Source organism: Fructilactobacillus lindneri DSM 20690 = JCM 11027, from assembly GCF_002907375.1.
GTDB classification, from domain to species: domain Bacteria; phylum Bacillota; class Bacilli; order Lactobacillales; family Lactobacillaceae; genus Fructilactobacillus; species Fructilactobacillus lindneri.
In genome coordinates, this window is sequence record NZ_MIYK01000010.1 from 230687 (window position 1) to 288357 (window position 57671).

At 33.8% G+C, this 57671-nt stretch carries 51 protein-coding genes, 1 tRNA gene, 3 pseudogenes and 1 riboswitch (2 of these 56 running past the window's edge); of the genes and pseudogenes, 36 read left to right on the plus strand and 19 right to left on the minus strand.

Going from position 1 to position 57671, the window contains the following annotated elements:
- Together BHU33_RS04020 and add are read left to right on the plus strand one after the other, a co-directional pair.
- A protein-coding gene (locus BHU33_RS04020; RefSeq protein ID WP_056997703.1) for an ABC-F family ATP-binding cassette domain-containing protein crosses the window boundary here: on the plus strand, nucleotides 1–366 show its 3' portion. The gene continues 1176 nt to the left of window position 1, outside the view; 366 of the gene's 1542 nt are visible here — the last part of the coding sequence; its start codon lies off the left edge, out of view; its stop codon occupies nucleotides 364–366.
- A 136-nt stretch (nucleotides 367–502) separates the two neighbouring features.
- Complete coding sequence (gene add / locus BHU33_RS04025; protein ID WP_054645925.1) at nucleotides 503–1516, plus strand: adenosine deaminase; 1014 nt, start codon at nucleotides 503–505, stop codon at nucleotides 1514–1516.
- A gap of 58 nt (nucleotides 1517–1574) precedes the next feature.
- Here the strand turns inward: add and BHU33_RS04030 are convergent, their stop codons facing one another.
- Both BHU33_RS04030 and BHU33_RS04035 read right to left on the minus strand, forming a co-directional pair.
- A complete protein-coding gene (locus BHU33_RS04030; RefSeq protein WP_054645924.1) occupies nucleotides 1575–2492 on the minus strand; it encodes a proline iminopeptidase-family hydrolase in 918 nt (305 codons plus the stop codon).
- An 80-nt stretch (nucleotides 2493–2572) separates the two neighbouring features.
- Nucleotides 2573–3190, minus strand: a complete 618-nt coding sequence (locus tag BHU33_RS04035; RefSeq protein WP_054645923.1) for a nitroreductase family protein — start codon at nucleotides 3188–3190, stop codon at nucleotides 2573–2575.
- 115 nt (nucleotides 3191–3305) lie between these two features.
- Here BHU33_RS04035 and BHU33_RS04040 point away from each other — a divergent pair, with 115 nt between their 5' ends.
- Complete coding sequence (locus BHU33_RS04040; protein ID WP_054645922.1) at nucleotides 3306–3626, plus strand: winged helix-turn-helix transcriptional regulator; 321 nt, start codon at nucleotides 3306–3308, stop codon at nucleotides 3624–3626.
- Here BHU33_RS04040 and BHU33_RS04045 read toward each other — a convergent pair.
- The gene (locus BHU33_RS04045) at nucleotides 3618–4250 is read right to left on the minus strand and encodes a carbonic anhydrase family protein (protein ID WP_054645921.1); all 633 of its coding nucleotides are present in this window, start codon (nucleotides 4248–4250) and stop codon (nucleotides 3618–3620) included. The genes BHU33_RS04040 and BHU33_RS04045 overlap by 9 nt on opposite strands.
- 163 nt (nucleotides 4251–4413) lie before the next feature.
- Between BHU33_RS04045 and BHU33_RS04050 the strand changes: the two genes are divergently transcribed.
- The 6 genes from BHU33_RS04050 (at nucleotide 4414) to BHU33_RS04075 (ending at nucleotide 8641) form a co-directional block, all read left to right on the plus strand.
- A complete protein-coding gene (locus BHU33_RS04050) occupies nucleotides 4414–4971 on the plus strand; it encodes an NAD(P)H-dependent oxidoreductase (RefSeq protein WP_054645920.1) in 558 nt (185 codons plus the stop codon).
- Between the two features lie 119 nt (nucleotides 4972–5090).
- Nucleotides 5091–6224: a cation:proton antiporter gene (locus BHU33_RS04055; protein WP_054645919.1), complete on the plus strand. Its 1134-nt coding sequence runs from the start codon at nucleotides 5091–5093 to the stop codon at nucleotides 6222–6224.
- Between the two features lie 52 nt (nucleotides 6225–6276).
- Nucleotides 6277–6696, plus strand: coding sequence for a bis(5'-nucleosyl)-tetraphosphatase (locus BHU33_RS04060; RefSeq protein ID WP_054645918.1), 420 nt, complete (start codon nucleotides 6277–6279; stop codon nucleotides 6694–6696).
- Nucleotides 6689–7255, plus strand: coding sequence for a guanylate kinase (locus BHU33_RS04065; protein ID WP_054645917.1), 567 nt, complete (start codon nucleotides 6689–6691; stop codon nucleotides 7253–7255). The genes BHU33_RS04060 and BHU33_RS04065 overlap by 8 nt, the downstream gene beginning before the upstream one ends.
- Nucleotides 7256–7313: 58 nt before the next feature.
- Entirely contained in the window at nucleotides 7314–7838 is a 525-nt protein-coding gene (locus BHU33_RS04070; protein WP_054645916.1) for a hypothetical protein, read from the plus strand.
- A gap of 2 nt (nucleotides 7839–7840) precedes the next feature.
- On the plus strand, nucleotides 7841–8641 hold the full coding sequence (locus BHU33_RS04075; protein ID WP_056997702.1) for a DUF6681 family protein: 801 nt from the start codon (nucleotides 7841–7843) through the stop codon (nucleotides 8639–8641).
- A gap of 47 nt (nucleotides 8642–8688) precedes the next feature.
- Here BHU33_RS04075 and BHU33_RS04080 read toward each other — a convergent pair whose 3' ends face one another.
- Complete coding sequence (locus tag BHU33_RS04080) at nucleotides 8689–9003, minus strand: winged helix-turn-helix transcriptional regulator (protein ID WP_065866181.1); 315 nt, start codon at nucleotides 9001–9003, stop codon at nucleotides 8689–8691.
- Between the two features lie 113 nt (nucleotides 9004–9116).
- Here BHU33_RS04080 and BHU33_RS04085 point away from each other — a divergent pair, with 113 nt between their 5' ends.
- From BHU33_RS04085 to BHU33_RS04110, 6 genes are all read left to right on the plus strand, one after another.
- Nucleotides 9117–9965 carry an AvrD family protein gene (locus BHU33_RS04085; RefSeq protein WP_054645915.1) on the plus strand — a complete coding sequence of 283 codons (849 nt, stop codon included), beginning with the start codon at nucleotides 9117–9119 and terminating at the stop codon, nucleotides 9963–9965.
- Between the two features lies 1 nt (nucleotide 9966).
- Complete coding sequence (locus BHU33_RS04090) at nucleotides 9967–10743, plus strand: AAA family ATPase (protein WP_054645914.1); 777 nt, start codon at nucleotides 9967–9969, stop codon at nucleotides 10741–10743.
- Between the two features lie 35 nt (nucleotides 10744–10778).
- Nucleotides 10779–11480, plus strand: a complete 702-nt coding sequence (locus tag BHU33_RS04095) for an ABC transporter ATP-binding protein (RefSeq protein WP_054645913.1) — start codon at nucleotides 10779–10781, stop codon at nucleotides 11478–11480.
- The gene (locus BHU33_RS04100) at nucleotides 11477–13771 is read left to right on the plus strand and encodes an ABC transporter permease (protein ID WP_054645912.1); all 2295 of its coding nucleotides are present in this window, start codon (nucleotides 11477–11479) and stop codon (nucleotides 13769–13771) included. The genes BHU33_RS04095 and BHU33_RS04100 overlap by 4 nt, the downstream gene beginning before the upstream one ends.
- A gap of 543 nt (nucleotides 13772–14314) precedes the next feature.
- Nucleotides 14315–14719, plus strand: a complete 405-nt coding sequence (locus BHU33_RS04105) for an AfsA-related hotdog domain-containing protein (protein ID WP_065866183.1) — start codon at nucleotides 14315–14317, stop codon at nucleotides 14717–14719.
- Between the two features lie 4 nt (nucleotides 14720–14723).
- Nucleotides 14724–16049 (plus strand): MATE family efflux transporter, encoded by a 1326-nt coding sequence (locus BHU33_RS04110; RefSeq protein ID WP_056997701.1) that lies wholly within the window; start codon nucleotides 14724–14726, stop codon nucleotides 16047–16049.
- A 59-nt stretch (nucleotides 16050–16108) separates the two neighbouring features.
- Here the strand turns inward: BHU33_RS04110 and BHU33_RS04115 are convergent.
- The 3 genes and pseudogenes from BHU33_RS04115 to BHU33_RS04125 all read right to left on the minus strand — a co-directional run bounded on the left by BHU33_RS04115 (nucleotide 16109) and on the right by BHU33_RS04125 (nucleotide 19839).
- A pseudogene (locus BHU33_RS04115) lies at nucleotides 16109–17971 on the minus strand (cation:proton antiporter domain-containing protein).
- Between the two features lie 135 nt (nucleotides 17972–18106).
- Nucleotides 18107–19105 carry a D-2-hydroxyacid dehydrogenase gene (locus tag BHU33_RS04120; protein WP_054645910.1) on the minus strand — a complete coding sequence of 333 codons (999 nt, stop codon included), beginning with the start codon at nucleotides 19103–19105 and terminating at the stop codon, nucleotides 18107–18109.
- A 113-nt stretch (nucleotides 19106–19218) separates the two neighbouring features.
- A complete protein-coding gene (locus tag BHU33_RS04125; RefSeq protein ID WP_054645909.1) occupies nucleotides 19219–19839 on the minus strand; it encodes a TetR/AcrR family transcriptional regulator in 621 nt (206 codons plus the stop codon).
- 120 nt (nucleotides 19840–19959) lie between these two features.
- On the opposite strand from BHU33_RS04125, the gene BHU33_RS04130 reads away from it, so the two are divergent.
- On the plus strand, nucleotides 19960–20874 hold the full coding sequence (locus BHU33_RS04130) for a metal ABC transporter solute-binding protein, Zn/Mn family (RefSeq protein ID WP_065866286.1): 915 nt from the start codon (nucleotides 19960–19962) through the stop codon (nucleotides 20872–20874).
- Nucleotides 20875–20941: 67 nt separating this feature from the next.
- Here the strand turns inward: BHU33_RS04130 and glsA are convergent, their stop codons facing one another.
- Together glsA and BHU33_RS04140 are read right to left on the minus strand one after the other, a co-directional pair.
- Nucleotides 20942–21874 (minus strand): glutaminase A, encoded by a 933-nt coding sequence (glsA, locus tag BHU33_RS04135; RefSeq protein ID WP_054645907.1) that lies wholly within the window; start codon nucleotides 21872–21874, stop codon nucleotides 20942–20944.
- Nucleotides 21875–21887: 13 nt separating this feature from the next.
- Nucleotides 21888–23264, minus strand: a pseudogene (locus BHU33_RS04140) (amino acid permease).
- Nucleotides 23265–23652: 388 nt separating this feature from the next.
- Between BHU33_RS04140 and adhP the strand changes: the two are divergent.
- The 3 genes from adhP to BHU33_RS04155 all read left to right on the plus strand — a co-directional run bounded on the left by adhP (nucleotide 23653) and on the right by BHU33_RS04155 (nucleotide 28530).
- Entirely contained in the window at nucleotides 23653–24684 is a 1032-nt protein-coding gene (gene adhP / locus BHU33_RS04145) for an alcohol dehydrogenase AdhP (RefSeq protein WP_056997699.1), read from the plus strand.
- Between the two features lie 257 nt (nucleotides 24685–24941).
- Nucleotides 24942–27578, plus strand: a complete 2637-nt coding sequence (adhE, locus tag BHU33_RS04150; RefSeq protein ID WP_054645905.1) for a bifunctional acetaldehyde-CoA/alcohol dehydrogenase — start codon at nucleotides 24942–24944, stop codon at nucleotides 27576–27578.
- Nucleotides 27579–27672: 94 nt separating this feature from the next.
- On the plus strand, nucleotides 27673–28530 hold the full coding sequence (locus BHU33_RS04155) for a glycosyltransferase family 8 protein (protein ID WP_054645904.1): 858 nt from the start codon (nucleotides 27673–27675) through the stop codon (nucleotides 28528–28530).
- 312 nt (nucleotides 28531–28842) lie between these two features.
- Here BHU33_RS04155 and BHU33_RS04160 read toward each other — a convergent pair whose 3' ends face one another.
- On the minus strand, nucleotides 28843–29706 hold the full coding sequence (locus BHU33_RS04160; RefSeq protein ID WP_054645903.1) for a methylenetetrahydrofolate reductase: 864 nt from the start codon (nucleotides 29704–29706) through the stop codon (nucleotides 28843–28845).
- A 218-nt stretch (nucleotides 29707–29924) separates the two neighbouring features.
- Between BHU33_RS04160 and BHU33_RS04165 the strand changes: the two genes are divergently transcribed.
- Nucleotides 29925–31304 (plus strand): amino acid permease, encoded by a 1380-nt coding sequence (locus tag BHU33_RS04165; RefSeq protein WP_054645902.1) that lies wholly within the window; start codon nucleotides 29925–29927, stop codon nucleotides 31302–31304.
- 53 nt (nucleotides 31305–31357) lie between these two features.
- Here BHU33_RS04165 and BHU33_RS04170 read toward each other — a convergent pair whose 3' ends face one another.
- The 4 genes and pseudogenes from BHU33_RS04170 to BHU33_RS04185 all read right to left on the minus strand — a co-directional run bounded on the left by BHU33_RS04170 (nucleotide 31358) and on the right by BHU33_RS04185 (nucleotide 35912).
- Nucleotides 31358–32017, minus strand: a complete 660-nt coding sequence (locus BHU33_RS04170; RefSeq protein WP_054645901.1) for an NAD(P)-binding oxidoreductase — start codon at nucleotides 32015–32017, stop codon at nucleotides 31358–31360.
- Between the two features lie 143 nt (nucleotides 32018–32160).
- Complete coding sequence (locus BHU33_RS04175; protein ID WP_054645900.1) at nucleotides 32161–33486, minus strand: APC family permease; 1326 nt, start codon at nucleotides 33484–33486, stop codon at nucleotides 32161–32163.
- Between the two features lie 490 nt (nucleotides 33487–33976).
- A pseudogene (gene hflX / locus BHU33_RS04180) lies at nucleotides 33977–35243 on the minus strand (GTPase HflX).
- A 9-nt stretch (nucleotides 35244–35252) separates the two neighbouring features.
- On the minus strand, nucleotides 35253–35912 hold the full coding sequence (locus BHU33_RS04185; protein WP_056997698.1) for a histidine phosphatase family protein: 660 nt from the start codon (nucleotides 35910–35912) through the stop codon (nucleotides 35253–35255).
- Nucleotides 35913–36030: 118 nt separating this feature from the next.
- On the opposite strand from BHU33_RS04185, the gene helD reads away from it, so the two are divergent.
- The 9 genes from helD (at nucleotide 36031) to BHU33_RS04230 (ending at nucleotide 45033) form a co-directional block, all read left to right on the plus strand.
- A complete protein-coding gene (gene helD, locus BHU33_RS04190) occupies nucleotides 36031–38346 on the plus strand; it encodes an RNA polymerase recycling motor HelD (RefSeq protein ID WP_054645899.1) in 2316 nt (771 codons plus the stop codon).
- A 3-nt stretch (nucleotides 38347–38349) separates the two neighbouring features.
- Entirely contained in the window at nucleotides 38350–39264 is a 915-nt protein-coding gene (gene coaA, locus BHU33_RS04195; protein WP_056997697.1) for a type I pantothenate kinase, read from the plus strand.
- Between the two features lie 105 nt (nucleotides 39265–39369).
- The gene (locus tag BHU33_RS04200; RefSeq protein ID WP_225354764.1) at nucleotides 39370–39801 is read left to right on the plus strand and encodes a CopY/TcrY family copper transport repressor; all 432 of its coding nucleotides are present in this window, start codon (nucleotides 39370–39372) and stop codon (nucleotides 39799–39801) included.
- Between the two features lie 23 nt (nucleotides 39802–39824).
- The gene (locus tag BHU33_RS04205; protein ID WP_054646083.1) at nucleotides 39825–41870 is read left to right on the plus strand and encodes a heavy metal translocating P-type ATPase; all 2046 of its coding nucleotides are present in this window, start codon (nucleotides 39825–39827) and stop codon (nucleotides 41868–41870) included.
- Nucleotides 41871–41919: 49 nt separating this feature from the next.
- Nucleotides 41920–42219 (plus strand): hypothetical protein, encoded by a 300-nt coding sequence (locus BHU33_RS04210; protein ID WP_054645898.1) that lies wholly within the window; start codon nucleotides 41920–41922, stop codon nucleotides 42217–42219.
- Between the two features lie 137 nt (nucleotides 42220–42356).
- The gene (locus BHU33_RS04215) at nucleotides 42357–43232 is read left to right on the plus strand and encodes an RluA family pseudouridine synthase (RefSeq protein ID WP_054645897.1); all 876 of its coding nucleotides are present in this window, start codon (nucleotides 42357–42359) and stop codon (nucleotides 43230–43232) included.
- Between the two features lie 20 nt (nucleotides 43233–43252).
- Nucleotides 43253–43654, plus strand: coding sequence for a hypothetical protein (locus BHU33_RS04220; protein WP_054645896.1), 402 nt, complete (start codon nucleotides 43253–43255; stop codon nucleotides 43652–43654).
- Nucleotides 43655–43668: 14 nt separating this feature from the next.
- Nucleotides 43669–44109, plus strand: coding sequence for a nucleoside 2-deoxyribosyltransferase (locus tag BHU33_RS04225; RefSeq protein WP_054645895.1), 441 nt, complete (start codon nucleotides 43669–43671; stop codon nucleotides 44107–44109).
- Between the two features lie 30 nt (nucleotides 44110–44139).
- Nucleotides 44140–45033 (plus strand): cation diffusion facilitator family transporter, encoded by an 894-nt coding sequence (locus BHU33_RS04230; protein WP_054645894.1) that lies wholly within the window; start codon nucleotides 44140–44142, stop codon nucleotides 45031–45033.
- Between the two features lie 149 nt (nucleotides 45034–45182).
- Here the strand turns inward: BHU33_RS04230 and BHU33_RS04235 are convergent, their stop codons facing one another.
- Entirely contained in the window at nucleotides 45183–45530 is a 348-nt protein-coding gene (locus BHU33_RS04235; protein WP_054645893.1) for a hypothetical protein, read from the minus strand.
- 155 nt (nucleotides 45531–45685) lie between these two features.
- On the opposite strand from BHU33_RS04235, the gene BHU33_RS04240 reads away from it, so the two are divergent.
- Entirely contained in the window at nucleotides 45686–46462 is a 777-nt protein-coding gene (locus BHU33_RS04240) for a threonine/serine exporter family protein (protein ID WP_056997696.1), read from the plus strand.
- Between the two features lie 11 nt (nucleotides 46463–46473).
- Nucleotides 46474–46986, plus strand: coding sequence for a threonine/serine exporter family protein (locus BHU33_RS04245; RefSeq protein WP_078775175.1), 513 nt, complete (start codon nucleotides 46474–46476; stop codon nucleotides 46984–46986).
- Here the strand turns inward: BHU33_RS04245 and BHU33_RS04250 are convergent.
- Together BHU33_RS04250 and BHU33_RS04255 are read right to left on the minus strand one after the other, a co-directional pair.
- Nucleotides 46952–47356 (minus strand): DUF1634 domain-containing protein, encoded by a 405-nt coding sequence (locus BHU33_RS04250; protein WP_054645892.1) that lies wholly within the window; start codon nucleotides 47354–47356, stop codon nucleotides 46952–46954. The two genes, BHU33_RS04245 and BHU33_RS04250, sit on opposite strands and share 35 nt — an antisense overlap.
- Nucleotides 47356–48201, minus strand: coding sequence for a sulfite exporter TauE/SafE family protein (locus tag BHU33_RS04255; RefSeq protein WP_054645891.1), 846 nt, complete (start codon nucleotides 48199–48201; stop codon nucleotides 47356–47358). The genes BHU33_RS04250 and BHU33_RS04255 overlap by 1 nt, the downstream gene beginning before the upstream one ends.
- Before the next feature lie 131 nt (nucleotides 48202–48332).
- On the opposite strand from BHU33_RS04255, the gene BHU33_RS04260 reads away from it, so the two are divergent.
- Nucleotides 48333–48998, plus strand: a complete 666-nt coding sequence (locus BHU33_RS04260; protein ID WP_054645890.1) for a phosphatase PAP2 family protein — start codon at nucleotides 48333–48335, stop codon at nucleotides 48996–48998.
- A 207-nt stretch (nucleotides 48999–49205) separates the two neighbouring features.
- On the opposite strand, the gene BHU33_RS04265 is transcribed toward BHU33_RS04260, so the two are convergent.
- Both BHU33_RS04265 and BHU33_RS04270 read right to left on the minus strand, forming a co-directional pair.
- Nucleotides 49206–49279: transfer RNA gene (locus tag BHU33_RS04265), tRNA-Asn, on the minus strand.
- A gap of 59 nt (nucleotides 49280–49338) precedes the next feature.
- Nucleotides 49339–49893: a cysteine hydrolase family protein gene (locus tag BHU33_RS04270; RefSeq protein ID WP_054645889.1), complete on the minus strand. Its 555-nt coding sequence runs from the start codon at nucleotides 49891–49893 to the stop codon at nucleotides 49339–49341.
- 128 nt (nucleotides 49894–50021) lie between these two features.
- A riboswitch (Lysine riboswitch) is annotated at nucleotides 50022–50194 on the plus strand.
- Nucleotides 50195–50286: 92 nt separating this feature from the next.
- On the opposite strand from BHU33_RS04270, the gene BHU33_RS04275 reads away from it, so the two are divergent.
- The 4 genes from BHU33_RS04275 to BHU33_RS04290 form a co-directional block, all read left to right on the plus strand.
- Nucleotides 50287–51744 (plus strand): amino acid permease, encoded by a 1458-nt coding sequence (locus tag BHU33_RS04275; protein WP_054645888.1) that lies wholly within the window; start codon nucleotides 50287–50289, stop codon nucleotides 51742–51744.
- An 80-nt stretch (nucleotides 51745–51824) separates the two neighbouring features.
- The gene (locus BHU33_RS04280) at nucleotides 51825–52463 is read left to right on the plus strand and encodes a deoxynucleoside kinase (protein ID WP_054645887.1); all 639 of its coding nucleotides are present in this window, start codon (nucleotides 51825–51827) and stop codon (nucleotides 52461–52463) included.
- A 248-nt stretch (nucleotides 52464–52711) separates the two neighbouring features.
- Entirely contained in the window at nucleotides 52712–54001 is a 1290-nt protein-coding gene (gene serS, locus BHU33_RS04285; protein ID WP_054645886.1) for a serine--tRNA ligase, read from the plus strand.
- Between the two features lie 345 nt (nucleotides 54002–54346).
- A protein-coding gene (locus tag BHU33_RS04290) for a DUF1542 domain-containing protein (protein WP_103433994.1) crosses the window boundary here: on the plus strand, nucleotides 54347–57671 show its 5' portion. 1010 nt of this gene lie beyond the right edge of the window; only the first 3325 of its 4335 coding nucleotides appear in the window; it begins with the start codon at nucleotides 54347–54349; the stop codon falls past the right edge of the window.

Genomic DNA, 57671 nt, shown 5'->3' on the forward strand with positions numbered 1-57671 from the left:
GTATGGGATAATCCAGATGCAACTCCAATGCAGATTATTCAGGATAAGTATCCAAAACTCACGCAAAAAGAGATTCGAAGTAAATTAGCACGAGCTGGATTAGATGCTTCTAATGCTTTTAAAAAAATTAGTACTTTATCCGGTGGAGAACAAGTCAAAATTAAGTTGGCATTGATGGAATTTGTACCTAGTAACTTCTTAATTCTTGATGAACCTTCTAATCATTTGGATGATGAGACGAAAGAATCGTTGAAAAAAGCTATTAAGAAATTTCCTGGAAATGCGATTGTGGTTAGTCATGAGGCAAGTTTTTATGAAGGTTTAGCTGATAAAAAAATTGATGTTGAAAAATTGAGTTTAAAATAAACCGAATAAAATAAAAGGCGTTCCTTTGAAAGGTTCGCCTTTTATTTTATTTAATAGGGCTATAAAGATTGCAAAAAAGAGTAGATTTCGATAGGATAGTAACAATTTAATCAAAAATAAAAAAGGAGTGATCACGATGTTAACGCGGGCCGAGATTCAAAGATTTCCGAAAGCTGAACTTCACTGTCATTTAGATGGGTCGATTAAGCCGCATACTTTACGAAAAATTGCGAGAAGACAAGGAAAATTAGTTGATGCCAGTATTTTGGAAGTGACTGATGCCATGGTAAGTTCCAAAGATGTCCAAAATCTAAATGATTATTTAAAAACATTTGATTTTGTGGTTCAGTTTTTACAAACTGCACCAGCTTTAGAAATGGCTGCTTATGATGTGATGGAACAAGCTCATGCTGATGGTGTTCGTTATATTGAAATTCGTTTTGCCCCAAGTTTATCAACTAAACAAGGACTGACAGTTGCAGAAACAATTGAATCAGTTGCTAAAGGAATTGCTAAAGCCGAACATGATTTTAAAATGTTTGGTAATATATTAGTTTGTGGCATGCGGACGGATGATGAACAAGCAGTAAGGCAGCTCTTTCAGCAATCAATGTCAGAAAAAATAGTCGGTATGGATTTAGCGGGTCCAGAAGCTGACGGCTTTGTGAACACTTATCAAGATGCTTTAAAGCTGGTAGTTGATAATCAAGACGTCCAGTTAACTTTACATGCTGGTGAATGTGGTTGTCCTCAAAATGTACAGGCAGCTGTGGAAGCTGGTAGTAAACGTATTGGTCATGGAATTGCGATTAAAGGCGATGAAAAAGTTGAAAAATTATTAAGAGATCGTGATATTTGCATTGAAGGTTGTCCAACGAGCAACGTTCAAACTAAAGCGATTGCTAATTTAGCTGATTATCCATTTCAGCGTTGGATGCAACAAGGACAACAGCTGTGCATCAATACTGATAATCGTACCGTTTCTGACACTAATTTAACTGAAGAATATTATCAAATGGCAAAATATAACGGCATGACAAAAGATCAATTACGTCAATGTAATGAGAATGCTATTCGTCATTCATTTGCAGATGAGTCAGTTAAGGATAAAATATTAAAAGAAATTTTCGAATTTGAAATTACAAATTAATAAAAACGCTTCCGAATTATTATCAAGTTTGATAATGCATTTCGAAAGCGTTTTTTAATTATTTATTTTGATTAAAAGTACCATTTTCAACTTGTTTAATGAAAGTTGCCAAATGATCGTAGTAGACAGGAGCGTTGTCAATCATGTGGTGATGACCACCTTCTGGAGTTGAAACGAATTGAGCATTTGGAATCATTTTTGCCATTCGTTTTCCAGTTTCCATTGGCATAGTTTCATGTTCACCAAAGGTAACTAAGGTTGGTACCTTGATATCTTTGAGATGATCAGTGAAATTCCAATCTTTTAGTTTTCCAGTAATGACGAATTCGTTATCGCCTTGGAAAGCATTGTAGAGTGGAACACTCATAGTGTCGATTAAATGAGCAATTGCAGCTGGTTTTTTCCGGTCAACATATTGATCGTTTAATTTTTGAACTAATTTTTGATAACGGTCGTTATCGTAGTTATTTTCAGTTTCACATTTTTGCATGTAAGCCAGCTCATCAGGAGTCAAAGCTTCTTTTCTAATCTGATTTAAATGCTTAGTATAATCATCAATACGATCAACCATTGATGAAATAATGGCACCTTTCAAGTGATCACCATATTTAGCAGCGTACATTTGGACTAATGCTCCGCCCCATGATTGACCAATTAAATAGAATTTGTCGATACCTAATTTTTGTCGAACTTCTTCAACTTCATCAACAAAATATTCATAAGTTTCAATATTTTTAGCAACTTCAGGATCATCCCAGTCAGGAGTGTCTGAATACCAAGAACCTAGTTGATCGTACATATGAACTTGGACATTTAAGCCTTGTTTTTTAAGTTGTTTAGCAGTATCTTCCCAATATTCGTGAGTTCCACCAGGTCCACCGTGTAATGCTAATAAGTGAATATCTCCTTCACCTTGCGTGTTAGTCCATAAGTGATATCCATTGTCTAATGTAATTATTTTTGTTCCCTGTTTCATATTTACACCTACTTTTTAAATTTACTTCCATGATACCACTATCGATAAAATGTAAGGGAGTGGAATGTTTCAAATTATGATTAAAGCCAATGAATGATTTTTGTGAAAGTTTCGGCATTTTCACGACTATGGTGATGACCATTATTCTTTGCTTTTCCTACAGGCAAAAGCAAGATTGGTGACCAATTATTGGGTAAATCTAAATATTTCATAACTTTATCAAATTCAATTCCACGCATTGGGACTGAATCATAGCCATAAGCTCTTAATACATGCATGAGATTCATACTAAACAAACCGATATCTAATCTTAAGCCTTCTTCTTCTCGATCTTCTGGATGAACAGAAAAGTATTTTTCAATTCGCTGTTGTTTTTCTGCTACTTGCAATTCCGTAATGAGATGATATTTTAAACTCGCATTAATCAAATTTTCAATTTTATAATTTTGTTTGTCTCCTAAGATTAAAAAGAGTGCTGAAGCTTCGGAAACATGTTCTTGATTATATGAAAATATTTTTAATTTATCTTTGATATGTTGATTTTTAATAACAATTACTTTCCAAGGTTGGGAATTATTGTTAGAAGGAGCATTAGCTGCATGATTTAATATGTCGATAATTTCTTCATCTTTTATTTCAATATTGGGCTGAAAATGTCGTACAGATTTGCGTTGGTCTAATTTATCTAAAAAATCCATAATTATTTGTCCTTTTCCATTAGTTATAGTAACTACACTATAAATAGAAAAAACAAATATGAATAGTACGCACAATTTTGTAACCTGAATTTATAATTAGAAAGGGAGAATAACAATGCAATCAACAACTAATTGGGATTGTGGCATATCAAAAATAATGGATATTTTTGCTGGAAAATGGAAATTGAATATTTTATGGTTGATTTATAAAAATGATGGGATTGGATTTAACCAGTTAAAAAGAAAAGCAGCCGGGATTACTAATATTATGCTTGTCAGGTCTCTAGAAACGCTAGCTACTGAAAAATTAATTTCAAAAAAAGTTTTTGGCAGCCAAGCGCCGGTTCGTTCTGAATATCACTTAACTGATAAAGCCAAAGGGTTAATTCCAATCATGAAAGAATTAAATGAGTGGGGTAAAAATAATTTAATTTGAATATAAATGGACTTGTCTGTGGTTTAACGACTGAATGTTGCGATTATTGGGCTTAAAATGAGTTTCAAACCAGTTTAACTGTTTCATGCTAATTGTTAGTTTAGGATTGTCGATGATAACCCATTCAATGCCTTCAGTTAATGGAGGTGTTGTGAGAGAGCCGAGATAATGATATCCAGTTGGATTATCAGGAATCCAGTCTAGTTGATTAATTTTAATAGATTTAGCTGATTTTTCAATAAAATTATCTATCACTGATTGAATATTTGAGTTGGAATCTCCTAAAGAAACCATCAGGGAAATTACCACGGTTTGTCCAATTTCGTTTTGATGTACTAAATGAATTTCAAAAGGGAATGTTGTTCCATTAATTAAATGTTCGCTAGGAAAATGAAAATGGGTTTGAATGAATTGGAAAGGACGATTGAAAATTATTGCAGAACCATTTCCTAGCAGTTTAATGGTTGTCTGATCGTCTTTTTCGGTCACAAAATTATAAGGCTTTGTTATTTTGAAAGGAATATTTATTTGATGAAAATTAGCATTATGACTGATTAAATTGATGGGAGATTGTTGTTGACCAAAATTGTTAGGCCAATTATCCTGATTGTTATAATTAAGCATCGATTATCTTTCCTTTTTTATTTAAATTAAATTTGATTATTAGATGTTATTCTATTATTAAATACTAGTGTATTATTTTAATAATAACTAGTAAAAATTTGCTAATGTGATTGATGCTTAATATCTCAAAAGACTTATAATAAGTAAGAAGGGAAGTAATTATATGAAAGTCTTAATTATTAATGGTCATGAAAAAGCACCTAGCAACAAAGGTGAGTTAAATCAATCACTTGTAGGTGTCATGGTAAAAAAATTACGCAATGCAAATGATGAAGTACAACTATCTTCAGTCGAAGATTATGATACGATAACTGAAATCAATAAATTTTTATGGGCTGATTTAATCATATTTCAATTTCCAGTATATTGGTTCAATGTTCCTGGTAAATTAAAATTATATTTAGATAACGTTTTACAGCATGGAATTTTTTACGCAGGTGCTTCTGAATATGGACGCGGAGGATTATTACAAGGAAAGAAATTTTTATTCTCGACAACCTGGAACGCACCCATTACAGCATTTAATGATCCAACTAAATTTTTTGCTGGAGCTAGCGTTGATGATGTCTTTCAACCGTTGTATTACGCAATGGAGTATTGTGGTTTGCAGCCCTTGACGAAAAAAAGCATTTCGTTTCATAATGTTATTAGTCATCCTGAATATCAAGCATATAAAAAACAGTTGGAACAATTTATGGATGATTATGTACTTAACCAATAAATTGATTTTTAAAAGACTATCGGTTTCGATTTGGAACTGATAGTCTTTATTTTGGGTTTAAAGCAGTGAATTAGAATGTAATATAATAATAAAGGTAATGACTTTTTAAAAGGAGTATTATGGAATATTTAAGTGGTATGTGTCTAATTTTGATTAGCGCATTGTTAATGGGATATCTTGCAAGTCGGATTGGTTTGCCAACGGTAGTTGGACAAATTGTAGCGGGAATTATTTTAGGCCCAGCAATTTTAGGGATTTTGCAACTTAATCATTTAATTTCAGTTGGCTCGAATTTGGGTATTGTTTTACTAATGTTTTTAGCCGGTTTGGAATGTGATTTTGAACAAGTAAAAAAATATTTGAAATCAGCAACAGGGATTGCAGCTTGTGGAGTGATCTTGCCTATGCTGGTTTTTCTTGCACTAGGATTATTAATGAATCAAGGATTAAAGGATGCACTTTTTTGGGGTGTGATTTTTTCTGCAACTTCGGTTTCAATCAGTGTTGCTGTCTTACAGGAGTTTGGTAAATTGCAGACGGTTGCTGGAGCAGTTATTTTAGGTGCTGCCGTGGTTGATGATGTGATTTCAATTATTCTTTTAAGTTTATTTTCTAGCATTTTTGAATCTCAAGCAGCTAGTCCATTGGTAATCATTGGTATGCAGCTTTTATATTTGATTTTTATCATTGTGATGATCAAATGGATAGTACCAGAGATTATTAAATTGACGTCTCGTTTTAATGATGATATTGCCATTTCGATTGTGGGCATTTGTCTGTGCTTTTTAATGGCTTATTTAGCGGAAGAGGCCCATTTAAGTTCAGTATTAGGTGCCTTTTTTGCAGGAATTGCAGTAGCCATTACTCCTGCTAAGAAAACAGTGATTCATAGTACTAATTTAATTGGTTATTCGTTTTTTATTCCCATCTTTTTTGTTTCAGTGGGGCTAGAACTGAAACTTGTCGGATCATGGCAGGGCTGGTTATTAGTATTGATTATGACAGTTTTAGCAATTCTAACTAAATGGATTGGCTGCGGTGTTGGAGCAAAAATATTTGGATTTGATTGGCATGACAGTAATATTGTTGGTTCTGGAATGGTTTCACGAGGCGAAATGGCCTTAATCATTGCTCAAATTGGCTTATCGAGTCACTTGGTATCTGCAAGCCTGTATTCTGAAATTATTTTAGTAGTAATTTTGACAACCGTTTTGTCGCCAATTATGTTGAAATGGAGTATTAAGAGTGTGTGAACGAAGCTAAATTAAGTTACAATTATTGTAAAGAAAAAGCGAGGCGATGAAGATGGCAAACGAAATTGATGGCGGTGCTGTTGTTTTTATGATGAAGGATAAACAGCCGTTATATTTGTTATTAAAAAGTGCAACTAGTGATTTTTGGGGTTATCCTAAAGGACATGTTGAGGGAAATGAAACCCTAGTGGAAGCAGCTCAGCGAGAAATTAGAGAAGAAACTGGATTGGTTGCCATAATTAATCCGAATTTCACTACTAAGGTTGAATACGATATGAAAAATGGCAATCATAAAATTATTACCTTTTTTGTAGCGGAAGTTTCTACTGATGTAAAAGTTAAGCGCCAAGTTGAAGAAATCAGCGAATATCGTTGGTGTACTTACCAAGAGGCATTCTCATTAGTAACTTATGATAACTTAAGACCACCATTAACAGCTGCTAATCAGTACATTAGGAGCCATTATGAATAACAATCAATACGTCATTGTTTTAACGGGAGCAGCAGGAACGGGTAAGACGTCAGTTCAGGATTATTTACAACAAAAATATGGAATTCCGCGGGTTATCACACATACTACTAGACCGCCACGTCCAGGCGAAAAAAACGGAGTTGAATATTATTTTGAAACGGATGCCAGTTTTGCTAAATTGCACTTGCTAGAAAAAGTGGAATATGCAGGTCATCAATATGGTTCTTCATGGGAAGCCATCCATCGAGCATTACAACAGAATAATATCGTTTCAATCGTGCTGGATACCAAAGGGGCTATTACTTACAAAAAAGAATTGGGCAAGCACGCAATTGTCTTGTTTATGCAGGTTGATAATCAAAATGAATTGCGACAACGAATGTTAAAGCGCGGGGATAAACCCGCTGCAGTTGAGCATCGGATTACGAGTAAAGAAGATATTCGCGATTTAGTGTTGCCAAAACAACTTGTTGGAAAAGCAGAAATTATTAATAATGAAAATTGGCAACAGACTGAAATACAACTTGATAATATTATTAAAAAGTTAACGGATAATTAACTTCTTTTTAATTAAAAAGGTTGATAATAAAAACTACTAAACTGAAGGAGATGAGTACATGAATAAAGTTCCTCCATTTTTAACTCCCTTTGCAATCTTTGCGATTTGTTTGGCATTGGGTGCTACCAACGTGGTAACAAATAAGGTAACTCATACGCAAGAAGGTGCCAAAGTTACGAAGACGACAAATTCGAATAACGACACCAATAATAAAACGGATCAAAATAATAACGATAATAAAACCACATCTAATCCAGATAAAAAAACGGATGATAATAAAGATACAACTGATAATAACCAAAATAATACTGATAAAAACGATAATAATAATTCAACTAAAGATAACAATGAAACAGATACTAACAAACCTGCTAATAATGATAACGATGCCAATAAATCTAATACAAATTCAGGTACTACGTCTAACTCAGACAATGCTGATAACAGTAATAAAAACACAGACAGTAACAAAACAGCTACTACAAGCAACAATGATTCCAGTAATAATAGCGGTAGCTCTGCTAATACCAACGAAGCTACTAAACCAGCTGCTAGTACCACTGCTAGTCAAGGAGGTAATTAATAATGTTTAGTTTCTTAGATGGGATTAACTCCTGGCTTTCTTATATTAATATTGAAGCAAAAACCAAAGCACGACTTTATGTCATTTTAGGTTTTTTAGGTGAATTATATATGGCTTATATTTCGTACCGTTTTATTGCTAACGGCAATATATGGTGGGGATTGATGCTTCTTTCTGTGACAATTGTTTTAGCCTACTTTTTATACTTGAATTTTGTGTATTATTTTTTGAGTAAAACATCCAAAATTGATATCACACCTTGGATTTATAAAGTTTTACACATTAAGCCAAAAGAAACACAGGAAAGATCAGGAATGCAATATCGGGATATTCCTGCTAATGGATTATTTGATGCTCGTAAAACAATGCCGGCAACGATGATATCTACGCCGGTTGAACAACAATTTATCACTACTTTGGCACAGGAAATGATTCAGAATAAGTTGTTAACTACTGATTATGGCGGACTTGGTGAACGTGGATTAAATAATCTGCTGAAAAAGAGTAAAAAGCCAGTTTATGCCATTGGCAAAGGTGCACTTGTTCCTTACTTTTCTATGAAACATCTCAATAACGATTACGTTATTTATGCCGGAATTAATGAAGCCGAAGCTCAATCAGTTGGTAAAATTAAAACGGTTGGACTACAGCCCATTAGTCAAATTAATCAACAGAAATTTGTTTTATATTTAGCTGCTGCATATTTAACTGGCGGAACTTATAAAATGATGGGTAGGAATGGAATTATGACCGATTCCAAAAATTATCAAATTGAGTTACGAATTGCTTATCAGAAAAAATAGATATATCTCAAAATAGCCTCAACTCCAAGCGGAGTTGAGGCTATTTTTTATTTATAGGTTTCCGACCATTTTTTCATTGAAACTAAAATAGGAGCTAAATCTAAGCCCTTCTTAGTTAATTTATAAGCAACAGTTGGCGGATTGGTATTAAAGACGTTTCTAGTTACAATCCTTGTTTGTTCCAACATCTTTAGTCTGGTAGACAAAGTTCTGGTACTAATACCAGGCAGGGCTTTAATAATGCCGCCGTAATGATTGTTTTCGTTATATATTTCCCAAAGTATATAAGCAGTCCATTTTCCGCTAATAATATCAACGACTGGTTGAATGGGACATTCTTCAATAATTTGTTTACTTTCCACTAGAAATCTCCTAATTCTTTAATTTTATGCAGTTACTGTAAAAAATTACCCTACTTTTCTTTTTAAAGCTATGCATTTATTATACAAGTAATAACAAAAGGAGGAAAGAAAATATGAATTTTAAATCTATTGATGATTTATTGGGTGATTCCCAAACTAGATATTTTGGGAATGGGTATAAAAAAATATCTCATAATGTTAAATCTATTGAATATATAGATAATCATTGGGAGGCTTATGTTCAAGTTTCTAAGTATAATAATTGGTCAGTGAAAAATAAAGTATCACAAAACCAACATGTTAGTAGTGTTGATACATTAGTAATTACCATAAAAATTTTCAAATCAATTTTAAAAGAACAAGGAATTGATAAAAATAGTTATATATTAACTGATTTTAATGTTACTACAGGAACAAGTCCAATTGAAATTATTGATAACATCAAGGTCAAATTTAACGTAGAAAATTTGAAGAATATATTTCATTTAAATGGAATCATTGGAAATATGAAAATTGATTGTAAATTTAAAAATAATAATGAAAACAGATCAAATGAAATTAATGATTATAAGAAATTAAAAAATAATATTACTAATATTTATTTTGATTCAAATGATTCAGTAGTGTCAGATTTTGAAGTTGATTTTAATAAAAATTCTTCTGTATATATAATTTCTTGGTTAATTGTTTTTGCACAACTTGGCGAAGTTTTAGCATTTAATAACGCAAAAATTTCACGAGATGATTCTAGTAATTTTTGGGTAAGAAAATTAAATTTGCATATTAATAATGAAAAATTATTAAAAATTAATCAAAAAGATAAAGTTTATTTTAATATAGCAAGAAATAAAATGATTGATTCAAAAAATGGTACTTGGCATTCATTTTATATGAAGGGTCACGATCAAATGAATTTGGTTAATATTGTTGCTAAAACTGCATTACAAAAGGGGGATAGTTAATATGAATAATGAAAAAAAACATATTGTTATTTCTGGAACTTATTCTAGTGGGAAAACAACAACTACAAAAGCATTATCAATAGCTACTGGAATTCCAATGATTAATGCATTATCTGCTAGAGAAATTCTAACATTTTTATATCCAGGATTAAGATTTCAGGATATGAATATGACGGAATTATTGGCATTAGGATTATATAGATTTAAAGAAAGAATTAAAGCTGAAGAAAGCTTAATTACAAAACAAAGTGATTTTATTTCAGATGGGTCTGTTCTTAATGAATGGATATATGGAACAATTAGAACAAAAATTGGAATTAATCCTGGAGCTTCATGGTATCAACAATTTATTAAATTTTTCTTGGGAATAAATGCGAACAAATTTATGAAAAAATATTTTAAAGGCTACGGAACTGTAGTTAATAAATATGCTAAAGATACCTACACAGATATTATTCATCTCCCAATTGAATTTAAAATGGATCCTGATGGACATCGCCCAGTATCAGAAAAATATAGAAAAATGTCTGACAAAGAAATTTTCATGGCTTATAAAAATCTAAATTTTCCAGTTCATATTATTGGAGGTACACAAAAAGAAAGAGTTAATAAGATTATAAAACAGTTAGATTTACCACAAGTCATTTCCACAGAACAAGCATTAGATGAAGCTAATGATAAAATCAAAAAAAGTTGTGAAATGGTTTCTCAAAAAATTATTAATCAATATCACAAACCAACATTTATTGAAAAAATCAAAATATTATCTCATTTTTAAAAATAGATATTATAGTAACTTGGAGGAAAGATAGAATGCTTAGCTTAAAACATGTTAGTAAAAGTTATCAAAATGGATCAGAAGTAACTCACGCTTTAAATGATGTAAGTTTTGATATTGAATCCAATCAAGTAACGGTCATTTTGGGACCAAGTGGATCTGGAAAAAGTACAACTTTAAATATTTTAGGAGGAATGGATCGACCAACTTCTGGAACCGTAACTTACAATAATAATTTCATTAATACAGAATCTGATAAACAGTTAACCGATTATCGAAAAGAGATTGTTGGATTTGTCTTTCAATTTTATAACTTAATTTCTAATTTAACTGTTTTTGAAAATGTTGCCATCTCTGCTCAGTTAGAAAATAAAAAATATCGCAATATCACTGAAAAATACCTTCAAAAGGTTGGCTTGTTAAAACGGAAAAATAATTTTCCTGATCAATTATCTGGAGGAGAAATGCAGCGAGTTTCGATTGCCAGAGCTTTAGCCAAGAGTCCGAAAGTTCTTTTATGTGATGAACCTACGGGAGCTTTAGATACAGAAACTTCTAAACGAGTTTTTGAAATTTTAAAGAAGAGCAAGAGTAAGGATACCGCCGTAGTGATAGTTACTCATAATCCCTTAGTTGCTCCAATTGCTGATCGGGTAATTCATATCAAAGACGGACGAGTCGATAAAATCATTGATAATCCAAGTCCGCTTGAAGTTGAGGAGGTTGATTGGGGATGAGATTTCTATTAAAAAAGTTAGTTCGGACGGTGTTTAAAAACTGGACGCAGTTTTTTTCAGTTTTCTTGATGGCCTTTCTAAGTGTCCTTTTTTATACCGGGTTAGAAGGAACCTGGAATGGGATGAAACAAAATATTAATCACTATACTACGCGAACTCATTTAGCTACTACAACTTTGCAATCGACTGGTTTGAGTGAAAATGAAGTAAAGCAAATTAAGAATCTTCCAGATGTTTCTAAAATTTCAGCGCAGACTGAGATTAATACGACAACTCATTTAAAAGGAAGTAAACGTTATTTAGCAGTTAGTACCCCAGGAACACAACAATTATCCAAAACTCTGCAAACTAATGGTCAAAGAATAAATACCAAGGTTAGTGGAATTTATTTAAATGAAAAATTTGCACAAACTAATGGATTGCATAAAAATAGTACAGTTACAGTCAAATTTAATAATCAGCCAGTTAAATTAAAGGTAGCAGGGTTAGTTAATTCACCAGATAAAATGTATTATACCGGATCAAATGATTTTATTTCTCCACAGAATCAAAATTATGGTTATGGCTTTATTAGTGATAAAACTTTAATGAATAAATTTAAACTACCATTATTAAATAATGTAATTGAAATTAAAGATAGCAATAATCAACAGGTTGAAAAACAAATTAGAAAATTGATTGGTAAAAAATACATTGCCTTACAAACGCAAAAATCAAATGTCGGAATTGCAACCGCAGTTGATCGGGTGGGGCAGATTAGAAATATCTCCATTTTATTCTCAATTATCTTTATTCTGCTAGCTGTGCTAGCCATGTACACTACGATTAGAAAAATAATTGACCAGCAACAACGAGATATGGCTACTTTACAATCATTAGGTTATTCTAACGTTATTTTGTCACTTTATTACTCTATGTATGGTTTATTAGTTGGAGGAATTGGTGCTTTGGTAGGTTTAGCAGTGGCTCCATTACTTTCTAACTTTGTAATGGCATCACAAAAACCAATGTTTTCACTGCCATCATGGAAAATTGCTTATACTGTTGTTCCTCTCTATGTTGCATTAGGAGTAATCATAATTTGTGTTTTATCAGCATTATTTGCAGCCCAAGTAAATCATGGATTGACTCCTGCACAGGCATTTAGAAAAGGTAGTACAGCTAAACATGGTAAACGAGTTTTATTAGAAAGATTTCCAGCAATTTGGAATAAAATTCCTTTTGGAAATCGTTGGTCGATCAGAGATAATCTTGGAAATAAAGTTCAAATGTTAATGGGATTAATTGGTGTAATTGGTGGGTTAGCTTTAGTTATGACTGGATTTGGAACGAAAAATTCAATGGATAATCAAGTTGATCAAACTTATGGGCATGAATATGTTTATGCTAAAAAAATGAACTTGAGTAATAACACGAGTCAATCTGAAATCAATCGAATCACAAAACAAGTTCATGGTGAAAAAATTGAATCAGTTTACAGTAGTTTGCAACCTAAAGGTGAGTTTGATCGTCCATTAACTATTTTAGATTCTGGTTCAAAAATTAAACTAAAAACGGAAAATCAACAGAAAATTAAAAATGGAGGAGTTTATGTAGCAGAAGGAATTGCTAAAACTGCTCATATTAAAAAGAATCAAACTATCAGATTACAACCGTCTTTTAGTGATAAAACAATAAAATTAAAGGTTAAAGGAATTATTAAATCTAGTGCACCTCAGGGAATTTACATGACTAAAAAAACTTGGCAGGATCAAGGAATGACGTTTAAACCAACTGCTATTTTGACAAGTCGTCATCAGATTCCACAAAAAATTAAAAATAACTTAGCAGTTACGCAAGTTGTTAGTTTGAAAGAACAAAAGAGTAATGCTAAAGAAATGGTAAATAATTTAAGTAGTATTTTCTTGATGATTCAAGTATTCGGAATTCTTTTAACTATTGTAATTTTGTATAACTTAGGATCGTTGAGTTTTACAGAACGATCAAGAAGTTATGCGACTCTTGAAATCTTAGGATTTTCGCGTAATCAAATTAGAAACCTCACAATTATTGAAAATCTAACGATTACAAGTCTTGGTTGGCTTATTGGAGTTCCATTTGGCTATTGGTTCTTATCTCGATATGTAACCACTTTTAATACCAGTCAAATTATTTATTATCCATTTATTTCGACTATTAGTATCGCATTAGCCTCTATAATTGTAGTTGCTGCGGCTTTATCGACAGTAGGAATGATGGGAAGTAGGCTTAAAAAGTTAGATATGATTGCCTCAACTAAAGGTGTTGAATAATAAATTAGGCTAATATATATAAACAATTTCAATATTTATGCATAAGCATGCTATATCTTCTTCAATTTTTATTAATATTTAATATAAAGTGCATTTTTTTACATTTAAAGTGTTATTATAATATAGATAATGATTTTAAATTATATTACTACACTTTTAAACCTTTATTAAGGAGGGGAATATGTATAAACTATTGACTAAAGAATTTAAAACACCTTATGTAATATGTGCTCAACCACATGTATTAGAAAAGGAAAATAAATGTTCACTTCTATATTTGCATAATACTTCAAATATAGAACTAGTATGTAATTGATTGAAACACGATGTGTCAATTTATCTTCCAGATTTTAAAAATAAATATTCTGATATTATAGATTATTTTTCAAAAAATGATATTAATAATATATATATAAGGCAAATTTAAAACCTGATGATTTATTAAATATTACTGAAAAAATAAAAATTCCAACTCATATTATTAAATTATTATCAAAATTGAACGAATCAGATTCAAGTTTAATTAATAAAAATATTGTTCATATGGAAGATATTGATAATGTTTTGATATCTAATTCATTTAATTCTAATAGTTTATACTTTTATAGGGGTTATAGAAGGACAAATGAAATAAGAATTGATCATGCATCAAGTGATCATATTGAATCAATGATTTTAACAGAAATTTTTAGACAAGCATGTATTGCTGCTTCTGAACAATATTTGGGCAATCATGAGTATTTTGTTCCTATAAAAGATACTAAAATATATAAAATATTTATATCTAAAGATAAACCCTTGTACGTTCAAGTTATTGTCCATAAATCTCGTAAGCATTCAGGATTTTGTACAGTTTCATTTTGGCAAAATAACAAATGCTGTTTGAAAGGATATATAGTAGGGAAAATTTATTCAGTTAATATGAAAGATCATTTAGCAGAAAGATAATATTATGAATAATAATTTAGAAACAATGTCAATCAGTAAACTACTGAATATGTTGATTTTTCCTTCTCTTATAACAGTATTAGTTAGTGGTTCTTATAACATTATTGATGGTATTTTTATTGGTCAAAAATTGGGTGTAATGGTGAATTCAGCTAATGCATTTACATTTATGATTTATGCCATTGTTTATAGTTTTTCAGCGTTAGTTAGTCAGGGAGCTTCTTCATTATTAACAATTTATGCGGGAAAAAAAGATAAAGTAAAATTCAAACAAACTCTAATTCAGGGGATTATGTTATCCATTTTAATTTCAATTATTCAAGCATTATTAATTTGGTTTTTTTTATCTCAAATTATGTGTTTATTAGGTGCAGATGCCAAATATTTTAAGTTTATTACCGAATTTACCTTAGTCTTCTTATTGGGATCACCATTTTATTTTGTTGCACATACCCTCTTATATGATATCCGTGCTGAGGGAAAGATTAAAAATGTTTTAATCATAAATGTAATTGCATTTTTTACTAATTTAACTTTTGGATCATTTTTAATTCTCAAATTAAACTTAGGATTCACAGGTTCAGCACTTGCCACTATCATTGCCAATATAGTTATTTGTGTATTGTCTGGATTTTATTATTTACCTTATTTAAAAAATAGCGTTAAGATTACAAAAATTTTTGATTTTTCTTCTAGTTTGAAAATTTTATCCATGGGATTGCCATTTTTCTTAACTAGTTCTTTTTCGGTAATTCTTTTATCTTTTTATAATCGGATTGCTATAGCATATGGCGGAATTTATGGACTAGCAGCACTATCAGTTGTATCTTCAATTTACAGATATGTAATTTCTTTGATGAATGCTATTACAACTGGCGTGCAGCCAGTGATTAGTTATAATTATGGAGCTGGTTTAAATTTACGGGTCAAAAAAAGTTTGAATTATTCATTAAAGGTAGCTACTATCTTTACATTGATTTTATTTTTTCTATTGGAATTATTTGCAGCTAACATCACCGAATTATTTAATCCGCATGATATTGCGTTTGTGACATATGCAGCTAAAGCATTACAAATTGTTATGCTTTCTCTACCACTACAAGGGATAATCAACATTGGAACCAGTTATTTTCAATATATAGAAAATGCCAAAGTATCAACAAGTTTAGTTATTTTAAGACAAGTAGTCTTTCAAGTACCATTAGCTTTCTTACTTTCCCATATCATCAGTATTAATGGTCTATGGTTCTCTTATGTTTTATCAGATATTTTAATATTTATAGTAATAATTTATTTAATAAGAGCAAATTATAAAAAAATAGCTTATTAATAATTATTTAAGCATTTAAAAAAGAGACTTCCAAAATAAATTGGAAGTCTTTTTTAAATTTAATAATTTAGTTTTGCAAGTGCTTCTCGAATCTTATTACTATCATCCGAGTTAGTAGAAAAAATAATTTTATCATTTAATTGGAGAATAGTATCGCCAGTTGGATGAATCATTCGTTTATTTCTAAAGATACGATTAATGGTAATTTCAGAATGGAATGGTAAGTCTTTGATTTTAACTCCCGCAAAGTTACGATTACGGAGAGTAACTTCATGAAGTTCCACACTGTTGGATTTAATCATGTTGAAGGTTGAAGGAACTTCAATTAATTCACGCAACATGGCAATATTAACGGCAAAGGTATTGTAAACCTCCACACCAAGTTGAGTTAATTCTTTCTCATGACTATTAAGAATATTGCGATCTTCAAAACGAGCAATCACTCGCTTAACACCATAATTTTTAGCAGCCTTTGCAAGTTGGTAATTTGTTTCAGAATCAAAGTAAGAAAAGACCGCAATGTCACAATCAAAATAGCCTTATTGAATTAGATATTTAGAATCTAAAGATTTTAAGAAAGTAACATTCGTTTCAGAATTAAATGCTTCATAATTTTTTTGGTTATCAGTATAGATATTGACATCGTACCAACTCTTTTGTAATTGTTGAGCTACCGGAACTGTCATAATATTAACACCAAAAATATGCACTTTAATATTTTGATAAATATCGGCATCCGGTGTAAAGAGCTGATTAAAGATTAGTGGCCCTACAATACAAGTAATAATGGCAGCCAATAGAAAAGCACCTGATTGCTGCGATGTAATTACTTTCATATTATTAGCGACACTTAAAATTGCCAATACCATAGTTATAGTAGCCATCGGAAGGGCGGTTCCAGCGAGCGAATTTCGCTTGTTAAAGCGTAATCTAAAGATTGGGTACAACATAGATTTAGCAAGTAAATAACTTGCTAAAATAACTGGAATCAAAACTAAAGCTTTCGGATCTGCCAAGATTTTTTTTAAGTCTAGACCAACTCCGCTCATAATGAAGAAAATGGGGATGAAAAATCCATATCCGATAGAATCCAATTTGTCCTTAGTTGATTCAGAAGGTTGGAGTAATTTATAAACCATTCCTCCAACGAATGCCCCTAAGACAGCTTCAGAACCAACACTAACAGCGATGATTGAAAGTAACGCGATAATGAAAAAAGCTAGTCGGATATCAATTTGGGTAGTCGATTTATTGACTTCTTCTAAATTGTGGAAGAAATTACGGAAATTAATCAATAAGAGCGCTGCCACTGCAAAGATAATCAAAGTTAGCCAAAGTGATTTTGAATCAGTGCCAAAAATAGAAGCATAAATGGTTAAACCTAAAATTGGGACAATTTCACCTAAGGCAGAGATTAAAAGAATAGTCTGACCAAAAGCAGTTCCAAGCGTGTTACGTTCCTTTAAGGCAGCGATAACTACACCCAGAGAAACGGTCATAAATAAAATTGAAGCTAACCAAATATCGCTAAACAAACCAGTTACAACGGTTAAACCTCCTAGTAAAAACGAAAGGATAATAATAGAAATGTAACCGTAAATGGCTAAGCGTACTGGTGAATACTTTGAAGCCTTAGCATTTGTCTTTTGTTGTAATTCGGTCGGATTTTTAGACTTTGGCTTGAATAAGCTAAAATCAATTTCCATTCCACTTAAGAACAACAATACAATCACGCCAATACTAGAAAGTGATTGTAAAATGGGGACGTTATTGGAAATTAGTCCAAAACAACTAGGACCTAATACGATTCCCACCAAGATTTCGACCACCGAAGTAGGGAGCGCCGAAATATGAAATCGATTAAGCACTAACGGGGTTAGTAATGCCGCTAGCAATATGACTACTAAAGAAATTTGATTCATGGGTTCCTCCAAGTTATTAATGTTGATTACTAAATGAGTTAAGCACAGATTATCATTATAAAAGTTTTTTGTTGGTTTGGCTAAAAATATGTAAAAAGGCGCTCAAAAATTTTGGGCGTCTTTTGATAATGACGATTAAAGTTTTACTTCTTTATCTGAAGTACCAGTTTTAATTAATGATACATTAGCATCTAACGCATATTGTACCATGTTTTTAACTGCTACTTTGGTGTAAAAAGCGATGTGGGGAGTAATTAAAACATTATCACGTTCCATAAGATTTTTAAGTCTAGCGTCAGGAATTTTGTCAAAACTACCAAAGTCAACATTAAATATACCAACTTCATCTTCATAGACGTCTAGAGCGGCTCCTTTAATTTTTCCACTGTCTAGACCGCGGATTAAAGCATCTGTATCAATTAAAGAACCACGAGCACAATTAATAATTCGAATTCCATCTTTCATTTGCCCAATAGTTTCATCGTTAATCATATGTTCATTTTCTTTTAATGCGGGTGCATGCAATGTTAAAATGTCTGAATTTTTGTAAAGTTCTTCAGGGGTATCAACATAAACACCCTCTTTTTTTAGTTTAGGATTAGGGTATGGATCATATGCAATTACCTTAGCACCAAAGCCTCGTACGATATCGATTACTTGACGACCAATTCGACCAGTAGCAAAAACTCCCACGGTTTGTTGATTCATTTCTTCAGCAATATCAGGAGCCCAAGTTAAGTTACCATGACGTTCTTTATCTTCGAACTTCTTAGTTCTCCGCAATAAACGCATCATTTCAGTCACAGCTAATTCAGCAATTGCAGCAGGTGAATAAGCTGGGACGTTGGAAACTTTAATGCCATTCCTTTTAGCGGCTTCAGCATCAATATTGTCAACTCCAACATTACGCAATGATAATGATTTAATTCCGAAGCTGCCTAATTTATCTAAAACTGTTGCTGTATAAGTCTTTTGTTGGTATGCCACCACTCCATCAAAATCTTTTGCTTCATCAACGGTATTTTCATCTAACAGTTTTGGTTCGCTTTTAACCTCAACATCAGGGTGATTAGCAACCCATTCATCTAAGTAAGGTTTTTCATCATTTCTAATTCCATATGCAATAATTTTCATAATATCGTCCCCCTTTACATGTCGAGTTTAACACGAGTTGAGAGCAAAATGTTGAATTTAACTTTTGATTTTCCAAAATAAAATAACAGTGTTATTAAAATAAAACTAGATTTCTAACCAAGTTGCCCAACCAGGATAAAAAATGTATAAAGATTATTACACAACATGATGGTTTCTGCTTCACTATATTGGTGTTTGAGAATGTCAACAAACGTAGCGTAGAAAGCAAATACGTGAAAGTGTAATTCTTGGTAATTAAATTTAAAACTAATGGGAACGATACCGTGTTCCTGCATCGTATCAATAGCAATAATGATTTTTTGGGTAAAATACTTGGTTAAAATTTCTGATAACCGATCGTACTTGGAACCATCAGCTTTAAACAAGATTAGTTCTTTATATTTAGGGTTGGCATTCAGGGTTTTAATAATGCCATTCATGTTCAAAATATTTTGTTGCCAAATTTGTTGAACGTTTTGCTGCTCGATTTTTTTCATTCCAATTTTAAATTGTTCATTGTATTCGGCAGCAAGCTGGTGTAAAAATGGCTCTAAAATTTCATCCAATATCTCAGCTTTTGATTTAAAATGCTGATAAAAAGAACCAGTAGTTCGATGAGCATCACGACAGATTTCCCGAATTTTAGTATTATCAAAACCATTTTTTAAAAAGGCTTGAAACCCAGCATCAAGCAGTTGTTTGTGAGTTTGATCCTGATTACGAATGTTAGCCATGAAAATTCCTCCATTTAAGAGTTGCATATTTTTAAATAACAGTGTTATATTAATTAAGCAATATTGCTGAATAATTTTGATGAAAAAGATATATGTTAATTATAGGAGGAAAAATTGGGGATGACAAAAATAAGTCGAAGAATCATGGTAATTTTAGTTTTATGTTGTGGTTTTATATTAGTAGGATGTGGGAAACAGGCTACTAATGAAAAGAAAGATCATAAGATATCAGTTGTAACTTCTACTAATTTTTATGGACAAATTGCCAAATCGGTTTTAGGCGATAAGGGAACCGTAAAACCAATTATTAAAGGAAGTGGCGATCCGCATGATTTTGAACCTTCTATTGGTGATGCTAATCAAGTATCAGGGGCGGATGTCGTAGTTGAAAACGGAATTGGTTATGATAATTGGATGAACAAGCTACTCAAAAATGGCAATGATGATATAACAGTGGTGGATGTGGGTAAAATTATGCACAAAAAAGATGGTGATAATGAACATCTTTGGTATGATCCTGAAACTGCCGAAAAACTAGTTCACGAATTAGAAAATGTTTACAGTGCTCGTCAGCCTCATAATAAAAAATATTTCCATGAAAATGGGACTAAGTATTTACAAAAATATAACAAAGTGAAAAAACAGGCTGATACTGCTAAAAAGAATTTAAAGCAAAACAATTTAAATAAGAAGGTAGATGTGAGTGAACCGGTTTTTGACGATGCTCTGAACTATATGGGATATCAGGTGAATAGCCCCGAATTTGCGAATGCAACTGAAAAAGAGGTTGATCCATCACCAAAGAGTATCAAAAAAATTAAAGATGATATTACTAAACATCGGATTGCTTTCTTTGTTGACAATACCCAGGCAGATAGCAAAATGGTAAAACAGTTAGTTGATCTAGCTAACCAACATGATGTACCAGTTGTAAAAGTTACTGAAACAATCCCAGCCGATAAAAATTATTTAGAGTGGATGGACAATGCTTATTCTCAGGTCCTTAAAATTCAGCAACAGGAAATGAATAAATAATTTAAGTTCAAACAAAAAGACAGTCTGCAGATGATATAAAAATCACTGCAAGCTGTCTTTTTAATATTTATTCAAAAATATTTAAATTTAAATCACGCACTAAATCGGTTAATAAATGAATCCCGGCAACACTATTTCCATCCTTGTCTAAGGCAGGGCTAAAGGTACCAATTCCGTATTTTTGAGGACTAGCAACCATTAAACCACCACCAACACCAGACTTAGAAGGCACTCCAACATGGAACGAGTAATCTCCAGATTGGTTATAAAGACCAGCAGTCGTCATAATGGATTTTGTAATAGTAGCAGCTTCCTGACTGATTAAACGTTTGCCACTCCAAGGAGCTACACCATTGTTAGCAAGCAGTGCCCCTAAACGGGATAAATCTTCAGCAGTTACCAAGATTGAACATTGTTTACAATAAACATCAATGATTTCTTCGACATCTTTATCAAATGGGAACATATTATTGCCAAGCTCGTAATAAGCAAGGGAACGGTTGATACTACAAGTAGCGTGTTCTGATTCGTAAATTTCATTATCTAAAGTAATATCATCATCGTTCATTAATTCCTGCATGAAACTTAAAATTCGACCGAAACGTTCTTCGTCAGTGTCGCCTTTAACTAATGATGACGTCATTAATGCCCCAGCATTTACAAAAGGATTCATCGGATGTTTTAGATGATTGATTTCCATGTTCAAAATTGAGTTGAAAGCAAATCCGGTTGGTTCAGCTCCCACAGCTTCAAAAACAGCTTTCATACCGCGATCTTTAATTGCTAAAAGCAAAACAGGAACTTTTGAAATACTTTCAATGGCAAAGCGAACATTAGCTTGTCCAGCAGACATTTGGGCATTATTTTGAATATCATAAAGTGCTACACCTAATTGTTTAGGATTTACACGTCCTAAAGCGGGAATATAATCAGCTACATGACCGTCTTTATAATATTTAAAGTTTTTTTCAACTAATTGATCTAATTCTGTTTGATTCATGTTATTTCACTCCTTAATTAAAATGCTTTCTAAATGCGTAAATCGTAAATGGAATTGATAAAACAATCAAAAACGAAATTACTAAACTGACTTCATAGATGCCATGTTGATTGGCAGCGATACTTGCTGGTGGGACAAATGAGATTACAAAGGCAAAAATTGAAGTTAATAATCCAACTCCGGAAACAAGAACTTTTCCGACAATTCTGCCTGGAACTTCATAACTGCGCTGCTTTTTGCTGTGATCATTTTTATGAAGGGCATCGTTAATAACCATTTTAAGATAACCAATGAAAAATAGGAAATATAACATTAGGTAAATTACAACGGTTAATGAAAGGGCAATCAAAAAGGCTAAGTTTGATCCGCCTCCAGAAAGAGTGAAGACGACTGCCCAGATAGTAGCCACAATCCCGTTAGCAACGACTAGATGAACTGGAACTTGTTCTTTGTTTTCATAACGGAAATATTTAGGTAATAAGCCATCCACAGCAGCGACATGCAACGCTTTTGAGGGTGAAGTTACCCACGAAGCAATTTCACCAATCACTCCTAAACAAATCAAAAGTGCAATAATGCGGGCAATCCAAACTAATCCGGGATTAATGTTACTTAATAAAATATCAAACGATTGTAAAACTCCGGTATTTAAAGAAAGTCCTTTTTGTGGAATGGTTACAGCAACTGTTAATCCACCCAAAGTATCTAAAATAATTGCTAAGATAACTAAGACGAACATAGCAGTTGGATATTCTTTTCGCGGATTTTTCAAAGCATTCGCATGACTAGCAGATGTTTCAACTCCCATGTAGGCTAAGATAAAGGAAACAAAAACTACTAAAGTTGAGAGTTTAGAAAAATCAGGAATAAGTGCGTGAAGCGAAATTGGAGTGTGAATCTGACCGCCTGCTAAGACGTAGTGGAAACCCAATCCAAAAAGTACAATTGCTGGAAGCAAGATTCCGACTGCAAACCCAATCTTGGCAATCGTAGCAGTATACCTTGATCCACGTAGTTGAGTCAGCAACACTCCCCAAAAGATAACCAGCAAAGTAACTAATTTCACGTATTTGTTATTTTGAATTGCTGAAATACCAGTTACATATGATAAAGCTCCAGTTAAAAAGTACAGCATGGTTAAATAACCAACCGTAATTTCAAACCACTGGAAGAAAATAGCGGCAAATCCCCAGCGGCGTCCTAAGGTGCCGCTGACCCATGTGTAGACTCCACCGGTTTCCTAACCAGGAATAGTAGCAAATTCCGCAGCACAAAGTGCTACAGGAATAAACCATAAGAATCCTCCTAATAATAGGAAGAACACTAAACTTAATCCAGCAGTAGCAAAAGTTGGATATTCATAAAGTGCTACAACCATCGAAATGGTCATTGACAAAAATCCAAAAAAAGAAAGGTAATGAACCGGAGTTCGATTCCTTAATTCATCGGAAGATTTTGGCAAGTTTGAATTACTTTGAGAAGTATTCATCAAAAAACGTCCTCCTAAATAAGTAGCAATCAAGCTAAAAATATTATTAAAATTACCAACTTTAGAATAATACAGTTCGAAGAAAAATTAAATGTTAGTAAAGTATGAAAATAAATTTATACACTTTTTTAATTGGAAATAGCAAACCACAATTAAATTTTGCAATCGCTTTCTTTCGCGTTTTGTCAACGAAAACAAGGCGCTTCATAATTGACATGTGAAAAAATGAGCGTTATTATAGCTTTGAGAAGAAATATTTAAGTAAAGACAATTATGGGGGTTATTGATTATGGTTAAAGCTGCTGTTGTAAGACCGGATTCTGATGGTTATGTAGATGTTAAAGATGTTGAATTAAGACCAATCAAAGATAATGAAGCATTAGTTAAAGTTGAATATTGTGGACTTTGTCATACTGATTTGCACGTTGCTTCAGGTGATTTTGGTAAAGTTCCAGGTAGAATTATCGGACATGAAGGGGTTGGACGTGTTACTCAACTAGGCAAAGATGTTGATAATCTAAAAATTGGCGACCGTGTTTCGATTGCTTGGTTCTATTCAGCTGATGGTACTTGTAAGTATTGTGTAACTGGAAACGAAACTTTATGTCGAAACGTTAAAAATGCTGGTTTTACTGTTGATGGTGCTATGGCAGAAGAATGTATTGTTGATGCTAAATATGCTGTTAAAGTTCCTGAAGAACTAGATCCAGTTCAAGCCACTTCATTAACTTGTGCTGGCGTTACTACTTACAAAGCATTAAAAGAAGGCGATACTAAACCGGGTGAATGGGTTGAAGTAGTTGGTGCCGGTGGTTTAGGTAATCTTGCTGTTCAATTAGCTAAAAATGTTTTTGGCGCCAAAGTAGTAGTAACTGATGGTGATCCTAAGAAATTACAGGCAGCTAAAGATAATGGCACTGATTTAGTGGTTAACCGTCACGATGATGATGCTACGGAACAAATTATTAAAGGTACAAATGGCGGAGTTCACGATGCTATTGTAACTGCCGTTAGTGCTCCCGCATTTACTAATGCCGTTAATTCACTGGAACCAAATGGTACTTTAGTTGCTGTTGCACTTCCAAAAGGTGATATGGCACTTAACATTGATAAAACGGTTTTAGATGGAATTAAAGTTGCCGGTTCATTAGTCGGAACTAGACAAGATCTTCGTGAAACATTTGATTTTGGAGCTGCTGGAGACCTTAAACCAATCGTTAGAACCGATAAATTAGAAAATATTAACAAAGTAATTGATGAAATGAAAGCAGGTAAAATTGTAGGACGAGTAGTTTTTGATTTTACCGGTAATGAAAAATAAAGTTAATTTTTGAACCTTTTCAAACGGATTCTTTCGGTTTGAAAGGGTTCTTTTTATATTCATAATTAAAATATGTGTAATTGGTAACAATTATCTTTTTAATAATTCAATTTGATATATATAGGCAGAAAAGCCTTTAAAACGGCAAAAGAAAAAATTAAATAAAAACTAAACAAAATGATTGCGTTCTCAAAATGATATGTTATTATAAGTATGTGAATAAGATAACAAATGCCTAATGACCGGAGGGTTAAATTATGACAGAAAAGAAACAAGCAAGTGCAGCAAAGCAACAACCAAATGTAGAAGAAATAAAAAACAATATTAATACAATGGTAGAAAAGGCTCATGTCGCCTTAGATGAAATGAGTAATTTCGACCAAGAAAAAGTTGATAAGATTACCCACGCAATGGTAATTGCTGGAGTTAATGCTCATCAAATGCTTGGTAAGATGGCCTATGAAGAAACGGGCCGTGGAGTTGCCGAAGATAAAGCAATTAAAAACCTTTTTGCAACTGAAGAAATCTGGCATGACATCCGCAACGATAAAACCGTTGGTGTAATTGAAGAAAACTCAGAAGATGATTTAATCAAAGTGGCTGAACCACTTGGTGTTTTAGCCGGGATAACTCCTGTTACCAACCCAACTTCAACGACTTTATTTAAGTCAATTATTTCAATGAAAACTAGAAATGCAATTATTTTTAGTTTACATCCTCAAGCATTAAAATCATCAATTAAAGCTGCTGAAATTATGCGTGATGCAGCGGTTGCTGCTGGTGCTCCTAAAGATGCCATTCAATGGATTACCGAACCAAGTCGTGAAGCAACCAATGCTTTGATTCAAAATCCGGGAGTTGCATGTACTTTAGCTACTGGTGGTCCTGGTTTAGTTAAAGCTGCTTACTCTAGTGGTAAACCTGCTTTAGGTGTTGGTCCTGGTAATGGCCCTGTTTACATCGAGGAAACTGCTAACATTCCTCGTGCCGTTAATGATTTGGTACTTTCCAAGACCTTTGATAACGGAATGATCTGTGCTACTGAAAATAGTGCGGTTATTGATGAATCAATCTACAAGGATGTTAAAGAACAATTAGAATTAAATCGAGTTTACTTTGTTCCTGATGATGAAAAACAAAAATTAACTGATGCAATGTTTGATAGTACTCGTTTGAGTGTTAAGGGTCCGATTGCTGGAGCTACAGCACAACAGATTGCTGACATGGCTGGCATTAAAGTTCCAAAGGATACTCAAGTATTAGCAGTTGAAATGACAGGAATTGGTCCTAAATACCCAATGTCTGGTGAAAAGCTTTCTCCTGTAATTTCAGTTTACAAATCAAAAGATCATAAAGATGCCTTTGAAATTGTATCTAAGTTATTGAACTATGGTGGTTTAGGTCATACTGCTGCTATTCAAACCAGCAATGATCAATTAGCTATCGACTTTGGGGTAGCTGTTAAAGTTTCTCGAGTTTTGGTTAACTCACCAGCTGGATTGGGTGGAGTTGGAAATCTTTATAACAACATGACTCCTTCATTAACACTTGGAACTGGATCATGGGGTCGTAACTCAATTTCACATAACGTTACCGATTATGATTTGTTAAACATTAAAACTATCGCAAAGAGAAGAAATAATATGCAATGGATTAAATTACCTAAGATTTACTTCGAAAAGAACTCTGTTCGTTACCTTAAAGATATGCCAGATATTAAGAAGGCTTTCATTGTTACCAGTCCTTCAATGGTTAAATATCACTATGTTGACAAAGTTTTAGATGAATTAAATGCTAGACCAGATGGAGTTCAATACTATATCTTTGATGATATTCATGGAGAACCAACTACGGACACAGTTAATGCCGGAGTTGCTCAAATGAAAGCCTTTAAACCTGATACCATCATTGCACTTGGAGGTGGATCTCCACTTGATGCTGCTAAGATGATGTGGTTAATTTATGAAAACCCAGAAACTGATTTCTTTGGAGCAAAACAAAAATTCTTGGATATCAGAAAACGGGCTTACCGCTTTGATAAGGCTAATAAATCACAAATGGTTGCTATCCCTAGTACTTCAGGTACTGGTTCAGAAGTAACACCATTCTCAGTTATTACAGATTCAAAACTTCACGTTAAATATCCATTAGCTGATTATGCTTTAACTCCTGATGTAGCTATCATTGATCCTCAATTTGTCCAAACAGTTCCAAAGGGAACTATTGCAGCTTCCGGATTAGATGCTTTGACACATGCGATTGAGTCTTATGTTTCAGTAATGGCATCTGATTACACTCGTCCATTGTCACTACAAGCAATCAAAATGATTTTTGATAACTTGACTGATTCTTACAATGGCAATATGGAAGCACGTGATAAGATGCATACTGCTTCAACCATTGCAGGAATGGCATTTGCTAACTCTTTCTTAGGAATTACTCACTCAATTGCTCATAAAATTGGTGGACAATTCGGAATTACTCATGGTCTTGCAATTGCAATTACTTTGCCTCATGTTATTCGTTATAACTTCAAGCAACCTAAGAAGATTGCTACTTGGCCTAAATATGAATCATTTAGAGCCGGCCAAGACTATGCAGACATTGCTCGTTACTTAGGGTTACCTGGTAACACTAATGAAGAATTGAAAGAAGCATTGGTTAAGAAATTTATCGACTTGGCACATTCAGTTGGAGTAACGCTCAGCTTGAAGAGTCAAGGAGTTGACAAACAAGATCTTGAAGCAGCTGCGCAACACTTGGCAGAACTTGCTTACGCTGATCAATGTACAACTGCTAACCCTAAAGAGCCACTCATTGCTGATTTGAAGAAGATGATTCTTGATGAGTATGAAGGTGTTGGCGTTGAAACAGATAAAGATAAGGAAGTTTAATTAAATAATTTTAAAAGACACCGCCATCTCATTGGTTAATGAAGTTGGCAGTGTCTTTTATCTTTTAATAATATTTAGAAAGGGAGTACGATATATGATTTCAATTGCTTCTACAACTGATAATAATATGGCAATTCCATTGGCCGTTGAGTATGCGTCAATCTTGGAAAACAATCAAAAATCGCAATTTGATTTTTATATTGTTAAAGAAAAACTTTCTCAGCAAAGTATTAATTTATTACAAGCAATTCAGGATATTTATCCTAATTGTCATCAGATTAGGTTTCTAGAACCATTAGCAGATCGCTATCAAAATGCTAATACTAATTCTCCTGATAGTGATATTATCAACGCTTACTATCGGATCGAAATACCTCTTGAAGTAAATGTTCCTCGAATTTTGTATTTAGATGCAGATATGATTTGTTGTGGAAATATTGATAAACTTTGGCAAACCGATTTGCATGGACATGCTTTTGGAGCAGCAGAGGATTCAGGGTATGTTAATCGTCTGAAGGAAATGGGAATTAGCAAGGAACCGGGACGTTATTTTAATTCTGGTTTATTATTGATTGATGTTAAAAAATGGAATCAAGAACAAATTTCGCAACGTTCGCGAAAAATTGCTAATGATGAGCCTAAATTATTGAAGTATCAAGATCAGGATGCTTTAAATGCAGTTGTTGATGGTGATTGGGAACGACTTGATCCTAAGTATAATTTGCAAACCCATTTAGTGCGGCGAGAAAATGGCTTTAATCCGATTGTTGACAGAAGGGCTAGTGAAGCCGAGGCAATTAAGCATCCAATTATTATTCACTATAATTGCTTTGATAAACCATGGATTAGTCGTAATAATCATTTGCATCCGCTTCGCAAGTATTATTTTGCTGCTAAAAATCAATTAATCCATCGCTTGGCTAATTTTATAAAAAAAGAAAATAGTAAATAAAAAAATTATTAGATTATTATTTTCATTTTTATGTTGACAGCTTAAATAAGTGGGAGTATTTTAATAACAATCATTAATTCATTTAAAAACGATGACGAGCATATTAAATATCATGATGATTCAGAGAGCTACTGTTTAGTGAAAAGTAGTAGATTCAGGTATGAAACTATCCGTTCCGAGTCATTAGCATCAGGAACTTGGGAAGCTAATTTTGATAATGGTTTAGGTACTGTAACGGTCCAAGTAGAACGTTAAAATACTTAATTATTAAAAACACTATCAGATTTAATAATTAAAAATCTGATAGTGTTTTTATGATTTAAAGGTGTGTCGAGTTGCATCCCAAATTGATTTGGCGGCTTCGACATCATTCATGGTAAATAAATGAATACCAGCAACGTGATGTTTACTTAAATCAATTATTTGTTGAATAGCAAATTCAATTCCAGCTTGACGCATAGATTTTGAATCAGATTGATAGTAATTTATTAGAGTTGTCAATTTGGCAGGTATTGGGTGTCCGGTTAAATGAGTGATCTTTTGCAGTTGTTTTTTGCTAGTACATGGCATGATTCCAACTTCGACTGGAGTTTGAATCTGATGTGCTGCTAATTGATTTTGAAAATGATAGAAATTTTCATTATTAAACACCATTTGACTGATTAAGAAACTTAATCCTGCCTTGATTTTTTGCTTTAAATAGTAAAATTCTTTTTCTGTATCTTTTGATTCCGGATGATTTTGCGGATAACAAGCTCCAGCAATCTCAAAATCACCATGTCCCTTAATAAAAGCAATCAGTTCATCAGCATGTCTGAAATCTCCTAGTGGCTGAGAGCTATTTCGATAGTCTCCACGAATAGCGAGAATTTTTGTAATATGATGTTTTTTTAATTGCGCGAGTTGCTTTGATAATTGTGGTTGTGATTGATATAAACCGGTAATATGAGCCATAGCGGTAATTTTTGATTTTTGTTGAATTAAGTCTGCGATTTTGAGTGGGTTTTGATTATTAATTTGACCACCAGCACCAAAGGTTACTGAAATAAAATCAGGATTAATGTCTTTAAGAATTGCTAACTTTTCGTTAAATCCTTCATTATCTAATTGTGCTTGTGGCGGGAAAACTTCTAAAGAGAAAACTGGGTTAGGTTGAAAAATACTTTGGCTGTCCATAATAACTCCTAATGATTTAGTGCCTTTTATAAAGATATTATACCTGATAAAATGTTAAATTAGGTTGTTAGCAGAACAGTTGACGTTATACTATAAAATTGATAGTATTGTATTTGCTTAAGTTAAGAAAACTTTAATAATTAATCATAGAAATGTCTTGACGCCAAATTATTTGATTTGAAACGCAGACATTTTCTTTTTAGAAAGGTGTGATATTAATGACAGAAAAAGATCAAACAAAGCAGGATGATAAAGATTTATCAAGAGGTTTAACTTCGCGACATGTTCAAATGATAGCGATTGAGGGAGCCATTGGAACCGGATTGTTTTTGGGTTCCGGGACAGCCATTAAATCTGCTGGACCTGCATTAATCCTTGCATATTTAATTACTGGACTTTTTTCATATTTAATGATGCGTGCCGTTGGTGAATTGTTATTATCAAACACCAAATTACATTCTTTCATTGATTTTGTACGAGAATATTTAGGTGATAGATGGGAATTTGCGATTGGATGGGCTTATTGGCTTAGTTGGGCCAGTTTGGCAATGGCAGATTTAACTGCCTCTGGGATTTATTTGCGATTTTGGTTCCCGCAACTGCCGCAATGGGTTACTCCGTTGATTGTAGTTGCAATTCTAGTGGCATTTAACTTAATTAATGTTGCCTGGTTTGGCGAACTAGAATCAGCATTTTCTAGTATTAAGATTTTTGCTATTTTAGCTTTGATTGTTGCTGGTGTTGGAATGATTGCAGTTGGTTTCCATACGCAGGGCAACACTGCTTCATTAGCAAACTTAGTTGACCATGGTGGTTTCTTTGCGACTGGTGCGGTTGGTTTTATTCTGGCTTTTCCAATGGTAATCTTTGCCTTTACAGGAATTGAAATGGTTGGTTTGACTGCTGGAGAAACAAAGGATCCGCAAAAAGATATTCCTAAAGCAATTAATTCGGTTCCAGTAAGAATTTTATTGTTCTACATTGGATCAATGATTGTAATTATGTCAGTTTATCCTTGGAATCAAATTAATCCTAATCAATCTCCATTCGTGCAAGTTTTCTCTGGATTAGGAATTAGCTATGCTGCTAATATCATTAACTTTGTTGTTTTGACGTCAGCATTATCAGCTGCTAATTCAGCAATTTTCTCTACTTCAAGAACATTATTCATCTTGGGTAAAAACGGACAAGCGCCTAAATCATTTGCTAAATTATCTCGTAATAACGTTCCATACGTTGGTATCTTAGTTTCTTCCATGGTTTTCTTAGGAATTGTATTGTTGAACTACTTCTACCCAAGTAAAATTTTCGTTTTGATTACAGGAGTTGCTACTATTAGTTTCATTTTTGTTTGGATTATTATTATGATTACTCATATTCAATATAAGAAGACGGTTGGCAATCCGTTAGACACATTTAAAATGCCATTCTTCCCATATTCTAGTTATGCAACCATTATTTTTTACCTTGCTGTCTTGGTAACTTTAATGTTTAACTTTGAAACTAGAATTTCGGTAATTGCAACAGTGATTTTCTTTGCTGCTTTGATTGTTGGATATGTAATTTGGGATAAAAAAAAGAAACAAAAATTAAATTAATTAAACAAAAGGATCGTTAGCTCAATCAGCTAGCGATCCTTTTTGATTGAAAATTATTTCAAATTATCTAAAGCACTTTTAATTGGGGTAGCTCCACTGTGCATTAAAATCACCTTTTTATAAGTGTTTTTATTATTTAAAATTTGGAAGAGAACTTCAGCTACATCCGGGATTGGATTTTCAGTACTTTTTTCATCTTCGTTTAAAGCTACTTTTCCAGTCCCAGTTTTTTCAGTTAATGAACTAGGTTGTAAAATAGTGTAGTTTAAGTCAGTATCATGAATTAGATAATGATCAGCCATGAATTTTGCTGCTTGATAGGCTTGTAAGCTGGCATATTTAGGGTTTCCAATCCATTGATCTGGTTGCAAAGCTCCAAAGGAACTTAACATGATGTAACGACTTACGCCAGCTTTTTGTGCTGCAATCATCGTTTTGATGGCACCAAAGCTATCTACTTGTACTGGGCTCTTTCCACGGGAGCCTGCTACAAAGTAAATCGCATCATATCCTTTTAACATAGCTGTGATTTGTTCAATTTTGAGATTAGCAAAATCAAATTTAATCACATTTACGTTAGGTAGATCTTTAAACTGAGTTGCCTTTTCTGGATGTCCCACTGCCACCGTAATTTCATCATTAGTATTTTTAACAAAGTCTTCTGTTAATGCAGTTCCAACTCGTCCGGAACCACCAATAATCATAATTTTCATTGTTATTCCTTCTTTCATTCATTTTGTTTCATTATAAAGGTGACAAGGAGTGAATTCTAGTGAGACGGGTTATCGATTTTAGAACTAAGCATGATTAAACTAAAAAAGTTATCGTTATTAACGATAACTTTTTGTTTTGTACTTTATTTTTTACGCATTACTTCGAAATAATAAACCGGAATTCCTAAAGCTACAATTCCTAATGAACACACGACCCCGATTGGGTCAGACATGATTTCTGAAATGATTACAAAGAGTGACCCACCAATAGCAACCAGTGGAACAAATGGGAACAATGGAACAGAGAAAACTCTTTTTTGTTTAGGATTACGTTTTCGTAATATGAAGACACCAACAAACGCCATTACATAGAAACAATAGATTGTAAAAATACATAATTCTGAAAGTCGATCAGCATCAAAAAAGGAAATCATAATTCCAGCAATTACCAATGTCAACATAATAGAAAAAATTGGAGTTCTAGTTTTTTCATTAAGGTATGAAAGCTGTTTAGCAAAGGGAAGTTGTTTTTCTTTGGCCATTGCATACATAATTCTAGGAAATGTCATGATTTTTCCGTTCATACAACCAACGATAGAAATGATGATTCCAATACTTAAGATTTTTCCGCCTAGAACTCCAAAATCTTTTTGTGCGATGTATGGAATAGCAGCAGTTCCTAGTTCGTGGACTTTTTCTCCCCCAATACTCTTCAAAACTCCAAATGAGACCAATAGATACGCAATCATAACGATAATAATTCCTAATGAAATTGCCCGAGGCAGCATTTTTTTAGGATTTTTAATTTCTCCCCCTAAATTAGCAACTAAAATCCAGCCATCAAAGGCAAATAATGTTGCTAACATGGCAATTCCAAAACCGCCAGCAGTAGTATGAACATGATTGATACTTTGGGAAAGAGCATTAGCATGACCAAAGAAAAGACCAAAAATAATTAATGCAGCTACGGGAACTAATTTACATATGGTTGTTATAATCGCAAATGCTGCCCCATAACGATTAGGAAAAACGTTTAATAAACCGATTAAACAGACAGCGCCAATTGCAATCGGAATGTTCCAAAAGGGATTAATATGGAAAAAATCACCTAATAAAATCGCTAAGTATGAACCTAAAGCAGCAATCATGGCAGGACCGTAAACAATAATCTGCATCCAACCAGATAAAAAGCCCCAAAACTTATTATAAATTTCTTCCATATATGCATATAGACCACCAGTGCTGGGAATTTGTGAGGCTAGTTCAGCAATTGTGAGACCAGCAGCTAGAGTGAGCAACCCACCAGCTAGCCATGCTAATAATGCAGCCGTTGGAGAACCTGCATCATCAATTACGGCAGCTTGGCGAACAAAAATTCCCACTCCGATGATGGTTCCGATTACTAACGAAAGTGCCGACCAAAGGCCAAGTGATCGATTTAGTTCAACTTCTTTGTGTGGTTTTTCCATGATAGTTCCTCCTTTAAATAAAAAGCGCCCTGACAAATAAACTTGTCAGGGACGCTAAAGCGCGGTTCCACCCAAATTCTTCTACAAAATGTAGAAGCACTTTTAAATCTAACCTGTTCAATTAATCAATTTGAATTTTTCATTAAGCTAGGGTACCAAGCGTAACAATTCTCATTTTTAGGTAACCTAACTTAAAGATTTATTCAAACATGTTACTACACATAGAACAAAAACAGATAACTTAAAAATATAAAAACGCCCCCGACAAATAATTGTCAGGGACGCTAAAGCGCGGTTCCACCCAGATTCTTTTACAAATGTAAAAGCACTTTTAATTAATTTTTAAGTTGAAGAACTTAAAGTGGCTAATTAAGATGCAACATCTGAATTACAGAAAGAATCAGACTCTCTTAGAAGCATTACTTAAATTTTTTCTTTAAGTTATTAACAACATTTTAAATGGCTAATCATTAATTGTCAACGACTAAGTTTATTTTTTTATTTCATACTTAGAATAACGTTCAGCGCTAGCTTGAGGAAGATTTACAGTTAACTCAGTTCCATTTTCAGTATAGTTCGTCTCTTGAACATCAAATTTTTCGTTAAAGGTTGAGCTTAAATCTCCTTGATCAAAAGGAATTAAAAAGGTTTTGGTTACATAGTCTTTGAAAAAGCTTTTCAAGAATCACACTAATTAACAGGTCAATTGAGTGGGAGTCGAGGGCAGAAATAATCAAATTATTACCTTCACGATTAGGAAAAGAGGCGCCAGCCAGATCAGCCTTGTTGAAAACTTTAATCATTGGTAGATTAGGAACCCCAATTTCTTTTAAAGTTTTCTCGGTAGTCTGCATCATTAATTCCTGGTTTTCATCCGAGTAATCAACGACTTGAATTAACAAATCAGCATTGGCAGCTTCAGCTAGGGTTGACTTAAAAGCCTGTATTAATTGATGGGGTAAATCACTAACAAATCCAACTGTATCACTGAGAAGAAAATGTTTATTATCAGCCATTTTTATGTCGCGGACACTAGTGTCTAAAGTAGCAAACAGCATGTTTTTCACCATAACCCGTTTGTCTTCGTTTTCACCAAATCTTTTTACCAGTTGATTCATAATAGTAGATTTTCCGGCATTTGTATATCCGACTAAGGCAACTGTTTTTATATCAGATTCTTTTCGCCGTTTGCTTTGAGTTTGATGTGATTTGTCAATTTCTTTTAATTCACGGCGAACGTGGTCAATTTGATGTTCAATATTTCTTCGGCTTAATTCAATTTTAGTTTCTCCAGAACCACGGTTAGCTAAACCTCCGCCAGCAGATTGCTGGTCAAGTCGTTGGCTGGCACTGGTTCGCAAGCGGGGGAGTTGATATTTTAACTTTGCCATTTGCACTTGGAGCTTAGCTTCGCTAGTTTGAGCACGATTAGCAAAAATTTCTAAAATTAGACCAGTCCGGTCAATGACAGTTGCATTGGTTTGTTTTTCAATGTTTCTTATTTGACTGGGACTCAGTTCATCATTGGCGATAATTGTGTCAGCAGCTGTGGTCTGGATTAATTGAGCAAGAAACTCAATTTTTCCTTTGCCAAAATAAGTGCCTGCATCTGGATGATCCAATTTTTGTACTACTGTTTCAATTGATTCCATATGATTAGCAGCTGCTAGGTTTTGTAATTCTTCCATTGAATAGTCAAAATGAGAATTATTGACATTTAAACCAATTGTAATTACTGGAGTGGGTTTATTTTCCATGAGGTCTCCTTAGGAGTTGATATTTGAAACTTTATTGTAAAATTCAACATTGTATTTACCATCTTTGTAAACTACTTTAGTAACACTACCATTTAAAATGGGCTCGGTAATATCAATATCGCTGAATTTACTAACAATACTGCGAATTAAGGTGCCATGAACAGCCACTAAAATATTTTGTCCATTAAGTGCAGTTGCAACAATTTCATCTAAGCCGGGTTGCAAACGTCCCCAAAATTTTTGATCATTTTCAGCATCCCCATAAGGGTCGGCGTCTGCAATCATATCACGCGTTTTTTCCATTCCAAACATTTTAATCATTTCAGCATAGTTAAAAGCACCGTGTGGACCACCAATCATATTCCAAGCTTGTGCGGCATCATTTCCTTCAAAATATCCAAAGTTTTCCTCTCGTAATGATGGTCTTTGAATTGCATCTTCAATTTCTGAAGGATTTGCTTTTAAAATAATATGAGCGGTGTTGCTGGCCCGTTTAGTATCACTACTATAAGCCTGATCAAACTTAATTTTTGAAAGTTCCTTACCAGCGTTAATAGCATCGTTAATTCCTTTCAAAGTTAGACCTGAATCAGCCCATCCTTGAATTCTTTGATAACGGTTCAAAAAAGTTTGACCGTGACGTACGAAATATAAATTAATTCCATCCATCTTAAATTCCTCCTCGTGTGCTTTTTCTAAATTTTATCACATTCGCTTTATTATCGTCGTCTTTGTGCAGTAAGTATGTTAGAATGATTAATCGAGTTTAACGAGTTGGAGGTGCGTGATGAGCGAGTCGAATGAAGCAATGAAACAATATGAACAAAAACATTTGAATTTTGTTAGAGACCAAATTGGAATAGCTGAGCAGCAAACTGAGAAGACAATTAAGCGAGCCAAAGCTGGTCAAAAAGATTTAGAAAAAAACTTTTATAATGATGTTCGCATTAAAACTAGTACCTATGCTGGTCAAATGGACACAGGGGTATCAGTGCGTCAACAACAGCAAATGTTATCGCAAAAGCAGAATCGCTGGCAAACCGCAACTCGCGATTTGGAAACATTACAAAAACTGGATCAGAATGCTTATTTTGCTAGAGTTGATTTGAAGGAAGATGGAGAGCAGAATCCAGAAAAAATCTATATCGGGTTAGCTTCGTTCACAGACCCAGAGCATCCAGATCATTATTTGATTTATGACTGGAGAGCCCCTATTTGTAGTGTTTACTATGACAGTGGTATGGGGGAAATGACTTATAACGCACCAATGGGTAAACAGACGGTTGATGTAACTTTAAAACGTGAAATTCAAATTAAAGACGGAGTTGTTGAAACAGTTTTTGACACAGATGAAGCAGTTGGTGATCGAGTTCTGCTGGAAAACCTTGAAAAGCAATCTAATACTAAGATGAAGAGTATTGTAGCCACAATTCAACAGGAACAAAATGCGATTATTCGAGATACTAGTTCCGACCTTTTATTTGTTCAAGGAGTAGCAGGGTCTGGAAAAACAGCAGCAGTTTTACAACGAGTGGCTTATTTACTTTATCGTTATCGCGGTAATTTGAATCCAGGACAACTGATTCTTTTTTCACCGAACCAATTATTTAATGACTATATTAATCAGGTTTTACCTGAACTTGGTGAACAAAATATGGTGCAGATGACTTATTATCAGTTTATTAATCGCCGGGTACCTCATTTAGAAGTAGAAACGATTCAGCAACGATTTGATGAAAATTTAGATATTCAGCAGCGAAATATTGCGGATTTTAAAAATAGTTTGGACTTTTTCAAATTAGTGACAGACTACGCTGATCACTTAAATCAATCCGACATTCAGTTTAAAAATATTATGTTTCAAGGTAAAGTGTTCATCTCAAAACAAGAAATTAAACAAATTTATTATAGTTTTAATGAAAATTATAACTTGCGTAATCGACTTGCTGGAACAAAAGAAAAATTATTAAAAATTTTAAACCGACATATTAGTAGTGAAATGAAGAAACGCTGGGTTGAAGAAACAGTTGAAAGTCTATCAAAGCAACAGTTGCAAATGTTATATGCTAAGTATGGAGAAAAGATAGAAGATAGCGATAAGGAATATAATTTTTTAGCAAAACAAATTGTGACTGATGCTTTTAAAAAAGTTAGAGTTCAAATTATGAAAAACCGCTTTTTTAGTATTAATCGCCAATTTGTAAATTTATTGCGCAGTGTGCCTAAGATGGCTGATTTGAGTAAATGGAAAATTAGCGAAACTGAATGGCAACAAAGTGTGGAGCATACCATTGAGCGTTTTAAAGCTGGTCACATTAGTATGACTAACGTTTCAATTTATCTATATCTTTTTGATTTAGTGACTGGAAAGCATCCAGATACTGAAATGCGTTACCTTTTTGTTGATGAAGTTCAAGATTATACCCCATTTCAGTTAGCATATTTGAAATGGAATTTTCCGCGTGCTAAATTCACTTTATTAGGTGACTTAAATCAGGCAATCTTTACTCATCAATATCACCATACAATAATGGACGATTTAAAGCAGATGTTTGATCCAGAAAAAATTAAAGTAATTAATCTATTGAAGTCGTATCGTTCTACCAAGCAGATTACGGACTTCACTAAGTATCTGATTCCTGATGGTGGGGATATTGAAGCGTATGCTCGTACGGGAGAAAAGCCAGTTATCACAGTCGTTGATGATGAAACGCAAGGGATTACGGCGTTAGCTAACCAGCTCCAATTAAATACCGAAGTTAAAGATACTACAGCAATCATTGGAAAAACTTTGGCAGAGTGTCAGGATGTTTATCAAAAATTACAAGATCGCGGGATTCAAGCAACCCTGATTCAAACCGAGAACCAGAGATTAGTAAATGGTGTGATTGTAGTGCCAGCTTACTTAGCCAAAGGACTTGAATTTGATGCTGTAGTAATGTGGGATGGATCTGATACTAACTATCCAGATCAAAATGATGACAAATTGGTTTATACAATTTGTACAAGGGCCATGCATCGTTTAGACATTATTTCAATCGGGAAACCATCACCATTATTTGCCAAAGTTCCTAAGGATGACTATCGCCAAGTAAAGGAGTAAAAAGTGGATAATTTTTATGCATATGACAAAAATAACTGGGAACAATTTTATCCCACTAATTTAAATCCGATTACTCGAGCTGATTTAGAAAATTTAAAAGCATTTAATGATCAAGTTTCCTTAGAAGATGTTACTAAAATTTATATGCCATTAGTGCATTATATTAGTTCAGCGTTAGATAGTTATCGGCAATGGCAAACGAAAAAAAGTGATTTTTTACAACGTAAGCCATTTCGCGTGCCATTTATCATCGGTATCTCTGGCAGTGTAGCGGTTGGTAAATCAACTACGGCTCGATTATTGAAATATCTTTTTGATTACTTATTACCAAATCGTAAAACCCAATTAATTACGACTGATGGATTTTTGTACCCAACTGCGACTTTACAAGAAAAAGGAATTCTAGAGCGGAAAGGTTTTCCAGAGAGTTATGATATGAAAGCATTGATTGACTTTTTGATTAAAATCAAATCTGGAGAATCAGAAGTTAAAGCTCCAGTTTATTCTCACCAAGTTTATGATATTATTCCGAATCAATTTGATGTCGTTACTAATCCAGATGTTTTGATTATTGAAGGAATTAATACCTTGCAGATTCCGGCGGGACAAAATATTTATGTAAGTGATTTTACCGACTTTTCCATCTATATTGATGCTGATTCTACCTTGATTGAAGAATGGTATCTGAATCGATTTAAGAAACTGATGGAAACCGCCTTTACAGATCCTAAAAATTATTTTTATAAATATGCTAAATCAGAACCCAATGAAGCGATTGCGATGGCTAAACATGCTTGGGAGACGATTAATCTTCCTAACTTGAATGAATATATTTTACCAACAAGAGATCGAGCTAATGTCATCATTCATAAAGGGCAAAGTCATGCGATTGATAAAATATATTTACGCAAATATTGATTTTTTAGAATGAACTTTTTAGTTCATTCTTTTTTACTTGCATCGTTTACAAATGTAAACTATAATGTAATTTGTATTTACAATTGTAAACAATGGTGGTGAACAATGATGACAAATAAGAATGAAAGCGTGACTGGTGCAGAGTGGAATGTGATGCGCATTGTTTGGTCACTTGGATCTTGTACCACACGAGAAATTATCGATAATTTACAATGTGAATCTGCCTGGAAGGATTCTACCATTAAAACTTTGTTAACTAGATTAACGAAAAAGGGCTTTTTGCAGAATAAAAAAGTAGACCGACATTTTGTGTATTTGCCCTTAGTGCCAGAACAAGAAGCTATGAATCAAAGTGCGGAGGAATTGTTTACTAGACTTTGTGCTATGAAAAAAGGACAGTCGATTATTGATTTAGTAAAAAATACTAAAATGACACAAAGTGATTTAGCTGAACTAAGCCGTCTTTTAACCCAAAAAGCGAAGACGGCACCAACTAAAATTGATTGTAATTGTTTACCTAACGGGGAATGTAATTAAGAGGAGTGATATTTTTGAAAAAGATGAAGATGTCTCATTCAAATCATGGTGATATGAAAGGGATGCAAATGAACCACAGTGGGTCAATGGACATGGGCGGCGGACAAATGATGAATATGGGTAATTTTAAACGTCGTTTTTGGATTTCGCTAATTTTGGCAATTCCGATTATGCTCTTATCGCCTTTAATGGGAATTACCTTTGCATATCAGCGTGATATTCCTGGTTCACAGTGGATTGTATTAATTTTGGCTACAATTTTATTTTTCTATGGTGGTGAACCTTTTTTTAAAGGTGCAAAACGAGAATTAAAAAATCATGCACCAGCAATGATGACATTAATTACGATGGGAATTAGTGTTTCATATGTTTATAGCGTTTACTCATTTATTATCAACACGTTTGTTAATCATGATGCCCACGTTATGAATTTCTTTTGGGAACTAGCTAGTTTGATTGTCATAATGCTTTTAGGTCATTGGATTGAAATGAGTGCCGTTATGAATGCCGGAAGTGCCGTTAAGAAAATGGCTGAATTGCTTCCCAATACCGCTCATTTGTTGTTACCAGATGGATCAACGAAATCAGTTCCACTGGATAAATTGCAAGTAGGTCAAGAAGTATTGGTTCAAGCTGGAGAAAAAATTCCAACTGATGGTGTGATTGTGAAAGGTGACAGCGCAGTCAACGAAGCATTAGTAACAGGTGAATCAAAAGCAGTAGCAAAAAAACCTGGGAGTAAAGTGATTGGCGGATCTATTAATGGAAACGGCAGTTTAGTTGAAAAAGTTACAGCAACTGGTTCCAATGGATATTTGGCGCAAGTAATTAAATTAGTTGAATCAGCTCAAAAGGAAAAATCTAAAGCACAAACAATGGCTGATTACGTTTCAAGATGGTTATTCTATGGGGCTTTAAGTATTGGGATTTTAGCATTAGTTGTTTGGACAATTGTTAGTGGGTTAAGTTATGGATTGGAACGGATGGTTACAGTATTAGTAATTGCATGTCCCCATGCTCTTGGTTTAGCAATCCCGCTAGTAGTTGCTCGTAGTACATCAATTGCTGCTCAAAATGGTCTATTAATTAGACATCGTCAAGCAATTGAGAGAGTTAAAAAACTTTCATACGTTTTTATGGATAAAACCGGGACTTTAACTGAAGGAGTTTTTAATGTTAATGCCCTTGAAACGACTTCTGATTTAAGTAAGACGGAAGTTTTGACTATCTTGGCTGATTTGGAATTGGATTCGAGTCATCCATTAGCGTTGGGAATCTTAAATCAAGCTAAAAAAGATGGTATCCAGCCACATTCAGCAACTAATGTTCAAATTATTCAAGGAGTCGGGCTAAAAGGTACGATTTCAGGCAAAGATTATTTGATTGTGACAGCTGACTATCTAAAAGCACATCAAATTAGTTATGATATTGATCAATTTAATCAATTGGCGAGTGCTGGAAATTCAGTTAGTTACTTGATTAGCGACAATCAGGTTTTAGGAGTGGTAGCTCAAGGAGATGTGATTCGTCCACAATCATTTGAATTGATTAAAAATCTTCGCAAGATGCACTTGATTCCAGTAATGTTAACCGGTGATAATGATTTGTCTGCTAAACGGGTTGCGCATGAACTTGGAGATATTGCTTATCAAGCACAGTTACTTCCAAGTGATAAAGAAAAAATTATTAAACAGTATCAAGCTAAAGGGTACGATGTCATGATGGTGGGAGATGGAGTTAACGATGCTCCTAGTTTATCTCGGGCTAACATTGGGGTAGCAATTGGTGCTGGAACCGATGTTGCCATTGACTCAGCTGATGTTGTTTTGGTAAAAAGTGATCCAGAGGATATTGTTGATTTCATTAATCTAGCCAAAGCCACTAATCTTAAAATGGTTGAAAACTTATGGTGGGGAGCTGGATATAACATTATTGCCATGCCTTTGGCTGCTGGGATTTTAGCACCTTGGGGAATTATTCTTTCACCAGCAGTTGGTGCAATTATTATGTCGTTGTCGACTGTGATTGTAGCCGTGAACGCTTTAACCCTGCATATGAAAAAAGAGTGATTAAGGTTATAATAGAAAAGAAACTATTATTAGAGAGAGAGTTAATAACATGGAAAATAAAACCTATTCACAACTACTAAAAGATGCTGAAAAAATTGGATTAACAGTTAATAAAAATACTGCTGATGCTGACATTTTAGGAACCGTAACTGATGGCTTGCAACAGGGGGTTAAAGCAACTCCCAAAGCTGATGATGTAGTTGCTGTCCGTGCTTTTACGAACTATATTTCAGATACTGGGATGGTAATTTCTAAAGATTGGAATGGTTCGAAAGAACATGAATATAAAAAAGCAGCTGATGCCTATAATTATTTGATTACTTCAGGATTAGTTGATGATCAATCTTAATGTATATTAAGGAAATCCGATGACATTTTTGTTATCGGATTTTTTTATGCCCTAATTAGAAATCTTGTTGCAGTCGCATTTGTCTGATAAAATTAAAAAGAATTATCATGCTTAGACCGTGAAAAGGTGGTGTCTTAATGCAGGTTAAATGGAAAAATGAAACGCAAAGTGAGATATCATTAAAAAATTTTTTGAGTAGGCATGGTGTTAGTCATCGAATGTATTCTGCTTTAAAAAGTCGTGATGATAGTTTTAAAATTGATAATCAAAAGATTACTCCACAAAGAAAGATTAGCAGTGGGGAAACCGTAACAGTTGTGTTTCCCCCAGAAACTGCTGATCCAAATGTCTTAATCAGTCATCAGCAGATAGAGATTATTTACGAAGATGATAACTGGATGATAGTTAATAAGCCAGCAGGTTTAACGACCGTTCCCGGGCCTTCTAATCGAACTGATACACTAGTAAATCGAATTAAAGGGCATTTAGTTGCTGAACATACTAGTGATTTACGCCCGCATATAATTACACGTTTGGATCGATTTACGAGTGGATTGGTATTGGTAGCTAAAAACCGACTTGCCAATAGTTATGCTAACCAACAATTAGCATCCCATCAGATTGATAAACGTTATTTAACAGTAGTTGCAGGTAGGATAGAATACAATCACGGCATGATTGATTTACCGATTGGAAGGGTTGATAATAATTTTGCTCGTGAAGTAACACCAGCTGGTCAGGATGCTAAAACAGAATACTGGGTTAAAAATAGACTTCCAACTGCTACTGTACTCGAAGTTAAACTACACACGGGACGCACTCATCAAATTAGAGTTCATTTTACTGATGCAGGACATCCGCTGTTAGGCGATGAATTATATCACGGACCCTTGAATCAGGGAATCAAACGACAGGCTTTACATGCGGTTTCATTACAGTTTTATGACCCATTTCAAAAACGGGAATTAAGTTTTAAAGCTGCGGTGCCTGCTGATATGCTAAAATATGTATAAATAACGAAAGGGGAAAGTCCTTGGAAGATAATATACAGCTTGGTAACTCGGCTTTTGATAAGATGATGTTTACTTTAAAGACGCCAGTTACTAAGGAAAATCATAAAGATTATAAATTCATGGAATACCAAATGGATGAGATTGCCGATGGAATTTGGGCAATGCCGGTTTATATGACGGAAAATGATGATTTTACATTGTTTTTTGTAGTTACTAAAATTAAGACAGGTGAAACAGTAATGGCCTTTTCAGAAGGAATCTTAGGTACAAAAGGCGATTTTAATTTAAGTCAGCCGATGAATACCGGAACTGGATTAAACTTGTTAACTAAACATGATAAGGAACGAGCAGAGAATGTTTTACACTTTTTAAACCAAATTGCCAAAGCCGGTGAAGGCAATTGGCGGATTGTTGAAGAATAATAAGGAGAATTAAAATGGCACAAATTTATTTAGCAAGTCCGTTTTTTAGTGAAGAACAAATTCAACGGATTGAAGTAGTGGAAAAAGCACTTACTAATAATCCGACGGTAGCAGATTTTTATTCACCTCGTAAACACCAAGAGGCGAAGAATAAAGAGTTTACTAAACCCTGGGCTAAAGAAATTTATCAACGCGATATTGAAAATATTGAAGCAGCTGATGCAGTAGTTGCTGTGATTGATTTTGTAGGTGACAATGTTGATAGTGGAACAGCCTATGAAATTGGTGCAGCAGTTCAAATGGGCAAACCAGTTGTGGTTTTCCAACAAAAAGATAATACTGTTAATTTAATGATCTCTGAAAGCCTGCATGCGTATTTGAAAACTGGTGAAGAAGTAGAAAAATATGATTTTAGCAAAATACCAGCTAATGAATATGATGGTGATTTTATTTAGAGAAGTCGATTGTAAAAAGGAGACTTTGAAATGGATCAAGAACAATTGTCTGGACGGCGCTTTTTAGAAGTGACAGTGTTAAATGCTTTAATTACTGTATTTGAATTTGTCGGTGGACTTCTTTCGGGGAGTTTATCGTTATTGTCGGATGCCGTTCATAACTTAGGTGATTCTTTATCAATTATATTTAGTTATGTTGCACACGTGATTAGTAAAAGGAAACAAACCAAGACCAACACTTATGGATTTAAACGAGCTGAGATTCTTTCGGCGCTTTTTAATGCAATTTTTCTGATAATTCTTTCAGTTTTCTTGATTTTTGGAGCCATTGATCGCATTCAGAATCCGGAAAAAATTAATGGCTTAGTTATGCTAATAGTTGCAGTAGTTGGAACAGTTGCCAATCTGATTTCTACACTGTTATTAAGTAAAGGTGCGAAACATAACTTAAATATGAAAGCCACCTATCTTCACTTACTAAGCGACACTCTTTCTTCAATGGGTATTATCGTTGGAGGAATTTTGATTGAGCTTTTTAATTGGACCATTATTGATCCTATTATTACCATTTTAGTGGCTTGCTATATTTTATGGGAGAGCTTGCCTGTACTTCACAAAACAATTGCAATCTTGATGGAATGTGCACCCAAACTTGACTATGCTGGAATTAACCAGGATTTGTTGAAGATTGATGGTATTACTAGGGTGCACCACGTGCATGCATTGATGGTTGATGAAAACAGTATTGTATTTTCGGCGCATGTAAATATGGAAAATATGCAGCTTAATCAAGTACAACATATTTATGACCAGATTAATCAGTTATTAAAAGGAAAATACGGTATTGATCATGTTACCATTCAGCCTGAAACCACTCATGGTGAAGATGAAGACTTTTTTTATGATAAAGATAAAGATATTTAGAAAGTTATAGCTTATTTGAGAAAAAGATTCCAGCTAAAAGTTAGGAAAATAATTTTTAGCTGGAATCTTTTTAATGTTTTAATAAAAAAGAACTTATTATGATTTAAAATCGAATAAGCTCTTTAAAATAATCAAGATTTCGTATTTTATTAAAGGGTAGCATTTGGGTCTAATTTGTTAGTTTCAGAAACGTACCATTCACTCCAATCAGTAGTAGGATTACCATTATCAAAGTAAGTTTGTGGTAATTCGCTCATTAAAGTGTGATAGTCATCATTGTTAAAGTTAATGACATATTCGTATAAATCTTCTGGAATTTTGTTGCTAGCAGTATTAATCGTACGATTGATGTCTGCCATAACATGATTCATATCAAAGATGGTCATAACGTCTAATTCTTTGTTACGAAGTAGGCCAATATAAAATGGAACGAATTCATTAATTGCTTTTTCCTGTGCTTGTGAACTTAAGTCTTTAAATGATAAATTATCACTCATACAATTTCCTCCTGTGTTTCGAACGCAACTTGTATGTTAATTATAGCGGTATCTACTTAATACGTAAAATGATTTTTTAAAGATGTTTAAAATTCTGATTATTTATAGTAAGGTTTTACATGGAAGAATAATTCAAAAGAAAGCTGGTGAGTCAAATGGCAGAAAAACATGAATCCAAAAATTCACGAGAATATAAAAATAAAGTAGTGCAGACTTGTCTATTGGCTGGAAAAATTTTAATTGAAAACGGATCCGAATTAAATCGAGTTTCGGATACAATTAAACGAATTGCAAGAAATGCAGGGTTAGATGATTTGCATGCTTATGTAACGATTACCGGGTTGATGATTTCTGCCAATGATGAAGCTGGCGCACAAATTAGTGAAATTGAAAAACGTAATTTTGATTTACGGCGTATAGCAGCAGTTAACCGTCTTTCACGGCAATTTGCTGCCCATAAAATATCCTTGGATCGTTTTTATAGCTTATTAAAAAAGGTCGAGCACATTGGATTTTATTATCCATTCTGGATGATGCTTTTGTCAGCTGCTTTACTATCTGGCTGTATTACGGTGGTGTTTAATAATGATATTCATGATTTCCTTATCACTTGCTTGGTTGGAATGTTAGGCTGGTGGATTTTTCATGCTATCGTTTCACGGGTTAATGCAAGTTTTATTAGTGAATTTGTGGCGGCAGCCGCCATTGGAGCTATGGGAATCTTAGCGGTTCGTTTTGGTTTAGGTCAGAGTACCGATAACATTATTATTGGGTCAGTAATGCCGCTGGTTCCTGGAGTTCAAATTACTAATGCGGTACGAGATTTAATCACTGGAAACTTGATTAGTGGTCCAGCGCGTGGAATTGAAGCGTTGATTTGTGCTTGTGCTCTTGGATTTGGAGTATCTTTGTCATTAGTTTGGTTAGGGTAGGGAGGAATTAAATGCATTTATTAATTGTAATATTAGGCGTTTACGTTGCTACCTTAGGTTTTGCAATCTTAATCAATGTTTCGCCAAAAGCTTTAAATCTTGGTGGATTGGTGGGAGTAGCCGGATATTTGGTTTATTTGGCTTACTTTACCTTTATTGGTGGATATGTTGGAGCAAATGTTTTCGGGGCTTTTACCATTGGAATTTGCGGTATGCTAGCAGCTAAATATAAAAAAATGCCAGTCATTATTTTTAATATCCCAGCTCTAGTGCCATTAGTTCCTGGAGGTCAGGCTTATCAAGTTATGAAATATGTAGCTATGAATCGCCCCCATTTGGCGTTCTTTTATTTGATGCAAGTCTTGATGATTGCTGGAGCTCTCGCAATGGGATTCCTGCTATCGGAATTAGTGATTCAGTTATATAATTATTTAAAACGAAATCTAAAAAAAGAAGAAAAAGCGCATAAGCGTTTTTTCTTCTTTTGGTTTAAAGATGTAAAAATAATCCGAGTCCAAAACTAAAAATTAAAATTATCAAAACCACTGAAGTAATAATAACGTAGAGGTGGTCATGTTCTTTATAAAAAGAATAAATTGAAACGATTACTCGTAAGACTGGAGTTAAGATTAAAGCAAAAATTCCGAGCATCATGATGGAATAAGGCTTCATTTCGATAATTCCAGTAATAATTTGGGAAAATGATTTAGCATAATATCCTTTGGGGTAACCAAAACTATCTTTGATAATGTATAAAAACAGACCAATTATCATGATGATTGCTGAGACGATTACTCCCCAGCGTAAAATGTTACCAATCGTATATTCAATGCGATTCATTGATGATTGTGAATTATTTTGATTGACAGTCTGTTTTTCTGGATTTTTTTTCATTAAATACTCACCCCAAATCCTTTGAGAATCATTTGTAATCCTAGATAGATTAAGATGGGAATGAAAATAATTCTAATTAGTTTAGAAGGCATGATTTGCATGACTCTTGAACCAACTGCAGCTCCGACAATAATACCGAGAGCCATTGGAACCGCAATTTGGGGTAGAATTGATCCATTGAAAAAATAAATAGTAGCACTTGCCGCTGCTGTAACCCCCATCATAAGATTACTTGTAGAACTGGATGGTTTTAATGGCATCTTCATGAACGTATCCATGGCAATCACCTTGAAGGCGCCAGAACCAATTCCTAACAAACCACTGGCAATTCCAGCTCCAAACATAATTCCTAATCCAGTTGGAACATTAGTAACCTTATAGTCAACGTTTTTTTTCAAGTTTTTATCATAATATGAGCCATTTAATTTCAGCTCTTGAGCCAGTTTGTCATCAGAGTTAGCATTGGTTTCAATCTGTTTCCCACGTAATTTGCGAATCATGTTTGCACCAGAAAAAAAGAGAAGCAGACCAAACATAATATATAAAAAGATAGGATTAACAACTCCTGTTAATAATGCTCCAACGATTGCTCCGATTGAGGTTGCAATTTCTAAAAACATGGCTACTCGAAGATTTAAGACATTATCTTTTAAGTAAGCAATTGTAGCACCGGAACTAGTTGCAATGACTGCAATGATACTGGCTCCAATGGCATATTTAATATCAAGACCAAAGCCAAGTGTTAAAACGGGGGTGATAATCATCCCGCCGCCAATTCCGAGAATTGATCCTAAAATGCCAACGAAGACGCCTACGAATAGCATAATTAAAATACTATTAAGCATTTTTGAACTCCCTTTTAATTTAATTTTATACTACTAATTTTATTAAATTTTTATTGTGATTACTAGCGCTTATATTTAAAAATAACTATTTATGGTACACTTTAATTATATATTTCGCGGAGGTAAGCGATATGATAATTAAAAAGGACCCTAGTCGTCCGTATAAGTTAAGCATCTCATTAGTTATAACTATTTTGCTAGCGATAGCGGTTAAAATGAGATTTGGATTTATTGATTTTTTGGATACTATCATTGTTGGTAGTGTGCAACATGGCCAATCAGGTTTTGAAACGAAACTTTTTACTTTTATTAGTTTTTTGGGCAGCCCGAAGATGGATATTCTTTGGATGTTAGTCATTGCATTTATTTTATGGGGATTTCGTTATAAAGTTCCGGCGTTTTTCGCATTATTTTTGATTATTAGTGGAAACGTAGTGGCGTTCTTAGTAAAACACATTGTAGCGCGTCCTAGACCTAGCATGCATTTAGCTAAAGATACTGGTTTTAGTTTCCCTAGTGGACATGTCGTTGGAACCTTTTTTGTTATTAGTGTGTTATGGATTATCGTGGCACCAATGCTAAAAAAAGAATCAAGTGTTTGGATTATGAGAACTGCTTTAGGAATTTGGCTTATTTTGGTAATGGTTTCTAGAGTTTATTTAAATGCTCATTTTCCTTCTGATGTAATTGGTGGAGCATTCTTTGCTTATACTTGGTTACAAATTTGTGAGTATTTATATGTACGTTATGCACCGGAATTAAGTGAGCGACGAGTTTTTATTCGTTCGTTGTATTAAATAATGAGAGTGATAAATTCAACTGAATTTATCACTTTTTGTTTACGCTAATTTTTAACAAATCTGAAGCTTATTTTTATTAATAAATTATTATTTTCTATCTTGGCAATTAATTATTGTTCTCTTATCTTAATGTGGATTAGATGGTGTAATGTTTTTGTTTCGATAAAAAAGACTTAATTCATTTGAATTAAGTCTTTTTAGTAACTGACGTGGCTGGGCTCGAACCAGCGACATCCTGATTAACAGTCAGGTGTTTCTACCAACTGAACTACACGTCAATATTTAAGTTTTTACAATCATAGCATGGCCTCCTATGGACGTCAATAAAAATTTGAAATTATTTAACAATTTTGGCTCCTAGGACATTTTTAAAATGATTTAAAGCAAATTGTTGATTTTTAGGATCAAAGCTAGCAATTGCATTTTCGTGAATTACTAATTCATAATTTAAATTATAAGCACTAATTGCAGTATGCAATACGCAAATATCTGATGACACTCCAACTAAATGAAGCGTATCGATATGATGTTCACGTAAGATTAAGTCTAAATCAGTTCCCACAAATGAACTATACCGAGTTTTATCCATTAACCAAACGTTTTCAAGATGTTTATGATTTTCATACCATTGATTTAAGTTGCCGTATAGTTTCCGTCCCCAAGAATTACGAATGTTATGGGGTGGGAATAATTTAGTTTCTGGATGATAAGAATCGTCTTTTTGGTGTACGTCAGTTGGCAAAATCACAAGATCACCGTTATTTTTAAATTCTTCAGCCAACTTGATAATTTCTGATTCACAAGCCTGTCCTGCTTTTCCTAAAGTTAAAGCACCATTTTCTGCTACAAAGTCATTGGTATAATCAATAATTAACAAAGCTTTTTTATTCATAACGTGCCCCCTAATATAATTTTATTGTCAGTATAACAGATGATTAACCATGAGCATGTCCACATGAATTATAAAAGAGTATTGCATTCATTTTAATAAGAACTTATACTAAAGATAATTGAATAATAAATTTAAGAAGAGGCGCAGCTTTTATTAGTAACAATTTTGAGACTTACTAGGTTGATGACAGATTGTAAAAGGGAAAGCTGCCGAAACAAAATAAATGGTAACTATTTTGTTGGGGTTTGATTTAATAAATCAAACACTGTCGTATTGTAAAATACGGAGCGCTTTTAAAACTAGAAATTAGTGTATTTTAGTGGGCTCTTCTGAATTAATTCAGAAGAGCCTTTTTAGTTTTTAGCGTTTGCTTAAAAATAGGAGGATATATTGATGGCTGAAAAAAAAGAACATGTAAAGCGTGGATTAAAATCACGTCATGTTTCAATGATTGCCTTAGGTGGTTGTATTGGAACCGGATTATTTGTTGCTAGTGGAGCAGCAGTGCACAATGCTGGACCTGGAGGTGCCTTAGTCGCTTATGTTTTGATGGGGATTATGGTTTATTTTTTGATGACCAGTTTAGGAGAAATGGCAACTAATCTTCCGGTTTCTGGATCATTTTCTACTTATGCTACGAAGTATGTTGATCCAGCAATGGGATTTGCGATGGGATGGAATTACTGGTTTAACTGGGCAATTACAGTTGCAGTCGATATTTCCACGGTTGCGCTAGTAATGGCTTTTTGGTTTCCTCATCTGCCTGCATGGATTTGGAGTGCGGGAGCGTTAGCAATTATTTTTACAATTAATATTTTAGCGGTTTCAGCTTTTGGGGAAACAGAATTTTGGATGTCGTTAATTAAGGTAATTACGATTTTTATCTTTTTAGGTGTTGGTTTTTTAACTATTTTGGGAATTATGGGAGGACATGCCACTGGGTTAAGTAATTTTACCTATAAACAAGCTCCTTTTGTAAACGGGATTCCTGGAATTATTAGTGTATTTGTTGTTGCAGGATTTTCATTTCAGGGAACTGAGTTAGTTGGAATTACAGCTGGAGAAGCTGATGATCCACATAAGAGTGTTCCGAAAGCAATTCATGAAGTATTTTGGCGAATTATTTTATTTTACTTTTTAGCTATTTTTGTGATTGCTGCTATTATTCCATATACTAGTCCTGATTTGTTAGGTTCCTCAGCTTCTGACGTTGCAATTAGTCCGTTTACAATTGTATTTAAACGTGCTGGGTTAGCAGCGGCAGCTAGTGTAATGAATGCAGTTATTTTAACTTCTGTGATTTCTTCTGCTAATTCCGGAATGTATGCTTCCACAAGAATGTTATATTCTATGGCTGATGAAGGATATGCACCAAAACTGTTTGGCAAAGTAAATAAACGCGGCATCCCAGCAGCCGCATTATTAGCTACTACGGTAGTTGCATTGTTGACATTTTTAACTAGTTTTGTAGGTCCCAAAATTTATCTTTGGTTAGTTGCTGCTTCTGGTTTAACAGGTTTTATTGCCTGGTTTGGGATTGCACTGTCACATTATCGTTTTAGACGAGCTTTTATTAAGCAGGGTCATACCCTAGACGAACTAGAATATCACGCTACTTTATTCCCAGTTGGACCAATTATGTGTTTGATACTATGTATTGTAGTAATTTTTGGTCAAGATATTGGTGCTTTTGCTAATGGAGATTGGTTTGAAATTGCTATCACGTATATTAGTGTTCCATTGGTAATTATCTTATTCTTTGCTTACAAGTTTACGCATCATACTCATTTGATACCGCTAGACGAAATTGATGTGTCGCCAGCTAATCTTGAAAATGAAAACAAAAAGTAAAAAGATAAACTAGCTTTTGATTTTTAATGATACAATTAAAAATGCGAGTTAAGCGAATGTCGTTAAAAGGAGATAATCAAATGATAGTTTTATCAGGAACGATTGGTGCTGGAAAAACGTCTCTAACTACTTTGTTAGCAGGACATCTAAATGCACCGGCGTTTTATGAGTCAGTAGATGATAATCAGATTCTACCTTTGTTTTATAAAGATCCAAAAAAGTATGCATTTTTATTACAAATTTACTTTTTGAATAAACGACTTGATAGTATTAAAGAAGCTAGCAATAATAAATATAGTGTGATGGATCGTTCAATTTTTGAAGATTCGTTATTGTTTCATCTTAATGCTGATTTAGGACGGTCAACTGACATTGAAGTACAAACCTATGACTCTTTGTTAGAAAATATGTTACAGCAGATTCCAAATAGTAAGTTTCAAAAGACGCCTGATTTATTAATTTATATTTCGGTTTCATTTGATACGATGTTAAAAAGAATCAAAAAACGTGGTCGATCATATGAACAAATAGATAATGATGCGAGTTTATATGATTATTATCATGAATTAAATCAACGCTATCGTTCGTGGTATGAAAAATATGATTTATCGCCTAAAATAGAGATTGATGGAGATAAATATGATTTCGTTACAAATGAAAAAGCACAAAAAGCAGTTATAAAACTGTTAGATGAAAAAATCAAAGAAGTATTAGGTTAAAATAAATAATTATTGTATAATTAAGAAAAAGCATATTTATAAGTAGAAATACAGAGAGATGGCGTTGCTGAGAGTCATCATTCGAAAATTCCGGTATGTGAATTGGCAGTTAATCCTGCACGGCGATTCCGTTATTAATCAAAATTAAGGGCCTGTAATAATTACAGGAACTTGGGTGGTACCGCGAAAAGACCTTCGTCCCAATTGACGAGGGTCTTTTTTGTTTATTTTTAAAGGAGGAAATAAGAATGTTAGATATGAAAATGATTCGTCAAAACTTAGATTGGTATAAAAATAAGATGGCTGAACGTGGAGTTGAAGCAGAAACCATTGATAAGTTAATGGAATTAGATAATCAACGCCGGGATTTAATTGTAAAAAGCGAATCATTGAAGGCTGAAAGAAATGAAGTATCAGATCAGATTTCACATTTAAAACGGAACAAAGAAAATGCTGATGACGCTATCACACGCATGCGTGAAGTTGGAGCAGAAATCAAGCAACTTGATGAACAGTTGGAGCAAGTTAAAACTGAACAAGATGATCTTGAAGCTCATTTGCCCAACGTTCCACATGATGGAGTTCCAGTTAGTTTAACTGAAGAAGGTGCGGTCGAACTACGCAAGGTTGGAACACCACGTAAATTTGATTTCAAACCCAAACCACATTGGGAAATTGGAGAAAATCTTGATATTTTAGATTTTAAACGTAGTGCTAAAGTTGCTGGTAGCCGATTTGTTTATTACTTAGGTGCTGGATCAATGTTAGAACGAGCTGTTTATAATTTTTATTTAGATGAAAATGATAAAGCTGGTTATACAGAAATCATCCCGCCTTATATGGTTAATTCAGCTTCGATGTTTGGAACTGGACAATTTCCTAAGTTCAAAGAAAACAAAGCTGGTTTTGAAATTAAAGACAGTGATTTGACGATGATTCCCACCGCTGAAGTTCCATTGGTTAACTTTTATCGTGATGAAGTAATTCCAAGTGAAAAATTACCAGTTAAGTTTACTGCTTTGAGTCCAGCTTTTAGATCAGAGGCCGGAAGTGCCGGTAGAGATACAAAAGGACTAATCCGGTTGCACCAATTTAATAAAGTAGAAATGGTGCAATTTACGAAGCCTGAAGATTCATGGGATGCGTTAGAGAACATTACTCATCAAGCTGAAAGTTCCCTTAAAAAACTAGGAATTCCTTATCATGTTATTACTCTTACTAGCAGTGACATGAGTTTTACTGCTTCTATGACTCATGATATTGAAGTTTGGATGCCATCACAGGATTGTTATCGTGAAATTTCAAGTTGTTCAAATACGACTGATTTTCAGGCTCGTCGTGCTCATATTCAATATCGTGATGAAAATGGAAAACTACAATATATTCATACTTTAAATGGTTCTGGATTAGCAGTGGGAAGAACAGTAGCTGCAATTTTAGAGAATTTTCAAAATGATGATGGATCAGTAAATATTCCTGAAGTATTGCAGCCATATATGCATGGAATGAAGAAAATAACTAAGCAAGAATTATTTTAACGATACATTGTTAATATTTAAACCTTATAATAAAACAAATGTATTATTTAAAAATAAATTTAAAAAATTAAATTAATTTTTAGAATGCTCATTACCGAATTAATACCGACAATGAGCATTCTATTTTTATACTATAAAATCCCTTCAAAGTCACTTAAATTATTAATTCTAGTTATTTCTATAAATTAATAAAGCAAATAAAAATGTACTGATTAAAACTATGTTGTAATAATTACTTTGTTAGACAATAAAATTAGACTATGTTATCTTAAAAACATCAATATAAATGATAATGCTATCATTTATATTAATATCTTTTTAAAATGTTTTGGGGAGGGATTTTCCATGTGGAATAGTGAAAATAAGATGCATTATAAAATGTATAAAGCAGGAAAGCATTGGATGTATAGTGCGATTACTGTAACAATGTTTTCAGTTGCTACATTAGGAGGTACATTATTATTAAATAATAACCATGTACATGCCGATACTAATAGTTTGACTCAAGGACAAAAGACAAACATAGGTCAAATCAGTAGTAGTATCACACAAGAAAATACAGGATCTGATTCAAAGAATGAATCAGCAACTAATGATACAGCAGTTACAGAGGAAAAAGCAGTCGCTGATTCCAAAAATGAATCAGTAGCTAATGATAACGCAGCCGCAAAACCAGAAGAACAAAAGCAATCAGCTGCAACAGATACAGCAGCTACAGAGGAAAAAGCAGTTACTGATTCCAAAAATGAATCAGTAGCTAATGATAACGCAGCTGTAAAATCAAAAGAACAAAAACAAGCAGCGTCAACAGATACAGCAGCTACAGAGGAAAAAGCAGGCACTGATTCCAAAAATGAATCAGCAGCTAATGATAACGCAGCTGCAAAACCAGAAGAACAAAAACAGCCGGTTGCAACAACTCCAGCAGCTACAGAGGAAAAAGCAGGCACTGATTCCAAAAATGAATCAGTAGCTAATGATAACGCAGCTGCAAAACCAGAAGAACAAAAGCAGCTAGTTGCAACAATTCCAGCAGCTACAGAGGAAAAAGCAGTTACTGATTCCAAAAATGAATCAGCAACTAGTGACAATACAGCTGCAAAACCAGAAGAACAAAAGCAATCAGCGGCAACAGATACAACAATTGCAGAGGAAAAAGCAGGCACTGATTCAAATAATGAATCAGTAACTAGAGACAATACAGCTACAAAATCAGAAGCACAAACACAAGCAGCTACTGATTCTGAAAATGATTATCAATCAACGGATAATGCACAAGATGTTGATAATACATTAGAAAGTGATAAGTTTAAAAATCTTGAAGTGGTTAACTCAACAACTGATGATCCAAATAATAGTAATGTTACCAAAAATCAAAATGTTGATGAGATTGATGATTCATATGATAAAGCTCAATTACGATTAGCAGCAACTGATACTGATTCTGTAACTGTAACTACTGCACAAGAATTTTATGATGCTTTAACGAAAGGTACCGCGCCTACAATCAATGTTGGAGCTAATATTGATCTTAGCACTTTGGCTCCTAGCGCAGGCCCTACTGAAATAACAATGCAAAATTTGCGAGATAATGTAGTTCTTCAATCCACTCCTGGTGAGACTTATACTGTAGATTTAGGTCCCTATGCTTTTAGAATACAAAACAGTAACGCTAATGTTACGATTCAAAATTTAAAGGCTTTTGGTCGTAGCTATTATGGAATTATTTCTAGAGCAGGTAGATATGATCTTAGTAATTTGGATTATACTGGATCTCAACTAATCTATTCACCAAGTGCTGATATTTATATTCATAATAAGGTTACTTCTGCAAGTGTTACATCATACAACAATGGATTTTCAGGTGGAGAAAAGTATACTCAAGATTGTACTCCAACTAGTGTTCCTAATAGACAACAAGTAATTCAAGGGGAATCAATTACTTTTACTTCCGGAAGTACTTTTGATGCTTCCACAGTTAATGGAAACGTTATTGAATTAAGTTCTGGTGGAAAAGGTGCTGTTTTGGAAGACAATTCTACTGTTACTTTGCATCCACATGGCGCTAATAGTAGTGGAGAAGACATAAGCAATGGTTCTGCTTATGCTATTAAAGCTAGTAGTGCTAATGTATCAATTGGGAAAAATGCAGCTTTGAATATTATTGCTGATGATAGTCAGCCTGCAGATAAAGGGATGACGGCTGGAGCTATTTATCTCAGTGGTACATCAGAAATCAACATCGCTGATAATGGAAAATTAAATGTTGAGACTGATGGACAAGCAAAGTCTGAGCCAATTTATTTAACTAATAGTTCAACAATGAATGTTTCAGACAGTTCATCGTTTACATACAATGGAAATAACCTTGGTAATTATACTGGCGATATTATCCATGTAGATGGAACTGGTATTTTCTCAATTAGTCAAAATGGTAATTTCCAAGTTAATGTTGATGGGAATGGAAAAATTCAAGTTTTTGGAATCAAAAATTCAGGAAACTTTACTGTTGACCACCCAGGGATATTTATTGTTGATACCACAAAAAACACTAATTCTGGAACTACGATGTTGGCGAATGGATCATTAAAAGTAACTAATGCGGAACTGAAATTATCAGATGGGTCTAATTCAATTCCAATTAAATCAGTTACATTGTATTTCCAAAATGGAATAGTAACAGATGTTCAAGATTTACAAACTATCTCTCGATCCGAAATTGATAACTTTATAGGTAAAACTGATATTTTAACGAATCTAGATGATAGTCAACAAGATGCAGACAATCAGGCAATTATTTCTACTTTGAAAAATAATGGTAATGCACTTCGGGTAGTTGAATTTCTTGCTGATACCCCATCAAAAGAGGACAAAGATGCAGCTATCAACAAACTTAAAAATTATGGACAGGCTGCTAAAGATAAGATTGCCAATATGCCTGGGTTGACTCCTGATGAGATTAGCGATGGCCAAAAAGAAGTTGATGATGCAGTAAATGATGGAGTTAATAATATTGAAAGTTCCCAAACTCCAGAAGCAATGATGGGTTCATTGAAAGATGGTGAAACCAACATTGATAAAATTGTTGATGGATTACAAGGAACCAGTGATACTAATATTAAAAATGCTAAACAAACGGCAAGTGATAATGTCGATAATGCTGCAAAAGATGCCATTGATCACATTAATAATGAACCGAACTTAACGCCAGACGAAAAGAAAGATGCCGTTAATAAGGTAACTGATGATGCCAATCAAGCTAAAGATCAGATTAATAACGCTGGTAGTCTAGATGACATTAAGAAGGCCGCTGATGACGGAATCACTAAGATTACTAACGATCAAAATGCTGCTGACTTGCAAAATGCTAAAAACGAAGCTAAAGATGAATTAGCAAAATACGGTCAAGCCACAAAAGATAAGATTGCTGAGATACCAGGTTTAACTAGTGATCAAATCAGTTCAGCAGATAGTGATATTGATAAAGAAGTCGCCAATGGATCTGCAAATATTGATAATGCTAGTGACATTGCAGGTGTTAAAAGTGCCTTAACTACCAGTGAAGGCAACATTGATAAGATTGTTGATTTGCAAAATGCTAAAAACAAGGCTAAAGGTGAACTAGTAAATTACGGTCAAGCTGCAAAAGATAAGATTGCTAAGATGCCAG

Coding starts and splice junctions, on each gene's coding strand:
- add (WP_054645925.1), top strand. CDS start 503: ATGTTAACGCGGGCCGAGATTCAAAGATTTCCGAAAGCTGAACTTCAC.
- BHU33_RS04030 (WP_054645924.1), bottom strand. CDS start 2,492: ATGAAACAGGGAACAAAAATAATTACATTAGACAATGGATATCACTTA.
- BHU33_RS04035 (WP_054645923.1), bottom strand. CDS start 3,190: ATGGATTTTTTAGATAAATTAGACCAACGCAAATCTGTACGACATTTT.
- BHU33_RS04040 (WP_054645922.1), top strand. CDS start 3,306: ATGCAATCAACAACTAATTGGGATTGTGGCATATCAAAAATAATGGAT.
- BHU33_RS04045 (WP_054645921.1), bottom strand. CDS start 4,250: ATGCTTAATTATAACAATCAGGATAATTGGCCTAACAATTTTGGTCAA.
- BHU33_RS04050 (WP_054645920.1), top strand. CDS start 4,414: ATGAAAGTCTTAATTATTAATGGTCATGAAAAAGCACCTAGCAACAAA.
- BHU33_RS04055 (WP_054645919.1), top strand. CDS start 5,091: ATGGAATATTTAAGTGGTATGTGTCTAATTTTGATTAGCGCATTGTTA.
- BHU33_RS04060 (WP_054645918.1), top strand. CDS start 6,277: ATGGCAAACGAAATTGATGGCGGTGCTGTTGTTTTTATGATGAAGGAT.
- BHU33_RS04065 (WP_054645917.1), top strand. CDS start 6,689: ATGAATAACAATCAATACGTCATTGTTTTAACGGGAGCAGCAGGAACG.
- BHU33_RS04070 (WP_054645916.1), top strand. CDS start 7,314: ATGAATAAAGTTCCTCCATTTTTAACTCCCTTTGCAATCTTTGCGATT.
- BHU33_RS04075 (WP_056997702.1), top strand. CDS start 7,841: ATGTTTAGTTTCTTAGATGGGATTAACTCCTGGCTTTCTTATATTAAT.
- BHU33_RS04085 (WP_054645915.1), top strand. CDS start 9,117: ATGAATTTTAAATCTATTGATGATTTATTGGGTGATTCCCAAACTAGA.
- BHU33_RS04090 (WP_054645914.1), top strand. CDS start 9,967: ATGAATAATGAAAAAAAACATATTGTTATTTCTGGAACTTATTCTAGT.
- BHU33_RS04095 (WP_054645913.1), top strand. CDS start 10,779: ATGCTTAGCTTAAAACATGTTAGTAAAAGTTATCAAAATGGATCAGAA.
- BHU33_RS04100 (WP_054645912.1), top strand. CDS start 11,477: ATGAGATTTCTATTAAAAAAGTTAGTTCGGACGGTGTTTAAAAACTGG.
- BHU33_RS04105 (WP_065866183.1), top strand. CDS start 14,315: ATGGAAGATATTGATAATGTTTTGATATCTAATTCATTTAATTCTAAT.
- BHU33_RS04110 (WP_056997701.1), top strand. CDS start 14,724: ATGAATAATAATTTAGAAACAATGTCAATCAGTAAACTACTGAATATG.
- BHU33_RS04120 (WP_054645910.1), bottom strand. CDS start 19,105: ATGAAAATTATTGCATATGGAATTAGAAATGATGAAAAACCTTACTTA.
- BHU33_RS04125 (WP_054645909.1), bottom strand. CDS start 19,839: ATGGCTAACATTCGTAATCAGGATCAAACTCACAAACAACTGCTTGAT.
- BHU33_RS04130 (WP_065866286.1), top strand. CDS start 19,960: ATGACAAAAATAAGTCGAAGAATCATGGTAATTTTAGTTTTATGTTGT.
- glsA (WP_054645907.1), bottom strand. CDS start 21,874: ATGAATCAAACAGAATTAGATCAATTAGTTGAAAAAAACTTTAAATAT.
- adhP (WP_056997699.1), top strand. CDS start 23,653: ATGGTTAAAGCTGCTGTTGTAAGACCGGATTCTGATGGTTATGTAGAT.
- adhE (WP_054645905.1), top strand. CDS start 24,942: ATGACAGAAAAGAAACAAGCAAGTGCAGCAAAGCAACAACCAAATGTA.
- BHU33_RS04155 (WP_054645904.1), top strand. CDS start 27,673: ATGATTTCAATTGCTTCTACAACTGATAATAATATGGCAATTCCATTG.
- BHU33_RS04160 (WP_054645903.1), bottom strand. CDS start 29,706: ATGGACAGCCAAAGTATTTTTCAACCTAACCCAGTTTTCTCTTTAGAA.
- BHU33_RS04165 (WP_054645902.1), top strand. CDS start 29,925: ATGACAGAAAAAGATCAAACAAAGCAGGATGATAAAGATTTATCAAGA.
- BHU33_RS04170 (WP_054645901.1), bottom strand. CDS start 32,017: ATGAAAATTATGATTATTGGTGGTTCCGGACGAGTTGGAACTGCATTA.
- BHU33_RS04175 (WP_054645900.1), bottom strand. CDS start 33,486: ATGGAAAAACCACACAAAGAAGTTGAACTAAATCGATCACTTGGCCTT.
- BHU33_RS04185 (WP_056997698.1), bottom strand. CDS start 35,912: ATGGATGGAATTAATTTATATTTCGTACGTCACGGTCAAACTTTTTTG.
- helD (WP_054645899.1), top strand. CDS start 36,031: ATGAGCGAGTCGAATGAAGCAATGAAACAATATGAACAAAAACATTTG.
- BHU33_RS04200 (WP_225354764.1), top strand. CDS start 39,370: ATGATGACAAATAAGAATGAAAGCGTGACTGGTGCAGAGTGGAATGTG.
- BHU33_RS04205 (WP_054646083.1), top strand. CDS start 39,825: ATGAAGATGTCTCATTCAAATCATGGTGATATGAAAGGGATGCAAATG.
- BHU33_RS04210 (WP_054645898.1), top strand. CDS start 41,920: ATGGAAAATAAAACCTATTCACAACTACTAAAAGATGCTGAAAAAATT.
- BHU33_RS04215 (WP_054645897.1), top strand. CDS start 42,357: ATGCAGGTTAAATGGAAAAATGAAACGCAAAGTGAGATATCATTAAAA.
- BHU33_RS04225 (WP_054645895.1), top strand. CDS start 43,669: ATGGCACAAATTTATTTAGCAAGTCCGTTTTTTAGTGAAGAACAAATT.
- BHU33_RS04230 (WP_054645894.1), top strand. CDS start 44,140: ATGGATCAAGAACAATTGTCTGGACGGCGCTTTTTAGAAGTGACAGTG.
- BHU33_RS04235 (WP_054645893.1), bottom strand. CDS start 45,530: ATGAGTGATAATTTATCATTTAAAGACTTAAGTTCACAAGCACAGGAA.
- BHU33_RS04240 (WP_056997696.1), top strand. CDS start 45,686: ATGGCAGAAAAACATGAATCCAAAAATTCACGAGAATATAAAAATAAA.
- BHU33_RS04245 (WP_078775175.1), top strand. CDS start 46,474: ATGCATTTATTAATTGTAATATTAGGCGTTTACGTTGCTACCTTAGGT.
- BHU33_RS04250 (WP_054645892.1), bottom strand. CDS start 47,356: ATGAAAAAAAATCCAGAAAAACAGACTGTCAATCAAAATAATTCACAA.
- BHU33_RS04255 (WP_054645891.1), bottom strand. CDS start 48,201: ATGCTTAATAGTATTTTAATTATGCTATTCGTAGGCGTCTTCGTTGGC.
- BHU33_RS04260 (WP_054645890.1), top strand. CDS start 48,333: ATGATAATTAAAAAGGACCCTAGTCGTCCGTATAAGTTAAGCATCTCA.
- BHU33_RS04270 (WP_054645889.1), bottom strand. CDS start 49,893: ATGAATAAAAAAGCTTTGTTAATTATTGATTATACCAATGACTTTGTA.
- BHU33_RS04275 (WP_054645888.1), top strand. CDS start 50,287: ATGGCTGAAAAAAAAGAACATGTAAAGCGTGGATTAAAATCACGTCAT.
- BHU33_RS04280 (WP_054645887.1), top strand. CDS start 51,825: ATGATAGTTTTATCAGGAACGATTGGTGCTGGAAAAACGTCTCTAACT.
- serS (WP_054645886.1), top strand. CDS start 52,712: ATGTTAGATATGAAAATGATTCGTCAAAACTTAGATTGGTATAAAAAT.